This window comes from Actinosynnema sp. NPDC053489 (assembly GCF_044544865.1).
Classification (GTDB): Bacteria; Actinomycetota; Actinomycetes; order Mycobacteriales; family Pseudonocardiaceae; genus Actinosynnema.
The window spans coordinates 1-54,931 of the sequence record NZ_JBITXT010000012.1; the positions used below are offsets into that span (position 1 = coordinate 1).

A 54,931-nucleotide genomic window follows, 5' to 3' on the forward strand; every position below is an offset into this window, starting at 1 on the left:
ACCACGACCACGTTGTCGTTGCGGTCGCGCATCAACTCCAGCTCGTACTCCTTCCAGCCGAGCACGCTCTCCTCGACCAGCACCTCCGTCACCGGGGACTCCGCCAGACCACTGGCCGCCAGCCGCTCCAGCTCCTCCGGCGTGTGCGCCATGCCCGACCCCAGACCGCCCATCGTGAACGACGGCCGGATGACGACGGGCAGGCCCAGCTCGGCCACGGTCGCGCGGACGTCGTCCATGGTCTTGCAGACGGCGCTGCGGGGCACGTCCGCGCCGATCCGGCGCACGAGGTCCTTGAAGATCTGCCGGTCCTCGCCGCGCTGGATGGCGTCGATGTCCGCGCCGATCAGCTCGACGTCGTACTTCTCCAGCACCCCGCGCTCGTGCAGCGCGATGGCGGTGTTCAACGCCGTCTGACCGCCCAGCGTCGCCAGGATCGCGTCCGGCCGCTCCGCCGCGATCACCTTCTCCACGAACTCCGGCGTGATCGGCTCGACGTAGGTCGCGTCCGCGAACTCCGGGTCCGTCATGATCGTCGCCGGGTTCGAGTTCACCAGCGACACCCGCAGGCCCTCCGCCCGCAGCACCCGGCACGCCTGCGTGCCCGAGTAGTCGAACTCGCACGCCTGACCGATGACGATCGGGCCGGAGCCGATGACCAGCACGTGCTTGAGATCAGTCCTCTTCGGCATCAGCGACCCTCGCCCATCATCGTCACGAACTCGTCGAACAGCGGTGCGGCGTCGTGCGGACCCGCCGCCGCCTCGGGGTGGTACTGCACGCTGAAAGCGGGCACGTCCAACGCGCGCACACCCTCCACCGTGCCGTCGTTGGGGCAGTAGTGGCTCAACAACACCCGACCGAAATCGGAGGTGAACTCCTCGCCCGGCTCACCCTCCAGGGCGAACCCGTGGTTCTGCGACGTGATCGCCACCCGACCCGTCGACACGTCGATCACCGGGATGTTGATCCCCCGATGCCCGTAACGCAGCTTGAACGTGTCCCGACCCAACGCCCGACCCAGGATCTGGTTGCCGAAGCAGATGCCGAACAACGGGACCCGCCGGTCCAGCACACCCCTCGTCAGCTCCACCGCGTGCGCCTGCGTCGCCGGGTCACCCGGCCCGTTGGACAGGAACACCCCGTCGGGCTTGACCGCCAGCAGGTCCTCCACGCTGGAGGTCAGCGGCAGCACGTGCACCTCGATACCCCGCGCCGCCATCATCCGGGGCGTGTTCGACTTGATCCCCAAATCCAACGCCGCCACGGTGAAACGCCGCTCACCGACGGCCTCCACCACGTAGGGCTCGGGCGTCGTGACGTCACCGGCCAGGTCCGCGCCCTTCATCGCCGGAGCGCTGCGCACCCGCTCCAGCATCTCCTCGACCCCGCCCAGCTCGTCACCGGAGAACACGCCGGCCCGCATCGCGCCCTGCTCGCGCAGGTGGCGGGTCAGCATCCGGGTGTCGATGCCGGAGATGCCGACGATGCCCTGCCGGACCAGCTCCTCGTCCAGGCCGCGCCGGGACCGCCAGTTCGACGGCACCCGCGCCGGGTCGCGGACCACGTAGCCGGCGACCCAGATGCGGCCGGACTCGTCGTCCTCGTCGTTCCAGCCGGTGTTGCCGATCTGCGGCGCGGTCTGCACCACGATCTGCCGGTGGTACGACGGATCGGTCAGCGTCTCCTGGTAACCGGTCATGCCGGTGGAGAACACCACCTCGCCGAGGCTCGCGCCGACGGCGCCGTACGCCTCGCCGCGGAACACGCGGCCGTCCTCCAGCACCAGTGCCGCGTTCGTCACCGAGTCGTTCATGAGCGGCCTCCCAGTGCCTGCACCCACTGCTCGTACACGTCCTTGTCGTCGCCCCGGAACCCGGTGTCGAACACCCGGTCGCCGAGGTGCCAGCGGATGACCAGGAGGCCGTCCGCGGTCATCACCTTGCCCGCGAGACCGCGGGCCGTGCGCGCGCCGTCGACCTGCGCGGTCGGGATCCACAGGGCGCTCGCGCCCGTGCGCTCCACCAGCACGCCCCGCTCGGTCAGCCTGAGGGTCGCCTCGGCGCGGTGTCCGACGTCGCCCACCGCCACCCGGTCCTGCCAGTCGTCGCCGATGGTCGTGCCGACGTACACGCCGGTCGTCTCCAGCACCGTCGCGCCGGTCTCGGCGGGCGGCGGCGGGAACGCCGGCAGGTCCGCCTGGCGGCGCTTGCGGCTCTGCCAGCCGCGCCACATGCCGTACAGGCACAGCAGGAAGATCACCAGGACGACCAGGGACAACACCACGCGTGTCATGCCGGGACCCTCCCGCCGACCGCCGTCACGCGCCCGCGCAGCAGCGTCGCCACCACCGCGCCGGGCAGCTCCATGCCCTCGTACGGCGTGTTGGCCGCGACGCTGGCGAAGTCCGCGCCGCGCACCGTCCACGTCGCGTCCGGGTCGACCAGGGTGAGGTTGGCGGGCTCGCCGACCTCGATCGGCCGGCCCTGGTCGGGCAGCCCCGCGATCGCCGCGGGCCGCTCGCTCATCACCCTCGCCACGCCGCGCCAGTCCAGCAGCCCGGTGCGGACCATGGTCTCCACCACGATCGACAGGGCCGTCTGGAGGCCGAGCATGCCGGGCCGGGCCGCGGACCACTCGCAGTCCTTGTCCTGGACGGCGTGCGGCGCGTGGTCGGTGGCCACGCAGTCGATGACGCCCTCGGCCAGCGCCCGGCGCAGCCGGTCCACGTCCGCGGCGGTGCGCAGCGGCGGGTTGACCTTGTTCACCGGGTCGTAGGTGGCCAGCCGCTCGTCGGTCAGCAGCAGGTGGTGGGGCGTGACCTCGGCGGACACCTCGGTGCCGCGCGCCTTGGCCCACCGCAGCACGTCGGCGGTGCCCGCGGTGGAGACGTGGCAGACGTGCAGCCGGGCCCCCGCGTGCAGGGCCAGCAGGCAGTCCCGCGCCACGATCGACTCCTCCGCGGCGGCGGGCCAGCCCTGCAGGCCCAGCCGGGACGCCCGCTCGCCCTCGTGGGCCTGCGCGCCCACGGTCAGCCGGGGCTCCTCGGCGTGCTGGGCGACGACCACGTCCAGCGCCTTGCTGTACTCCAGCGCGCGCCGCATGATCAGCGGGTCGTGCACGCAGTGGCCGTCGTCGGAGAACACGCGCACCCCGGCCTTGGCCATGGTGCCCAGCTCGGCGAGCTTCACGCCCTCCAGGCCCACGGTGACCGCGCCGACCGGGTGCACGTCGACCAGGCCGACCTCGCGGCCGCGCCGGGCGACGTGCTGGACGACCACCTCGTTGTCGGCGACCGGGTTGGTGTTGGCCATGGCGAACACCGCCGTGTAGCCGCCCAGCGCGGCGGCGGCCGAGCCGGTGGCGATGGTCTCGGTGTCCTCGCGGCCGGGTTCGCGCAGGTGGGTGTGCAGGTCGACGAAACCGGGCAGCAGCACCGCGCCGCCGCCGTCGACCACGTCCGCGTCGTCGTCCGCCGCGGGTCCGATCGCGGCGATCACGCCGTCGCGGATCAGCACGTCGGTCGGGTCGCCCTCGCCGTACGGTCGTACTCCCTTGAGGATCAAGGGTTTCACGAAGTCTCCTCCTCATGGGCGAGCAGGTGGTAGAGCACGGCCATGCGCACGTGGACGCCGTTGCGCACCTGGTCGGTGATGGCGGCGCGGGGCGAGTCGGCCACCGCCGAGGCGATCTCCATGCCGCGCAGCATCGGACCGGGGTGCAGCACGACGGCGTGCTCGGGCAGCAGCCGCGACCGCCTCTCGCTCAGGCCGTAGGCGATCGAGTACTCGCGGGACGAGGGGAAGAAGCCCCCGTGCATGCGCTCGGCCTGCACCCGGAGCAGCATCACGGCGTCGAGGCCGGGCAGCTCGGCGTCCAGCTCGTGCGAGACGGTGACCGGCCAGCTCTCCACGCCGGTCGGCAGCAGGGTCGGCGGTGCGACGAGCGTCACGTCCGCGCCCAGGGCGGTGAGCAGGTGCACGTTGGACCGGGCGACCCGGCTGTGCAGCACGTCACCCACGATGGCGATCCGGCGGTCGCGCAGGTCGCCGAGCCGCTCCCGCAGGGTGGCCGCGTCGAGCAGCGCCTGGGTGGGGTGCTCGTGCATGCCGTCGCCCGCGTTGACCACGGACGTGCCCGCCTCGCGCAGCCAGCCGGCCAGCCGGTGCGCCGCGCCGGACGCCGGGTGCCGCACGATGACGCAGTCCGCGCCCGCGGCGGCCAGGGTGAGCGCGGTGTCGCGCAGCGACTCGCCCTTGCCCACGCTGGAGCCGGACGACGAGACGTTCACCACGTCCGCGCTCATCCACTTGCCCGCGATCTCGAAGCTGACCCGGGTTCGGGTCGAGTTCTCGTAGAACACGGTGACGACCGTGCGGCCGCGCAGCGTCGGGAGTTTGCGCACCTCACGGCCCTCGAGGGCCTGCTTGAGGCTCGCCGCGGTGTCGAGGATGGCGGTGGCCTGCGCCGGGTCGATGCCCTCGGTGGTGAGCAGGTGCCTCACCGCAGCACCACCCCGTCGCGCTGGTCGAACTCCTCCAGCAGCACGTGGACCTCCTCGGTGCGGGCCGTGGGCACGTTCTTGCCCACGTAGTCCGCGCGGATCGGCAGTTCGCGGTGACCCCGGTCGACCAGCACCGCCAGCTGCACCGACCGCGGGCGGCCGTGGTCGCGCAGGGCGTCGAGCGCGGCGCGGATCGTGCGGCCGGAGAACAGCACGTCGTCCACCAGGACCACGAGCTTGTCGTCCACGCCGCCGTCAGGCAGCTTCGTGGCCTCCAGCGGGCGGGTCGGCCCGCGGCGCAGGTCGTCCCGGTAGAGGGTCACGTCCAGCGTGCCGGTCTGCACCTCGACACCCGAGAACTCGGCGATCCGCAGGGCCAGCCGGCGGGCCAGCGGCGCTCCCCGGCTCGGAATCCCCATCAGGACTACTGCGGGTGCGCTGGGTGCATCAAGGGCGGTCTTCTCGATGATCTGATGGGCCATTCGGGCGACGGTGCGCGCGACGTCGCCGGCCGACAGGAGCTCGCGCTCCCCGGCCGGGTCCGTCGCGCCACGTTGACGTGGCGCCACGGTTGGACCTCCTTCCCCGCCTCGCTGGACGGGTCCTTAAAGGACGTCGGACACCCGGCTGCGCCGGGCTGACCAGCACGGTATCAGGCGCGCGCGGTCAATCTTCCGGGTGGTGTGCGTGGTCTCGCCCACCTGTCCCAACGAGATCAGCTTGACCTGGTGACCACGGAGAGCAATCATTACTCTGCGTATTGATCTAAGCCTCCCCGCGGCAGTCCCCTACCGGCTGACGGGGCGAATGAACGGAGAACCGCCACATGGGCGACTACGCCAAGGCGCTGGGGGCAAAGCTCCGCGCGATCCGCCAGCAGCAGGGCTTGTCTTTGCACGGCGTCGAGCAGAAGTCCGGCGGTCGCTGGAAGGCTGTCGTCGTCGGCTCGTACGAGCGCGGCGACCGCGCCGTCACCGTGCAGAAGCTCGCCGAGCTGGCCGACTTCTACGGCGTCCCGGTGGCCGAGCTGCTGCCGGAGGGCCGGGTCCCGTCCGGTGCGGAACCCGCCACGAAGATCGTCATCAACCTGGAACGGCTGCAGCAGCTGCCGGCGGAGAAGGTCGGGCCGCTCGCGCGGTACGCGGCCACCATCCAGAGCCAGCGCGGCGACTACAACGGCAAGGTGCTGTCCATCCGGACCGAGGACCTGCGCTCGTTGGCGATCATCTACGACATGACGCCCGGCGAGCTGACCGAGCAGCTCATCGACTGGGGCGTGCTGCCCCCCGAGGCCCGGCCGGCCAAGGAGGACTGAGCACGGCGAAGGGCCACCCGGCGGTTCGCCCGCGGGTGGCCCTCCCGATCGTTCCCCGGCGTTCGGCAGCCGTGCACCGGTGTTCGGCGACCGCACGCCGGTCCCCGGTGTGCGGCTAGAGCACGGCCCTGAGCTGGTCGGCGATGACCGCGATCCGGCCGAGCACGCCGTTGACGAACCGCGGCGAGTCGTCCGTGGACAGGCCCTTGGCCAGCTCCACCGCCTCGTCGATCGCGACCGCGTCGGGCACGTCCGCCGCCCACAGCAGCTCGTAGAGCCCGATCCGCAGCACCGCGCGGTCGACGGCCGGCATGCGCTGCAGCGTCCAGCCCTCCGCGTGCTCGGAGATCAGGTCGTCGATGCGCGCGCGGTGCGCCGTGACGCCTTCCACGAGGGTGACCGTGTAGTCGTTCACCGGCGGCACGTCGGTCGAACCGACCCGGTCCGCGAGCAGCGTCACCGGGTCGGCGCCCCGCAGGTCGGCCTCGTAGAGGACGTCGACCGCGCGTTTGCGGGCCTTGCTCCGTGCGCCCATCTCAGCCGTTCACGCGGCCGAGGTAGCGGCCGTCGCGGGTGTCGACCTTGATCTTCTCGCCGGTCGTGACGAACAGCGGCACCTGGATCTCCGCGCCCGTCTCCAGCGTGGCGGGCTTGGTGCCGCCGGTGGAGCGGTCGCCCTGCAGGCCCGGGTCGGTGTGCTGGATCACGAGCTCGACCGAGGTCGGCAGCTCGACGTAGAGCGCGACGCCCTCGTGCACGGCGACGATCGCTTCCTGGTTCTCCAGCATGTAGTTCGCCGCGTCGCCGACCGTCTCGGCCGGGATGCTGATCTGGTCGTAGGTGTCGCCGTCCATGAAGACGAAGTCGGAGCCGTCCCGGTACAGGTAGGTCATGCCCCGCTTGTCGACGGTGGCCGTCTCGACCTTCGTGCCCGCGTTGAAGGTCTTGTCCACGACCTTGCCGGACAGGACGTGCTTCAACGTGGTGCGCACGAAGGCGCCGCCCTTGCCCGGCTTCACGTGCTGGAACGCGGTGACGGTCCACAGCTGGCCGTCGAGGTTCAGCACCAGGCCGTTCTTCAGGTCGTTGGTGGTGGCCACGGTGGTGGGCTCTCCTGTTGCGTGAGGTGGAGGACGGCGTCGGCTCGGCCGACGGCTGTCGTTTCCTGGCGATCCGACTTCAGACGACCACGAGCTCCTTCGTGGTCAGGGTGAGGAGCTCCGGGGCGCCTGCGCGCACCACGAGCGTGTCCTCGATGCGGACACCACCCTTCCCGGCCAGGTACACACCGGGCTCGACGGTGACCGCCATGCCGGGCAGAAGTGTACCGTCACCCGCCTTGGACAGCGCCGGAGCCTCGTGGATCTGCAGGCCGACGCCGTGGCCGAGACCGTGCGGGAACTGCTCGCCGTACCCCGCGTCCTCGATGACGCCGCGCGCCGCCGCGTCCACGTCCGACAGCGCCGCCCCGACCGCCAGCGCGGCCCGACCGGCCGCCTGCGAGGCCGCGACCAGCTCGTACAGCTCCCGCTGCCAGTCCGCGGCCCGGCCGACGACCACGGTGCGGGTCATGTCCGAGTGGTAGCCGTCGACCAGGGCGCCGAAGTCGAGCTTCACGAAGTCGCCGTCCCGGACGACGGCGTCGGTCGGCCGGTGGTGCGGCACGGCCGAGTTCGCGCCCGTCGCCACGATCGACTCGAACGACGGGCCGGCCGCGCCGTGGTCGAGCATGCGGCCCTCCAGCTCGCGGGCGATCTCCCGCTCGGTGCGGCCCGGTCGCAGGCCGCCGTGCTCCACGAGCCCGGCCAGCGCCCGGTCGGCCGCCGCGCACGCCATGCGCAGCGCCTCGACCTCGGCGTCGTCCTTGACCAGCCGCAGCCGTTCCACCAGGTCGGCGGCGCGCACCAGTTCGGCGTCGCCCGCCGCGGCGACCAGGGCGTCCAGGCCGTCCACGGTGACGTGGCGGCTCTCGAAGCCGATCCGGCGCGCGCCCGCCCCGACCGCCCGGCCGACCAGCGCCGCGTCGCACGGCCGGTCGATGACCCGCTCCAGGTCCGGGACCTCGGCCCCGGCCTGGAGGAGGTAGCGGCCGTCGGTGCAGAAGACCGCGGTGTCGTCGGCGTCCGCGCGCACGAGCAGCGCCGCGTTCGAGCCGGTGAACCCCGTCAGGTAGCGGACGTTGAGCAGGTTCGTCACCAGCAGCGCGTCCAGCCCCCGGTCCCGGAGCGTGGCGCGCAGGGCGGCGCGGCGAGTGGAGTGCGGCATGCCCAGCAGCCTAAGGCCCGGCGGGCCACCTCAACGTGCCACTCGATCGGGTGAACAGTGCGGGGGTCGCGCGGCGGACGTGCCCCTATGACCGGCCGCCGGTCCGACCTAGGGTGGGCGGCATGCGCGCGTGGCTGGTCCGAGGCTTCTGGACGGGGTTGTTCCACGGCGGGGTGCAGACCGGCACCTCGGCGGTGGGCGTCCACAGCCCCGAGGCCGCCTCGGCCGTCCGGTACATCGCGCTCGCGCTGGTCGTCGTCATCGGCGTGCTGTGGGGTGCGCTGGACGCCTGGCGGCGGCTCGAGGGGCGCGGCATGGTGTGGTTCGCCGCGGCGCTCGTGGCCGGGCCGCTGGCCGGGCTGGTCGGCGTGCTGGGCCGGTCGCTGGTGGACCAGACGGGCCTCGAAGCGCTCGGTCCGGCGCTGACGGGGGGCGCGGCGTTCACCGCGTTGCTCGTCATGGGCGCGGCGGTGGTCGGGATGGGCGTCGGCAACGCGCTGCCCCAGCCCAAGCCCGAGGGCTCCCGCTAGCGCGCTGACCGGGAACGCGCCGGTCGACGGGCCGGAGGACCACCCTGGCGGGCGTTGCCCGGCACCGCTCTAACGGCGCAGGTCGCCCACCTCCTCGTAGGAGTCCCAGACCTCCTCGGTCACGGCGGTCGGCTTCGAGGAGTTCGCCGCGACGACCTGGGCGGCCACCTCGCCGGCGCCGAGCACCCACAGCCGGTCGGCCAGCACCAGGCCGAGCCTGCCGTCGGGCGCCCGCACGGCCTCGGCGCCCGCCGGGACCTCCGCCACGACGGGCAGGTGGTCCACCACCGGCGGGCGGCGGTCCAGCACCCGGACCGCCAGCCGGTCGGTCACCGAGCGGCGCTCGACGCGGACCACCCCGCCGTCCAGGACGAGGTCCGTGGTGTTCGCGGGCGACGGCACGGCGAAGCCGCGCAGCGCGCGCGCCGCCTCCTTCGTCGCGCAGCCGGGCACGTCGGCGAGGTCGAGGCCGTAGTGCACCAGGTCGGTGGGCGCGTTCGCCGGGCCCTGCACGGTCGCGCGCACCACGTCCACCGCGACCCGGCCGCACGGGTCCTCCGGCGACACCGGCGCGTGCCCGAGCGCGGTGCGGACCAGGCCCGGTCCCTCGCGCCACGGCCCCGGGATGTGCACCCGCGGGTGCGGCGTGGCGGTGAAGTCCTTGTTCCAGAACGTCAGCGTCGTGCCCTCCTCGGTCGAGTGGGCGATGACGAACGCCTGCAACGCGTCGACGTACATCCAGTCGGCGCTGAACGCGTCGACCACCGAGCGGGTCCTCCTGGACCGCGTGTCCGGCACCTGCTGGAAGCCCGACCTGCCCAGCGCCTGCACGCCGGAGGCGAACAGCGGGTCCCGGGAGCGCAGCACGAACTGGCCGGCGCCGTTCCACCCGGCCGCCTCGGCGGTCGTGTCGGTGAACATCAGGTAGAACCAGCCGTCCAGCCACAGCGCCGACTGCTGGCCCGCGCCGTAGACGTTGTCCCGCAGCACGTCGTGGGACGGGCCGACGATCGCCTGGCCCGCGCGCGTCCACGTGAGGCCGTCCTTGCTGGTGGCGACGCCGACGGCGCTGCCGTTGGCGTGGTCGTCGCGCTCCGCGCCGGTGTAGTAGAGGTAGTAGGTGCCGTCGACCCTGATCACCGAGGGGTCGCACGTGTGCATGGCGTCGAAGCCCGCCGTGCTGCCGGACAGCACCGGCGTCGACGGGTTGCCGTCGGGCGCGGTGAACGGGCCGTCGACGCCCGCGCTCTCGGCGTAGAGCACGTCGTCACCGCCCGGCTGGGCCGCGCCGAGCTGGCTGCACCACCACATGCGGTGCTTGCCGCCCTCCAGCAGGAGGGTCGGGGCGTAGTTGTAGGGCGCGTCCCCGCCGCCGTGCGCCACGACGCCGGCGCTCTGCCTGGCCCGGTCCGTGGCCAGCGCCACCGGCCGAGGGGGCGGTGCGACCGGGCTCTTGGCCGGGGCCGCCGCGCCGGGCGGGGCCGCGTCGCCGCTCGCCACGGGGTCGGGCACCGGTTCGGCGGCGCTCGGCGCGCAGGCCGCCGTCAGCGCCACGGCCAGCACGACACCGAGGAGCCTCGCCGCTCCCCCATCGGACCTCGACATGGCGGGGCGGATCTCCACTTCTCCCGAATGGCCGGCACCGGGAGTGCGAAGACGGGCCCGGCGCGGTTCAGTGTAGGGACCGACTCCGTCAGGTGGGTGTCAACCGGACGAGGCAACGGGTGCCACTTCGAAACCGTCCGTGTTCTCCAGATCCCGCGATGTCGTGATCCGGGCCACCCGCATGGGGGTATCGGGCGGCGAACCACGGCGACCAGTCGCGTCGGGCGCGGAGGTGGTGCCGGTGCTCGACGTGGTGCGGGTGGCCCGCCGCCACCTCGTCACAGCAGGATGCTGCCGCCCGACTTCGGCTCGGCCGCCACCGCGGAGTACGCCGCCGCGATGAGCGCCGGGTCCGGGCCCTCCAGCCGGCCGGGCTTGGCCAGGCCGTCGAGCACCACGAACCGCAGCACGCCCGAGCGGGTCTTCTTGTCCGTGCGCATGCCCTCCAGGAGCTGGCCGAGCGCGTCCGGGTCGTACCCCGTCGGCAGGCCCAGCGAGCGGAGGATCGAGCGGTGGCGGTCGGCGGTGGCGTCGTCCAGCCTGCCCGCCAGGCGCGCCAGCTCCGCGGCGAACACCAGGCCGACGCTCACGGCCGCGCCGTGCCGCCAGCGGTAGCGCTCGCGGCGCTCGATCGCGTGGGCGAGGGTGTGGCCGTAGTTGAGGATCTCCCGCAGGTCCGACTCGCGCAGGTCCGTCGACACCACGTCGGCCTTGACCTGGATCTTGCGCCGGACCAGCTCCTCGATCACCTCACCGGTCGGGTCGAGCGCGGCCCGGGGGTCGGCCTCGATCAGGTCGAGGATCACCGGGTCGGCGATGAAACCGCCCTTGACCACCTCGGCCATGCCCGCGACCAGCTCGTTGCGCGGCAGCGTCTCCAGCGTGGCCAGGTCGACCAGCACGGCGTCCGGCTCGTAGAACGTGCCGACCAGGTTCTTGCCGGCGTCGGTGTTGATGCCGGTCTTGCCGCCGACGGCGGCGTCCACCATGCCCAGCAGCGTGGTGGGCACGTGGACCAGCCGCACCCCGCGCATCCAGGTGGAGGCGACGAACCCGGCCAGGTCGGTCACCGCGCCGCCGCCCAGGCCGACCACGGCGTCCGCGCGACCGAGGCCGATGCGCCCGAACACGTCCCAGCAGTACCCGGCGACCCGCAGGTCCTTGCCGTCCTCGGCGTCGGGGACCTCGACGCGGTGCGCGTCGACCCCGGCGGCCTCCAGCTCGCCGCGGACCGCCTCGGCGGTCTCCGCCAGCGTGGGCGTGTGGACGATCGCCGCCCTGGCCGTGCCCCTCAGGGTCTCCACCAGGTCGCCGAGCAGGCCGCGGCCCACCAGCACGTCGTACGGTCGTTCCGCGGCCACGCGGATCCGCACCGGCTCGCCCATCACCACTCCCCTTCGTCGGTCACCATTCGACCACGTCCGGTCCTCACGCGTCGGGGTCGTCCCGGCGCGGACCGTGCCCGAGCACGGCGTCGACCACCTGCTCCGGGGTGAGGTCGTCGGTGGTCACCTCGATCGTGGCGACCTCCCGGTACAGCGGCAGGCGGGCGTCCAGCAGCGCCTTGAACGTCGCCCGCGGGTTGACCCCCGCCAGCAGCGGTCGGGCGCTGGACATGCCGGTGCGCCGCACGCCCTCGGCCATGCCGACGTTGAGGAAGACCACGGTGTGGCCGGCCAGCCGGTCGCGGGTGGCCGCGGACAGCACCGCGCCGCCGCCGAGCGCGAGCACGCCGTCGTGGGTCTTGAGCCCCTCGGCGACGGCCTCCTCCTCCATCGCGCGGAACGCCGGCTCGCCGTCGTCGGTGAAGACGTCGGAGATCGGCTTGCCCGCGGTGGTGACCACGTCGTCGTCGGTGTCGCGGAAGGCGACGCCGAGGCGCTCGGCGAGCAGCGTGCCGACCGTCGTCTTGCCGGCCCCGGGCGGGCCGAGGACGACGTAGCGGGGGCTCACAGGCCCTCCCAGCGGGCTTCCAGCGCCTCCAGGTAGGAGGCGACGTTGCGCCTGGTCTCGGCGATCGAGTCGCCGCCGAACTTCTCCAGCGCCGCCTCGGCGAGCACCAGCGCCACCACCGACTCCAGCACCACGCCCGCGCGGGGCACCGCGCACACGTCCGAGCGCTGGTGGATCGCCACCGCGGCCTCTCCCGTTCGGACGTCCACAGTGGACAACGCGCGGGGCACGGTCGAGATCGGCTTCATGGCGACGCGCACGCGCAGCGGCTCGCCGTTGGTGATGCCGCCCTCCAGGCCACCGGCCCGGTTGGAGCGTCGGGTGACGCCCTTGGGCCCCGTGCCGCGGTCGATCTCGTCGTGGGCCTCGCTGCCCCACCGCTCGGCGGTGGTGAAGCCGTCGCCGATCTCCACCCCCTTCATCGCCTGCACGCCCATCAGCGCGCCCGCGAGCCGCGCGTCGAGCCGTCGGTCCCAGTGCACGTGCGAGCCGAGGCCCGGCGGCAGGCCGTAGGCGATGACCTCGATCACGCCGCCGACCGTGTCACCGGCCTCCTTCACCGCCTCGACCTCGGCGACCATCGCCTCGGTGCCGCGCGCGTCGAACGCCCGGACCGGGCTCGCGTCCACGGCGGCCAGGTCGTCCGGGCCGGGCACGGGCGCGTCGGCGGGCGTCCTCGCCTTGCCGATCGACACGACGTGGCTGACGACGTCCACGCCGAAGACCTGCTTGAGGAAGTGGCGGGCGACCGTGCCGAGCGCGGTGCGCGCCGCGGTCTCCCGGGCGCTGGCGCGTTCGAGCACCGGGCGGGCCTCGTCGAAGCCGAACTTCTGCATGCCGGGCAGGTCGGCGTGGCCGGGCCTGGGCCTGGTCAGCGCCTCGTTGCGGCCGGTCGGCTTGAGCTCCGACGGGTCGACGGGGTCGGCGGACATCACCTTCTGCCACTTGGGCCACTCGGTGTTGCCGATCCGGACCGCGATCGGGCCGCCCTGGGTGAGCCCGTGGCGGACCCCGCCGAGGATCTCGACCTCGTCCGCCTCGAACCCCATGCGGGGGCTGCGGCCGAAGCCGAGCCGGCGGCGCTCCAGTTGAGCGGTCAGGTCGGCAGTGGTGACCTCGACCCCGGCGACCATGCCTTCCAGCACGGCGACGAGGGCCGGTCCATGGGACTCCCCAGCGGTGATCCAGCGCAGCACGCCGCCGATCCTTCCACAGCGCCACCACCCGCCGAACCGTCAGGTCAGCGCCCCTGCGCCGCGTCCCGCCGAGTGGACGGTCGACCCCTCCCGAGGCGACCCGCTCACCCCGCCGCCACGGCCACCAGCCACGTCGCGGCCAGCAAGCCGGGCCCGTGCGGGACGCCGCCGACCCGCCGCCGCACGCCCAGCGCCAGCGTGACCAGGCTCGCCAGGACGGCCGCCGCGGGCAGGGCCCACCACGACACCGACGCCAGCACCGCGCCCAGCGAGCCGGACAGCTTCACGTCCCCACCGCCCATCGCCCCCGGCGCGAGCACGTGGACCAGGAGGTGGAAGCCGCCGAACAGCACGCACCCCGCCAGCGCGCGCCACGGGTCCGCGCCGCACAGCCACAGCGTCACGCCGACCAGCGGGTAGGCGGGGAGCGTCACCGCGTCGGGCAGCCTGCGGTGGCGCAGGTCGACCGCCGTCAGCAGCACGCCGAGCCACCCCACGAGCAGCGGGACGGGCAGCCACGTCGGCGGCGCCAACGCCCAGGCCACGAACCACAACACCGCCGTCGCCGCGGCGCACCACAGCCAGCACACGTCCGCCCCGCGGGGCAGGCGGCGCAACAACCCGGCGCCCGCGGCGCCGGCCAGGAACCCGGAGATGACCACGGGACCAGCGTCGTCCCGCGGCTTTCCCGGGTGCAACGGGGAGTGCGGGTGAATGGACCATTCACCCGCACCCGCACCGGGAGGTCAGCGCTGCCAGGAGAACAACGCGTCGCCCGCCGCCACCGGACCGCCCGCCTGGTCCAGCAGGACCTCCGGGGCGGCGTCCAGGGCGATCACCGGGCAGATCGGCGCGAACCCCGCCGCTTCCACCTCGGCCGGGTCCCACGTCACCACGGGCTGCCCCGCGCGCACCGCCTCGCCCTTGACCACGTGCAGCGTGAAGCCCTCGCCCTTGCGCTTCACCGTGTCGATCCCGAGGTGCACCAGCACCGCCGCGCCCTCCGCGGTGGCCACGACGAACGCGTGCGGGTGCAGCGTCACCACGGTCCCGTCCACGGGCGACACCACGTCCGCCGGACCGCGCTCGGGCTCGACCGCCACGCCCGGACCCACCATGGCCTGGGCGAACACCGGGTCCGGCACCTCGGTCAGCGGCACCACGCGCCCGCTGACCGGGCTGGCCACGCGCAACGTCACAGCAGGTCCTCGATGTCGCTGGCGATCGTGTCGGCCTCGGGGCCCACGACCACCTGCACGACGTTGCCCGAGCGCATCACGCCGTGCGCGCCCAGTCCCTTCAACGCCTTCTCGTCCACCAGGGAACCGTCCTCCAGCTCACAGCGCAGGCGCGTGATGCACGGTTCGATCTCCACGATGTTGTCCGCGCCGCCGAGCGCCGCGAGGATCCGCTCCGCCTTGTCGTCCGCCACTTCAAGTCCTCTCTCGACACCTGGCCCGAGGGTGCCACCGCTCGGGCACGGTCCCGTAACGGCGGTTGACACCCGGTTGGGGCGCGGAGCATCCTCCCCGCACCAACTGGTCTAGACCGGAAAGTACCAATCCGGGTGTGACCGCGCGAGCACCGGGGAGGTGTCATGAGCCGCTACGAGATCGTCGACGGGCCGAAGCCCAAGCACGCCCAGCTCCGCGACATCCTGCGGCGCATGGCCGAGCAGGAACTCCCGCCCGGCTCGGCGATCCCGTCCGAACGCGACCTCGCCCGGCAGTACGGTGTGTCCCGCATCACAGTGCGGGCGGCCGTGGGCCAGCTCGTCGCCGAGGGGCTGCTCACCAGGGCGACGGGCCGGGGCACCTTCACCGCCCGGCGGCGCATGGACGTCCAGCTGTACCTGGAGTCCTTCACCGACGACATGCGCCGGCGCGGCCTCACCCCCGCGACCGAGGTGCTGACCTGCGCCGAGGAGCTCCCGCCGCTCGAGGCGGCCGCCGCGCTCGGCCTGCCGCCGCGCGAACCGGCGTGCCGGCTCGTCCGCGTGCGCCTGGCCGACGGCGTGCCGCTGGCCGTCGAACGCGGCTGGTACAACCCGCGGGTCGTGCCCGACCTCGACCGGCACGACCTCACCACCTCGCTCTACACCCTCCTCGCCGACACCTACGGGGTGCAGCTCGACCACGCGGGCCAGACCGTGTGGGCCGAGGGCGCCGACACCGACACCGCGAAGCTGCTGCGCGTCCGCCCCGGCAGCTCGCTGCTGGTCTTCCGGCGGGTCTCCAGCTCACGAGGCAGGCCCGTCGAGGACATGACGTCCTGGTACCGGGGCGATCTCTACCAGGTGACCATGCAATTGGACCGGACCGTCCCGGAATCCGGCCCGCACCACTCCGCCAAGGGAGGTACCCCATGAGCGCCAGCGCCCCACAGGCGACCGGCGGTCGTGAGATCAAGGGCCTGGCCGGGCTCCAGCGCTTCGGTCGCAGCCTCATGCTGCCGATCGCCGTGCTGCCCGCCGCAGCCCTTCTGCTGCGACTCGGCCAAGACGACATGCTGGGCAAGGACGGCCTGGGCTGGAACCAGGTCGCCGCGGTCATCGGCAACGCGGGCGACGCGCTGTTCGCCAACCTGCCCCTGCTGTTCGCGGTCGGCATCGCCGTCGGTTTCGCCCGGCGCGGCGACGGTTCCACGGGCCTGGCCGCGGTCGTCGGCTACGTGGTGCTGCAGGGCGTGTTCAAGGCGATGTCGCCGCTGGTGCTCGACCAGCCGGAGGACCCGACCGCCAAGGCCAACCTGATCGACTACCGGGTGCTCGGCGGCATCGTCGTCGGTCTGATCACGGCCGTGCTGTGGCAGAGGTACCACCGCATCAAGCTGCCGCCGTACCTGGCGTTCTTCGGCGGTCGGCGGTTCGTGCCGATCCTGGTGGCGGGCGTGATCGTGGTCGTCGGCGTGCTGATGGGCCTGGTGTACCCGGTGTTCGCGGCGGGGCTGAAGCACGTCGGCGAGGCGATCACCGGCAGCACGATCATCGGCGCGGGCCTGTACGGCGTGGTCAACCGGCTGCTGATCCCGCTGGGCCTGCACCACATCGTCAACAACGTGCTGTGGTTCCAGTTCGGCGAGTTCGACGGCAAGACCGGCGACATCCCGCGGTTCCTGGCGGGCGACCCGAGCGCGGGCACGTTCCAGACCGGCTTCTTCCCGATCTTCATGTTCGCCCTGCCGGCGGCGGCGCTGGCCATCGTGCACACGGCCCGGCCGGCGCAGCGCAAGGTCATCGCGGGCATCATGGGCTCGGCGGCGCTGACCGCGTTCATCACGGGTGTGACCGAACCGCTGGAGTTCGCGTTCATGTTCGTGGCGTGGCCGCTGTACGTGATCCACGCGGTGCTCACCGGCACGTCGCTGGCGATCAGCAACGCGCTGGGCATCCACGACGGGTTCGGCTTCTCCGCCGGCGCCATCGACTACCTGCTCAACTTCAGCATCGCGACCAAGCCCCTGCTGATCCTGGTGCTGGGCGTGATCTACGCGGCCATCTACTACTTCCTGTTCCGCTTCGTCATCACCAAGTGGAACCTGAGGACGCCGGGCCGTGCCGAGGACGAGGACCCGGAGGCCGACCAGAGCGTGGTCGACGAGGAGCGGACCGCCAGGACCGCGCGGTCGGCCCGGCGCGACGAGGAAGGCCGCCCGGACGCCACCGCGTCCTGACGGCGAGTCGACGGAACGAGAGGACGGGTCATGCCTGAGCGACGGGTCACCGTGGCCAGCAAGGTCGGACTGCACGCGCGCCCCGCGGCGCTGCTGGCGAAGGCGGCGGCCGGGCAACCGGTGAAGGTCACCATCCGCAAGGACGACGGCCAACCGGTCGAGGCGGCGAGCGTGCTGGGTCTGATGACGCTCGGCGCGATGCACGGGGACGAGGTCGTCCTGGCCGCGGACGGCGACGGCGCGGACGCCGCGCTGGACGCCATCGCGGAGATCATCGGCACCGACCTCGACGAGGGCTGATCCCCCTTCGCACGCCACCGGGCCCTGCTCGCACCCTCGCGAGCAGGGCCCGGTGGCGTGCGCGAGTGTTGAACTCGGGGGTCCTGGACGTAGGACTCACGAAGCCCGAACGTAGGACTCACGAGACCTGGACGTAGGACTCACGAGACCTGAGGGGACGACACACGGGTCAGAGCGGGAGGGGGAGGAGGTTGCCGGTGGCGGTGCGGAGGGCGGCGCGCATCGCCTCGCGCGGTGCCGGCCGGCCCGTGAACTGCTCCGACTGGCCGAACGCCTGGTGCAGCAGCATGTCCAGGCCGGTGGCCAGGGTGCGGCCCCGCTCGGCCACCGCCCGCGCCAGCGGCGTCGGCCACGGGTGGTAGACGACGTCCAGCACGCACGGCGCCTCGGCCAGCTCGGCGGCGATCGGCCCGGTCGCCTCCGGCGGCACGGTGCTCACCAGCACGTCCGACGCCGAGGCCAGGGCCGCGAAGTCGGCCGCGTCCCACGTCACCACGTCCAGCGCCAGGCCCAGGCGGGACGCGCACGACTCCGCCTCCGCCGCCCGGCTCGCCGAGCGGACCACCAGCGACACCGCCCGGACGCCCGCCGAGGCCAGCGCGACCAGGGCGGCCGTGGCCGTGCCACCCGCCCCGAGCAGCACTGCGCGCGAGCCCGACGTGAAGCCGCACGCGGCGCGCAACGCGCCCAGCACCCCGTCCACGTCGGTGTTGTCCGCGCGCCACCCGCCCTCGACGGGCACCAGCGTGTTCGCCGCACCGACCCGCACGGCCCGGGGTGTCGCGACCGTCGCCGCGGCCAGCGCCGCCCGCTTGCCCGGCATGGTCACCGACAGGCCCGCCCACGACGGGTCCAGGCCCGCGACCAGCGGCGCGACCCCGTCGGCCGCGCACTCCACCCGCGTGTACTCCCAGTCCGACAGGCCCAGCGCCGCGAACGCCGCGTTGTGCAGCACCGGCGACAACGAGTGGGCCACCGGCGAGCCGATGACCGCCGCACGACGACCCACGGTCAGAAGACGCCTTCCGCGCGTGCCTTGTCCGACACGGCCAGGTGCTCCTCGTAGGTGTTCGTGAAGCACGTCGTGCCGTCCTTCTGGCACTTCACGAAGTACATCCACTGCCCGTCCTCGGGCGTGATGGCCGCCGTGACCGCCTCGCGGCCGGGCGAGCCGATCGGCGTCGGCGGCAGCCCCTGCACCTGGTAGGTGTTGTAGGGCCCGGACGCCGCGCGGTCCTCGTCGCTGGTGGTGATGATCGGCCGGTCGAGCTTGTAGTTGACCGTGGAGTCCAGCTCCAGCCGCTGCGGCTTGGCGAGCCGGCTGTAGATCACCCGGGAGATCTTGCCGAAGTCCTTGGTCAGGCCCTCCTTCTCGATCAGGGAGGCGATGACCAGCACCTCGTAGGGCCGGAACCCGGTCTTGCCGGCGCTCGCGGGGATGCCGTAGCCCTGCAACCGGCCCATCGACGTGGTGATGACGCTCTTGAGCAGCTCGGTGGCGTCCGCGCCCGGCTTGAGGTGGTACAGGCCGGGGACGATGAGCCCTTCCAGCCGGTTCGCCTTCGGCGCGGCCGCGACGTCGGGCCGCGCCCAGTCGGGGATGCCGAGCGCGGCCGGGTCGGCGTTGTCCGCCGCGTCACGCAGCTGCTGGGGCGTCACGCACTGCTTCGCGCCGCCCATCTCCACGCACGACGCCTCGGACAGCCGCGCCAGGATGCCGGGGGTCACCTTGCCGTCCGGCCCGGTGATGTCGTGCAGCACGTAGCCGCCCTTGACCTCCAGCGGCACGACCTTCGACGCCGGGTCGACCATCCGCGCCACCGCGGACTCGCCGGACATCTTCGTCTTCATCAGGTAGAACCCGGGCTGGATGGCGGTGACCCGCGCGTCGCCCGCGCCCGCCTCGGTGAACGCCCGCGAGCTGGCCACCACGCCCTGCTCCTTCAGCGTGGTCGCGATGGTGGTGACCAGGTCGCCGTCCTTGACCTCGACCACCACGTCGCTCTCGCCCGAGCCGGTGAAGTCGTCGTACGAGCCGATGCCGCTCAACGTGCGGTACCCGTAGTACGCGCCGACACCACCGCCGGTGAGCACCAGCGCCACGACGACCCACAGGATCGTCCGCTTCTTCCGGCGCCGGGCGCGGCGGGCCGCGGCGTCGCCCTTGCCGCGTGCCGCCCGCTCGTCGCGGGTGTCGGGATCGGTGAACAACCCGAGGTCGTCGTTCACGAGCCGTCCTTAGCTCCGGGGGCCCGCTCCGCAGCGGATCGAGCCACTTGTCGCGCCCGTGCGTCGAGCCAGGATTGCAGGATCTCGACCGCGGCGGCCTGGTCGACCACGGCGCGCTGCTTCTTGCCGCGCACCCCCCGCTCGGAGAGCACCCGACTCGCCGTGACGGTGGTCAACCGCTCGTCGGTGAGCCGCACCGGGACCGGTGCGACGCGCTCGGCCAACGCCGCAGCGTACGCCGCCGCCGTCTCCGCCGCCGGCCCGTGCCTGCCCGCCAGGGTGCGGGGCAGGCCGACCACGACCTCGACCACGTCGTGCTCGGCCACCAGCCCGGCCAGGTCCCGCAGGTCCCGGTCGGTCTTCACGTCACGGGCCAGGGTAACCAGCGGCGTCGCCAGGAACGCACCCGGATCGCTCAGCGCCACCCCGACGCGCACCGCGCCGACGTCGACGCCCAGCCTCCGACCGAGGCCGGGGTCGTCGACGCCGGGGCGGTCAGCGCTGCTCAAGGGCGCGGTCCACCTCGGTGCGCAGGGCGGTGATGGCGTCCTCGACACCGGCCGGGTTCGTGCCGCCGCCCTGGGCGAGGTCCGGCTTGCCGCCGCCGCGGCCACCGACGGCCGGGGCGAAGGCGGGCACCAGCTTGCCGGCGGCCAGGCCCAGGTCGCGGGCGGCGGGCGTGGTGGCCACCACGAAGCTCACCTTGTCGCCGTCCGGGGCGAACAGGCCGACCACGCCGGGCTTGGCGCCGAGCCGGTTGCGCACCTCGCCGGCGATGGTCCGCACGTCGGCGCCCGACGTGCCCTCCGGCAGCCGCAGCGCCACCAGGGACACCCCGCGCACGTCCAGGGCCTGCTCGGCCAGCGAACCGGCGTTGGCGACGAGCTGGGCGGCCTTGACCTTCTCCAGCTCCTTCTCGGCCGCCCGCAGCCGCTCCACCAGGGCCTCGACCCGGGCGGGCACCTCGGCGTCGGGCACCTTGAGCAGGGCGGCGACGCCCTGCACCAGGGCCCGCTCCTGGGCCAGGTACTTGAAGGCCTCGATGCCGACGTAGGCCTCGAGCCGGCGCACGCCGGAGCCGACGGACGACTCGCCGATCACGGTGATCGGGCCGATCTGGGACGAGTGCTCGACGTGCGTGCCACCGCACAGCTCGCGCGACCACGGCCCGCCGATCTCGACCACGCGCACGGTCTCGTCGTAGGTCTCGCCGAACAGGGCCACCGCGCCCATCTCCTGGGCGCCGCCCATGTCGGTGTAGACCACGCGCACCGGCAGGTCCTTGCGGACGGCGAGGTTGGAGACCTCCTCGATCTCGCTGCGCGTCTCGTCGGACAGGCCGCCGGTCCAGGCGAAGTCCAGCCGCAGGTAGCCCGGCTTGTTGTACGAGCCGCTCTGCAGGGCCGACGGGCCGAGCACCTGCCGCAGGGCGGCGTGCACGACGTGCGTGCCGGAGTGGCCCTGGCGGGCGCCGACGCGCCACTCCGGGTCGACCCTGGCCTCGACCTGCTCGCCCTCGACGACCTCGCCGCTGAGCACGCGCACCTGGTGCACCCACAGCTTGCGGGCCACCTTCTGGACGTCCACGACCTCCAGCTCGGCGTTGGCCGTGACGATCGTGCCGGCGTCGCTCTCCTGGCCGCCGGACTCGGCGTACAGCGGGGTGCGGTCGAGCACGACCTCCACGATCTCGCCCTCGCGGGCGGACTTCACGCGCCTGCCGCCGCTGACGATGCCGCGCAGCGTGGCCTCGCTGGCCAGCTCGGTGTAGCCGGTGAACTCGGTGGCGCCCAGCTCCAGCAGCTCGCGGTACACGGTCTGGTCGCCGTGGCCGGTCTTCTTGCCGGCGGCGTCGGCCTTGGCGCGGGCGCGCTGCTCGGCCATCAGCTTGCGGAACCCGTCCTCGTCCACGGACAGGCCGGCCTCGGCGGCCATCTCCAGGGTGAGGTCGAGCGGGAAGCCGTAGGTGTCGTGCAGCTGGAAGGCCTTGTCGCCGGGCAGGGTGGCGCGGCCCTCGGCCTTGACCTGCTGCGCGGCCGTCTCGAAGATCCGCGATCCGGCGTCCAGCGTGCGCAGGAAGGTCTCCTCCTCGGCCTTGAGCACCTGCTCGATCCGGGCGAAGCCGGTGACGAGGTCGGGGTAGGCCGGGCCCATGGCGTCGCGGACGACCTCGGCGAACTTCACCAGCACCGGCTCGGTCACGCCGAGCAGGCGGGCCGAGCGGACGATGCGGCGCAGCAGCCGGCGCAGCACGTAGCCGCGGGCCTCGTTGCCGGGGGTGACGCCGTCGCCGACGATCAGCACGCCGCTGCGGGCGTGGTCGGCGATGACCCGGAACCGGACGTCGTCCACGGGGTTGTCGCCGTACTTGCGGCCGGACAGCTCCTCGGCCTTGGCGATGACCGGGCGCACCAGGTCGGTCTCGTAGACGTTGTCGACGCCCTGGAGCAGGAAGGCGACGCGCTCGACGCCCATGCCGGTGTCGATGTTCTTGTTCGGCAGCGAGCCGATGGGCCGGTGGCCGAGCTTGGGGCTCAGCTCGCCGCGCTCGTCCTGCATGAAGACGAGGTTCCAGATCTCCAGGTACCGGTCCTCGTCCACGACCGGGCCGCCGTCCTCGCCGTAGGCGGGCCCGCGGTCGTAGTAGATCTCCGAGCAGGGGCCGCCGGGGCCGGGCACGCCCATGTCCCAGTAGTTGTCCTTGCCGTCACGGCGCTGGATGCGCTCCTGGGGCAGGCCGGCGACCTTCTGCCACAGCTCGATGGCCTCGTCGTCGTCCTGGTAGACGGTCACCCAGATGCGCTCGGGGTCGAAGCCGTAGCCGCCGTCGTCCTGCGACTTGGTGACCAGCTCCCAGGCCAGCCGGATGGCGTCTTCCTTGAAGTAGTCGCCGAACGAGAAGTTGCCGGCCATCTGGAAGAACGTGTTGTGCCGGGTGGTCTTGCCGACCTCGTCGATGTCCGGGGTGCGCACGCACTTCTGGATGCTCGTGGCGCGCTTGTACGGCGGCGGGGCCTCGCCGAGGAAGTACGGCTTGAACGGCACCATGCCGGCGTTGACGAACAGCAGGTTGGGGTCGTCCAGGATGAGCGAGGCGCTGGGCACGTACTTGTGGCCGGCGTTCTCGAAGTGCTCGCGGAAGCGCTTGATGATCTCGTGGGTCTGCACGGGTCTCGTCCTTCGGGGGGTGGAGGTCACCGTCGGCCGGGCCGACGGCTCGGGCGGGCACGGCGAGGCGGACGAACGGCCTACCTGGCGTCGTCCGCCCTGCGCGCTCGCCGTCCCGGGGCGAAGCCCGTCCGACGTTCCACGGTGTCCTGCAACTCCTGTTCGCGCTCCGACATCCCGGCGCGCACCTCGGCGCCGAACGAGCCGATGGCGCCCGCCAGCTCGCGCAGGCCCTGGCCGACGTTCTCGCCGATGCCCGCGGGGGTGGCGGCGTGCGCGGCCTGGCCCGCCTTGCGGGTGGCGAACACGCCGGCGGCGATGCCGAGCCCGAACCAGAACAGCCGCCTCATCGCCTGCCCCTGCGTCGCGTGTGCTTGCTCGCGATCTCCTTGGTCGCCCGCCGGGCGCGGATCGCCTTGCTCACCCCGTAGGACAGCGCGGCGGCCTTCACCAGCGGCCCACCGAGGGTGGCGGTGAACAGCGAGGTCAGCGCGGAGACGTTGCCGGTGACCGCGCGGGCGTTGGCGGTGATGCCGTCGACCCGCTCCAACTGCGTGTTCACGTGCGTGATGGTGGCGTTCGCGCCGGTGAACAGCGGGTCGGAGTTCTGGTGCGCCTTGCGGATGGCGATCGTGGCCTCGTCCAGCGTCCGGCCCAGCTTGATCAACGGGATCGCCAGCAGGAGCACAAGCAGCACGAACGCGCCGGCGGCGACCAGCGCGGCGATCTGCCCTGGCGACACGGATCCTCCTGGAGGGGCTGGCTCGGTGGTTGAGGCACCCTAGGGTAGCGCGGGTCGCCCGGACGGCCCCTGGTGGATCGACGCCGCGCCTGTCATGGGCGGGTCGCGGGCATCCCCCGGTGAACTGTGAGAAGTACTCGAACGTCCGATGACCCGGGACCGCCCGTTGCCGTAACGTGATCTTCCTGTCCAGCTTCACCACCCGGAGGAGGAAGCCGACATGGCGCAGGAGAACGACACGTACTTCGAGGCCCCGTCCAGCGGTCTGCTGCTCGGCGCGCAGGCGCTGACCACCGCGGTCGACCGCCGCAAGGCCAACGGCGCGGTCGCCGACAACGACACGGGCGAGGACGCCGACCAGAAGTGAGCCGGTCGGACAGCACGACGTTGACGTTGGCTGACCTCGTCGCACCGGTCGGGGTCAGCCAGTTCTTCTCCACCGTCGTGGGCCGGGTCCACCGGAGGTTCCCCGGCCCCGCCGGGCGGTTCGCCGGACTGATGCCCTGGTCCGAGGTCAACCGGGTGCTGCGCGAGCACCGGTTGCAGTTCCCGCGGCTGCGCCTGGCGCAGGACGGCGCGAGCATCCCCGAGCACACCTACACCGACTCGGTCGAGACGGGCCGGGCCGGGGTCGTGCACCGCATCCTGCCCGCGGCGTTCGCCGAGCGGCTGCGCGGCGGCGCGACCATGGTCCTGGACGCGGTGCAGGAGCTGTCCGCGCCGGTCGGGCGGCTGGCCCTGGCCCTAGAGCACGAGTTCCGGGAACGGGTCCAGGTCAACCTGTACGCGGGGTGGGGCGTCACGCACGGCTTCGACGTGCACTGGGACGACCACGACACGCTCATCCTCCAGGTCTCCGGGCGCAAGCGGTGGCGCGTGTACGGCGCGACCCGCCCGGTGCCGCTGTCCCGGGACGTGGAGCCACCGCAGCGGCCCACCACCGAACCGCTGGACGACTTCGTGCTGGAGGACGGCGACGCCCTCTACGTGCCGCGCGGCCACTGGCACGACGTGTCGGCGATGGGCGAGGAGTCGCTGCACCTCACGATCGGCCTGCACCAGGCGACGGGGATCGACCTGATGAGCTGGCTGGTGGACCGGCTGCGGTCGGAGGAGGTGTTCCGGGAGGACCTGCCCCGATTCGCCCCGGCCGAGGACCGCGCGGCCCGCGCGGAGGCGTTGCGGGCCAAGGTCGTCGAGCTGATGGACGCCACGCTGGTGGACCGCTTCCTGGCCGACCGCGACGCCCTGGCGCCGGCGATCGAGCACGCGGGCCTGCCGTGGACGGCGACGCGGGACCCGCTGCCCGAGGGGGACGAGGCCGAGGTGCGGCTGCTGACGCCGCGGGCCGTGCTCGACGTCGGGCCCGACGCGGTGTCGCTGTCGGCGGCCGGGCAGCGGCTGGTGTTCGCCGCACCGGCGGCACCGGTTCTCCGAATGCTCGTGGGCAGTGCCGCGCACACGGTGAAGTCGCTGGTGGAGGCCGGGGCGCCGGCGCTGGACCGGACCACGGTGCGGGCGCTGCTGGCCGAGCTGGTCCGCCACGGAGTGCTCGCCCCGGAGTGATCCGATAAGGTAAGGCATGCCTCATTCGCCTTCGGATGGCTTGCCGGGTTGCTCGGTGGTCACGCGACTGCTGGGCAGCAGCCCCGCCGGAACAGCGACGATGATGACGTCGTGGCTGCTCGTCGAGGCGCCGGGTCCGTGGGCGGCGAACGCGCTGGAGACCACTCTCGACGGGGTGTTCGACCCGGAGGTGCTGGCGCGGGCCCGGTCGCTCGGCCTGCGCCCGCTGCTGATCCGGCGGCCGGGCAGGCACCACCGGACCGCGGCCGACGGGCGGACCGTCTACGTGGCCAGCGGTCGCCCGGAGAACCGGTGGCTGGAGCGGATTCGGGTGGCCGACCTGGGCGAGCTGCGCGACCTGGACCTGCTCGCGGTCGCCCGCGGTGCCGGCGGCCACGGCGAACCGGTGGACTCGTCGCTGTTCCTGGTGTGCACGCATGGCAAGAAGGACATGTGCTGCGCGGTGTTCGGCCGCCCGGTCGCGGACACCCTGCACAAGAACCACCCCGACCAGACGTGGGAGGTCAGCCACGTCGGCGGTGACGTGTGGGCGGGCAACCTGCTGGTCGTGCCCAGCGGGTTCATGCACGGGCAGCTCAGCCCGGACGAGGCGGCGCTCGTGGCGAAGGCGGCGCGGCTGGGCCAGGTGCTGCCGGACCAGCTGCGCGGCCGGTCGTCCGCGCCGAGCCTGTGGGCCCAGTACGCCGAGATCACCCTGCGCAAGCAGCTCGGGCTGCGCGGCCTCGACGCCGTGCTGACCGTCGCGGAGCGGGATGCCGAAGGCGCGGCCGAGCCCGGTGAGTCGCGCGTCGTCACGGTGCGTTGCCTCGACCAGACCTACGAGGTCGCCGTCAGCCGCACCCGCGTGGACGCCACCGCCCGCAGCCGCTGCGCGGGCCGGTTCACCACCTCCTCCTTCACCACCGGGACCGTGCGGGCGCTGACCCCGGCCTGATCCCGGCCCGGTCCCGGCCCGGTCCCGGCCGCCTCGCGCGGACCGCCCGGCGCACGCGTGCCACCTGGTGGGACGGCGGGCCATGTCCCCCGTTTGGCGTCGATTCGATCGTGGTCGCGTTGGCTACCGTGGTCACGCGAGTGATCGTCACACCACGTACCGTCACGGGTTCTCGGCACCGGGCACCGCGCGACCGGGCTCGGTCCGCGCGCGAGGTCACGGCTCGGCCCGGCAGGCGGTGTCCCGCCCCCGTCAGCCGCGCCCCGGCGAGCGGGCGTCCGCGGAAGGAGCCGCATGAGTCCCGATCCGCTGGCGGGCGACCCCCGGTCGACCGCCGAGCACGCGCACCTGGAGGCGTTGCTGCGCTGCTGGGTGCGCGAGCTGGGCGTGCCGGTGACCGACCGGGTGCGGGTCGACGTGCTCGGGCTGCCGGTGGAGGCCGGGGTCCGGTACGCGTCGCCGACCGGGTGGCACCGGTTCGGTCCGGTGACGCTGGCGGGCAGGCCGGCCGACCCCGTGGTGGTGGCGGCGCTGGCGGGCGCGGAACTCGCCGGCGACGACGGCGCCCGCCGGGTGGCCGACCTGGTGGAGGGCACGGCGGAGTCGGTGCGCCGGGTCGCGGGGTTCGTGGCCTACCGGCGGCGCCTGCCGGTGGGCCCGGCGGACCGGTTCCTCGACAGCGAGCAGCGGCTGATGCTCGGGCACCCGCACCACCCCGTGCCCCGCAGCCGCGACGGCCTGTCCGACGCCGACAACGCCCGGTACGCGCCGGAGCTGCGCGGGTCGTTCCCGCTGTTCTGGTTCTCCGCCGCCGAGGAGGTCGTGTCGCACGGGTCGGTGACCGGGCCGGACGCGCCGACGTTGATGGCGGAGCTGGCGGGGCGCGACCCCGGGCGCGGTCGGGTGCTGGTGCCCGCGCACCCGTGGCAGGCGCACGACCTGCTGGCCAGGCCGCGGATCGCGTCGCTGGTCTCCCGGGGGCTGCTGGAGCCGCTGGGCGAGTCGGGCCCGGCGTGGTCGCCCACGTCGAGCCTGCGCGCGGTGTACCGGACGGGCGCGCCGGTGATGCTGGAGCTGTCGCTGGGCCTGCGGACCGCCGGCTCGCGGCACGAGTCGACGTCCGCCGAGCTGCGCCGGGGCGCGGAGGCGCACCGGCTGCTCGAATCCGGCTACGCCTCGGGCACGGAGAAGGCGCACCCGGAGTTCAGCCTCGTGCGCGACCCGGCGTGGCTCGCCGTGGACGAGGGCGGTGACGTCACGGGGCTCGACGTGGTGGTGCGCGAGGTGCCGCCGGACCTCGGCGACTCGCGGTGCCTGGCGGGCATGGTGGCGCCCAGACCCGGCATCGGGCGGTCCCTGCTGGGCGAGTTCGTGCTGCGGCTGGACGCGGCCCGGTGGGTCGCCGACTACACCGACCGCGTGCTGGTGCCGGTGCTGCGGCTGTACGCCGAGACCGGCATCGGGCTCGCGGCGCACCAGCGGGACACGCTGGTGCGGCTGGACCCGGCGGGCCGGGTCGTCGGCGGGCGCTACCGGGGCAACCGGGGCCACCACCTGGCGGCCTCGCACCTGCCGCGGGTGCTGGAGCGGCTGGGCGCGGGGCGGACGGCCTTGGCCGTGGCGGACGACGCGGTCGTGGACGACCTGCTGACGCACCACCTGCTGCACGACCAGGCGTTCGCGGTGATCGGCTGCCTCGGCGTGGAGGGGCTGGCCGACGAGCGCGCCCTGCTGGGCGTGCTGGCGTCGCGGCTGGAGGCGGCGCTGCCCGCGCTGGCCGAGGCGGGCCCGGACGGCGACCGGCTGGCCCGCCGCTGGTTGACCGCCGACGTGCTGCCGACCGAGGCGCACCTGCTGACCGGGCTCGCCGACCGCGACGAGGGGTCCGCCGCGCCCGACGCGCGGCCGGTGCGCGTCGACGTGCCGAACCCGCTGCGGGAGGCGACGTGCGCCCGGTGACCCACCTCGACGCCTACCGACCGACCGGCGACCTGTCGGCCGTGCCCGGTCCCCCGCTGCCGGTGCTCACCGACGGCTGGCACGCCCGCGTGGTCGACCCGGCCACGTCCGACCTCGACGTGGTGCACCGCTGGATGCAGGCGCCGCACGTGGCCGCGTTCTGGCACCGGGCGTGGCCGCGCGAGGAGTGGGAGCGGGAGCTGCGCCGGCAGCTGTCCGGCCGCCGCTCGCTGCCGGTGCTGGTGAGCCGGGACGAGGACCCGGTGATCTACCTGGAGGTGTACCGGACGGCCCGGGACGTGGTGGCGCGGGTCTACCCCGCCCGGCCGCACGACCTCGGGCTGCACGTGGCGGTCGGCGAGCTGTCGATGACCGACCAGGGGCTGGTGCGCGGGCTGCTGCCGGTGCTGGCGACGGCGCTGTTCGAGGCGGACCCGCGGTGCACGCGGGTGCTGCTGGAGCCGGACGTGCGCAACCGGCGCGCCATCGCGTCGTTCCTCGCGGCCGGGTTCGCGCCGGTGGGCGAGGTGCTGTTGCCGGACAAGGTCGCGCTGCTGATGGTGCGCACGCGCTGAGCGCCGGGTCGGCCGCCTCGCCCGGTATCCCCGGCCGGGCGAGGCGGCCGGGGTCCTACGGGCGGGCCAGGGTCAGGTAGGCGAAGCCGAGTTCGCCCCGGTAGCCCTTCAGCCAGCCGTCGCGGTGCTCGTCGACGACGCGGCGCACCTCGTCGGCGTCCGGGTGGTCCGGGTGGTCGAGGAGCCACAGCTCCCGGGCCGCGCACCAGCGGGACTCGAACGCGTCCCACTCGTCCGCGGTGGCGGTGGTGAGGGAGAGCGGGCGGTAGCCGCGGGCCAGGGCCAGGTCGACCAGGTCGGCGAGGGTGCCGAAGCCCTCCTCGCCGAAGATCTCCAGCGACCGCGGGCCGGGCGGTCGCTCCCAGAACGCGTCCCCCAGCAGGAGGACGCCACCGGGGCGGACGCGGGCGTGCATGGCCTCCAGGGTGCCCTCGGTGCCGCCCCACGCGTGCGACGCGCCGATCGAGATCGCCACGTCGGCGGGTTCCGCGGCCCACGTGGTGACGTCCGCCAGGTCCAGCGCGACGCGCGAGGCCAGGCCCCTGGCCTCCGCGTTCGCCCGGCCGCGCGTGACGGCGTGCTCGTCGCTGTCGACGCCGAGGCCACGCGCGCCCGGCACGTGCCCCACCGCCCGCAGCAGCAGTTCCGCCCAGCCGCAGCCGTAGTCGACCACCGAGTCGCCCGACCGCAGGCGCAGGCCGGAGATCAGGTCGTGCGCCTTCGCGTCGGAGAGCGGCGAGTTGAAGTCGAGCAGGGCGTGGCCGTTCTGCGGTGGGTCCGTCACGAGCCACACCGTGTCAGAACGCGGGCGGATCGGAAATGGATTTACTCCTGGCCGCGCACGACCCGGCGCAGCTTCGGCAGCCGTTCGGCGATCACCCGCTCGGCTCCCCGCCCGGTCGGCTGGTAGTAGTCGCGGCCGACCAGGTCGTCCGGCGGGTACTGCTGGGTCAGCACGCCTTCCGGCACGTCGTGCGGGTAGCGGTAGCCCTGCGCGTTGCCGAGCTTCGCGGCGCCCGCGTAGTGGCCGTCGCGCAGGTGCGCCGGCACCGCGCCGATCGCGCCCTTGCGCACGTCCGCCATGGCCTCGCCGATCGCGGTCGTCACGGCGTTCGACTTCGGCGCGGTGGCCAGGTGGACGGTCGCCTGGGCCAGGTTCAGCGCGCACTCCGGCAGCCCGATCAGCTGCACGGCCTGCGCCGCGGCCACGCACGTCTGCAACGCCGTCGGGTCGGCCATGCCGACGTCCTCGCTGGCGTGGATCACGAGCCGCCGCGCGATGAACCGGGGGTCCTCCCCCGCCTCGATCATCCGGGCCAGGTAGTGCAGCGCCGCGTCCACGTCCGAGCCGCGGATCGACTTGATGAACGCGCTCGTCACGTCGTAGTGCTGGTCGCCCTGCCGGTCGTAGCGCACGGCCGCCTTGTCGACCGTCGCCTCCAGCGTCGCCAGGTCCAGCGCACCGCCGTCGCCGACCGCGTCCGCCGCCGCCTCCAACGCCGTCAACGCGCGCCGGGCGTCCCCACCCGCCAGCCGGACCAGGTGGTCCTCGGCGTCGGGCTCGACGGTGATCGCGCCGCCGAGGCCGCGTTCGTCCGCCACGGCCCGCCGGACCAGCTCGCGCACCGCGTCGTCGGTCAGCGGGCGCAGTTGCAGCACCAGCGAGCGGGACAGCAGCGGCGAGACGACGGAGAAGAACGGGTTCTCCGTGGTCGCCGCGACCAGCAGCACGATCCGGTCCTCCACCGCGCCCAGCAGCGCGTCCTGCTGGGTCTTGGAGAACCGGTGCACCTCGTCGATGAAGAGCACGGTGGACTCGCCGGAGCGGACCAGGCGGCGGCGTGCCTCCTCGATGACCGCGCGCACCTCCTTCACGCCCGCCGACAGCGCCGACAGCGCCGCGAACCGCCGACCGGTGGCCTGCGAGACCAGCGTGGCCAGCGTCGTCTTGCCGGTGCCCGGCGGGCCGTAGAGCATGACCGAGGCGGGCGACGAACCCTCCACCAGCCTGCGCAGCGGCGCGCCCGGCCCGAGCAGGTGGTCCTGCCCGACGACCTCGTCCAGGGTGCGCGGGCGCATCCGGACGGCCAGCGGCGCGTTGGCGGCGATGCGCGCCGCCTTCTCCTCCGGGTCGACGCCGAACAAGCCGTCGTCGAACAGGCCCTCGTTCACGCGTTCGACTGTAGCTCCCCCGTGCACAGCCGCTGTCCGAGCGTGCAGCGGCGGTTCCCGCGCGGGTCGCCGGCCGGGCAGGGTGTGCGCCATGAGCGAGTTGAGCCCGGAGCAGATCGCCCGGCACGCCTACGACGCGGGGTTCCGCAGGCAGGACCTCACGATCGCCGTGGCGGTCGCGCTGGCCGAGTCCGGCGGCGACCCGCGGGCGCACAACGCCACCCCGCCGGACAACTCCTACGGGTTGTGGCAGATCAACATGCTGGGCGCGATGGGTCCGGCGCGGCGGCGCGAGTTCGGGCTGGGGTCCAACCGGGAGCTGTTCGACCCGGCGGAGAACGCCCGCGCGGCGAACAGGATCTCCGGTGACGGTCGTTCGTGGACACCGTGGTCGACCTACACCAACGGCGCGTACAAGCGGCACCTGGACGAGGCGCGGCGGGGCGTCGAGGCGATGAAGCGCGGCGGCTCCGGCGGCGGTTCGGGGGGCGGCTCCGGCGGCGGCTCGCGCGGTGGTTCTTCCGGTGGCTCGCGCGGCGGCGGGTTCTCCGTGGACGTCGGCGTGCTGCGCGACTACGCGCGGCGGACCCGGAACTCGGCCGACGACCTCACCGCGCTCGGCAGGCGGCACGTGCGGGAGGTCCGGGAGATCGCCGACGACAGCTTCGGGCGCATCGGCAGGCAGTCCGGTTTCGCCGAGGCGCTGGACAACTTCGGCGCGGCGCTGCGCAAGCAGGTCAAGGCGGTCGCGCACAACACCGACGCGCTGGCGACGTCCGCGAGTCGCGCCGCCCGCGCGTACCGGGAGCAGGAGGACGACATCGCCGGCTCGTTCCGCGGCGGTCTCACCGGCGGAGGGGAGGGCTAGTGGACACCAGGGCGATGGCCCGGCACTTCGCCGAGAGCATGATCGGGCACCGCAACTCGTTGGCGGGCAAGGAGGACGACGCGGTGAAGGTGCAGTACGCGCTGCACCAGACCGCGACCGGGCTCACCGACCAGCACGAGGACCAGCGCAAGGCCGCCAGGACCGTGCTGGAGCACTGGGAGGGCGACAACTCCGAGGGCTTCGAGAAGCGCTCGCGCCGGCTGGCCGCGCAGGTGCGGACGACCGCCGACGCGGCCCGTGACGCGGAGGAGGTCGTCGCCGGGGTGACCAGCGCGCTGACGACCGGGCACGCGCGGGCGCGGCGGGCCGTGGACGAGTACCTGGACCGGGCCACCCGGCTGCTGGACGCGGGCAAGGCCGTCGGCACGCAGGCGGCGCTGCTCAGGGCCGTGGCGCAGGCCGCGGACCTGGAGCCGGGGTACACCAAGGAGACCGCCGAGGCCGTGCGGCACGTGCGGGGCGAGCTGGAGGACGCCGCCCGCAGGCTGCGCGCGTTGGAGAAGGAGGTCGAGCACGACGGCGTCGCGGACGGCAGGGCCGAACGCACCCGCGGCTCGACCAAGCCGTCCCGGGCGCGCGCCCGCGGCCGTTCCCGGACGATCATCTCGGCCGCGCGCAAGGAGCTGGGCACGCGGGAGAACCCGCCGGGCAGCAACCGCAACCCGTACGGGCCGACGGCGGCGTGGTGCTCGTCGTTCGCCACGGCGATGTGGCGCAGGGCCGGGGTGGACATCCCGCTCCTGCCGTTCACCGGCGACGTGTTCCGGTGGGGGCAGAAGCACGGCAAGGCGTACACGTCGTTGAGCGCCGTGCGGCCGGGTGACGTGCTGCTGTTCGGGACCGGGCCGAGCAGCCCGGCGACCAGCAAGCACATCGGCATCGTGGAGAAGGTCTCGGACGGGACCGTGACGCTGATCGAGGGCAACTCGGGCGACAGCGTGCGGCGCAACACGCACCGGCTCAGCTCGGCGACGTTCTACGGAGGGGTGCACCCGTGATCACGGGCAACGCGCACGACCCGGACACGGGGATCTCGGTCGAGGTGGGCCCCGGCGGCGGGCTGCGGGACCTGGTGCTCGACTCGCGGTCGGTGCGGCTGGGGCAGTCGGGGCTGGCGCGGGCGATCCTGGCGCTGGTCGACGCGGCGACGGCGCGGGCGAACGCGCGGGCGCGGCACCTGGTCGGCGACGAGGTGGCGTCGCTGGGGTTGGACGTGCGGACGGCGATGGTCGAGTCGGTCGAGGACACGACTCCCGAGACGTGGCGGGTGTGATGGGGCTGGGCGAGCGGTTGGACGCCGTGCGGGCGGAGGCGTCGGCGTCCGGCGTGACCGTGGTGGTGGACCTGCACGGCAAGCCGGTGGACCTGTCGTTCACGCGGGAGGCGCTGGCCGTGCGGCCGGCCGAGCTGGCGGCGCTGGTCCGCCGGCTGGCCGACGAAGCCGCCGCGGCGGCCGTGGCGCAGGGCACGTCGATCCTGGCCGACGTCGTGCCACCGCACCTGTTGACGTCCTGAGCGTTGAACTCGGGGGTCGCGAACGTACGACACACGGGCCCTGAACGTAGGACTCTCGCGAGAGTCCTACGTTCGGGGCGCGAGAGTCGTACGTTCAGGACCCGTGAGTTCGACGCTCAGGCGCGGACCTGGGAGAGCAGGGCGGCCAGGTGGCGGGTCAGCCACGGGGTGTCGGCCGGGGAGAGCTGGACCCACTCGGCGTCCGGGGCCTGCTCGGTGGTCAGGGCGTAGCGGCCGGCGGCGGTCTCGGTCCAGCTCAGGACGCGGGTGCGGCCCGCCGGGCCCGTCGCGGCCAGTTGCCCGGTCGACCGGCGCGGCGAGTCGACCAGCGTCGTGATCGAACGGGTGGCGCGGCCGGTGATGGCGGCTTGGGCCAGCGCCCGTTCCAGGGCCGCGTGGCCGGCCTGGGCGTAGGCGTCCATCGCGGCGGCGAACACGGACCTCGGCATCCGCACCTGCTCCCCCGGCCCGGCGGCCGCGTCGCCGATCACGCGCGTCATCGCGGCCGCCAGGTCGGTGATCGGCTCCAGCGCCACCTCGCGGTCGTTCAGCACGGCCAGCACGCCCCGCCGCCCGCGCGAGGTCGCCAGCACCCGCCACGGCAGCGGCCGGAAGACCAGCGCGTCCACCGACACCTCGCCGTGCGCCAGCAGGGCGAACAGGTCCTCCAGCTCCGGCGACACGTCCGAGCCGTCGGCCAGCCCCGCCTCGGTCAACGACCCCAGCACGCGGGTGCCCAGCTCGTCCCGCTCCTCGACCGTCGCGCCGTGCGACGGCACCTCGAGCGGGTAGGGCGGGTGACCCGCGCCCAGGTCCTCCCACAGCAGGTCGAACTCCAGGTGGGACAGGACGACCGCGGTCCCCGAACGTCGCGCCATGAGCCCAGAAGGTAGCCGCCCGCGGCCTCGCGCGCGGCCGGTTGGGCAACACCGGTGGCTACGCTGCTCCCCGTGGACGTCGCCGGCGGGTTCCTGACTGTGCGGGCCTCCGGCGCGGCCGCGGCCAAAGCCGCGCTCAGCGGGGGTGCGGCCACCCCGGAGCACATCCAGCTGCTGGTCGGCTGCACGGTCGCGGGCGGGGTCCCCGGCAACGGCGCCGCGCTTCGGTTTCCCGATTGCGCGCTGCACGTGCTGCCGGACGTGGTGATGCTGACCGTGGCCGAGGCGCGGCTCACCGTCGGCTTCGGCGAGCTGAAACCGCTCATGTTCCGACCCGTCCCGGTCGACGCCGCCCTGCACGCGGTGTTCTCCGGCGCGATCGCCCAGGTGCTCGCCGCCGCGCACGCCCTCGACCCGCACGGCCTGTCGCACCACCTGCTGGGCCTGGCCGAACTCGTGCTGCGCAGCGCGCTGCGCGCCGAGCTGGAACGCGTGGACGCCCTGGTGGCGCGGCGGCGCGAGGCGTTGGACTACATGCGCGAGCACCTGGCGGACCCGTCCCTGAGCGCGGACCGGGTCGCCGAGGCGCTGTTCATCTCCCGCCGCCGCCTCTACCAGCTGTTCGACGACGGGCAGGGCGTGTCCGAGCGCATCCGCGGCCTGCGGATCGACCGGGCCAAGGCGTTGCTGTCCGACCCGGCCAAGGCCGCGCGCGGCATCGGCGAGATCGCCAAGGACTGCGGTTTCGTCAGCGCCGCGCACTTCTCCCGGACGTTCCGCCAGGTGGTCGGGCAGACGCCGAGCGAGTTCCGGAACCGCTGAACTCCACGCCCGACACGAACCGGCCCGCGAGGCCCGCGACCTCCAGCCAGCCGCGCCCGGTCGGCGAGTGCAGCGTGAACACCGCGATCCGCGGGTGGTCCGGGTCGGTCACCACGACCTGCAGCTGGGCTCCCGGCCCGGTCACCGGGATGCGCTCCACGATCACCACCGGGTAGCCGGTCGCCGTCACGCCCCTGGTGACCTCGCGGATCGCCGGCCCGTCGAGGTGGAACGCGGGCTCGCCGGGGTCGGCGGGCCGGTCGACGGGCACCACGCCCGCCACGAGCAGCGCCGGGTCGGCGTCGCGGTGCTCGACCACGGCCAGCAGTCCCGCGCCGGTGCGGTGCGCCAGCTCGGCGGCCTGCGTGGCGGAGACCTCCAGCCCGGGGTCGCGGGTGCCCTTGATCCGGCGCAGGACCTCCAGCAGGTCGGCCGCGGTGCGCTCGGGGGTGCTTAATGCCACCGGGGTCACCCCCGGCACGGGAGCGAGTCTCACCCCAGGCCCGCCCGGAACGCCGCCGCCGCGCCCCTGGTGGACGCCGGTCGAGGTGGGCCGAGCAGCACGGACGCCAGTTCCGCGGTGATCGACGAGAAGTTGGCCAGCGCGTCGGCGACGACCGTCGAGGGCTCCTCGGCGCGCAGCCGTTCGGCGACCCGCCTGGCCTCGGCGCGGTGGTCGCGCTCCAGCAGCCGGGCCTCGTCCAGCACGTCGTCCAGCTGCCCGCGCAGCTCGTCGTGCCGCGCCACGGCCCGGTCGTGCGCCTCGCCGTCGGCGGCGGTGAACGCGGCCATCGCGCCGGTCCGGTCCACCTCGTCGGCCGCCTCGGCGAGCGCGCGGCGCAACCCCGTCGCGCGCCGGTCCAGCTCCTCGGCCCGCCGCTGGTTGCCCAGCAGCGTGGTGGCCCAGCCGTCGAGCACCTCGGCCGCCGCCCGCATCGCGCGGCGCACCGCCGTCAGCTCCGACACCACCGCCTCCAACCGCGTCCTGAACCCGTCCGCCGCCGCACCCGTCCACCGCTCCGGTGGCGCGCCGGGAACCGCGAAGGAGACCGACAACCGCTCGCTCGCCGCCGCCACCGCGCCCGCGTGGCCGGGCGCGGGGTCGAAACCCAGGCCCCGGTAGTCAGTCATGGCGCAGCTCGTCGGCCTGCCGGTACGTCTCACCCGCCGCGCGCAACGCGTCCGCCATCGCGTCCAGCTCCACCCCGCGCAGCACCTCGGCCCACTCGGCGACGAGCCGCGCGACCGCCTCCGCCACGCCCTCGGGACCGAGGTCGCCCGGCGGTTCGCCCACCGCGGCCGCGGCGGCGCGCACCTCGTCGGCCGCCTCCTCCAGCCGGCCCGCGAACGCGGTCAGCTCGTCGGGGTCGACCAGGTAGCCGTCGCTCATTCGCCGAGCACCGGCGGGAACGCGGGCGGCAGGTCGTCGAGCAGGTCGAGGCCGTTGTCGTAGCGGTTGCGGTGCTCGCCGTCCTCCTCGCGCCCGGCGGGCGCGGTCGGCGGGTACATGCCGAAGCCCTGCGGGCCGCCCGCGCCGCCGACCGGTCCGACACCGCCGCGGGCCGCCGCACCGCCCGGCACCGCGCCCAGCACACCGGACGCGCCGCCGGGACCGAACCCGCCCGCCGCACCGCCGCCCGGACCACCGGTGCCGCCGGGGCCGAACGAGCCGCCGCCCGGGCCGTGCTGCGAGCCGAACCCGCCGGGACCGCCGAAGCCGCCGGGACCGCCGCCGTAACCGTAACCGCCGGGACCGCCGTAGCCACCGGGGCTCCCGTAGCCGCCGCCCGCCACCGCCGGCCCACCGGCCGCCGCGACGGACGTCGTGCCCTCCGGTCGTGCGCCGGGGTCGTCCGGCACCGGGTCGGCCGTGCCCGCGGGGTCGGTCGGGGTGGGGACCGGCGGACCGGGCTCGCGCGGCGGCTCGACCCACGACGGCGGCGCGGGCGCGGGGCGGTGGTCGGGTGTCACCTGCGTCGTGGCGGGCGCCTCGTCGAACACCGGCAGCGCGCGGTCGATGCCCTGCGCCGCCGCCTCGTACTGCTCCATGACCCGGACGGCCCGGTCCATGGCCTCCTGCTGCTCCCGCTTGTCCGGCAGGTGGTCGTCCAGGAGCTGGTTGAGCATGTACGCGCCCTGCGGCCCGTCGAGCGCGGTCACGTCGTAACCGGCGCGGAACCACCGCTCGGCGTCGGGGTGCACCGGCTCGGGGATGGCCCGCGCCGCCTCCGACACGGCCGAGGTGTAGGCGTCCATGCCGGTGCCGACCTCGTACGCGTCCTGCGAGGACCGGGCGGCCCACCTGGTCAGCTCCGACGCCGAGGTCGCCGCCGCGGCCGCCGACGGGCCGCGCCACGACAGCACCAGGTTCTGCACGATCTTCTGCACGTCCGAGGTCGCCTGGTCGATGTCGGCGGCCAGGCGCTGCCACTCGTACGTGCGGGTGGCCATCTGGGCGGCGTCGGCGGACTTCACCATGTCCCACAGCTGCCGGTGGGTGTACGCCCGCCAGTTGATCTTGCCGAAGTTCTCGGGCTTCCGGTTGGCCTCGCGCTGCCGCACCCGCTTCCCGGCGCGCCGCCTGCTCGCCCGCGACGGGTCGTGGAAGTCGGAGAAGTACCCGTCCTTGCGCTCGTTCACAGCCGCCCCATGGTCCGCGCCACCTGCTCGTCCTCGGCCTGGTGGGTCGCGCCCACCTCGCGCAGCGCCTCGCGCAGCGCCGTCAGCTCCTCCAGGTAGGACCGCAGCGCCGCCCGCACGCCGCCGCCGACGTCCCCGCCGCGCAGGCCGAACGCCCGGCGCATGTTCAGCGCCACCGGGCCCTTGCCGTCGCCGAGCGGCTGGTCCATCTCCCGGTCGGCGCGCGCCAGCAGGTCGGTCAGCACGCCGTGCAGCCGGTCGAGGTCGGACACCGCCGTGCCGAAGGACGCGAGGTCCAGCTCGATGCGGTCACCGCCCTCGGCGACGACGCCGGCCGCGCCAGCCCCGGTCGGCCGGGACACCTCCGGCACCGCGACCGCGTCCGACCCGCGCTGCTCGTGGCGCAGCTCTTCGCGCATCCGCCTGGCGTCCTCGACGCCGCGCACCCTGACGACCATGGAGCACATCGTGGTGTGCCCGCGCGCGGGTGGCCAGACCGGGTGCACAGCGGGAGCAGCGCGGGTGCACGATCGGACAAGCCACCGCGCCCGGCCAGTCGTGGCCGCGGCGCTCGGCCGGGCGGGTGAGGCGGGAGTCGCGGGCGCGGGTGTTCGGTGGAGGGCGACCGGTGTGGGAGGATTGCCACCCGTGCCGTCACCCGCCGTTCACGCGCGCGCCGTGTTGCTCGCCGGCCCCTCCGGTTCGGGCAAGTCCACCCTCGCCGCCCACCTCGGCCTGCCCGTGCTGCGGCTGGACGACTTCTACCGCGAGGGCGACGACCCGCTGCTGCCCCGCGACGACGCGGGCCTGCCCGACTGGGACGCCGAGGGCTCGTGGAACACCGCCGACGCGCTGGCCGCGGTGGTCGAGCTGGCCACCACCGGCACGGTCGAGGCGCCGGTCTACGCGCTCGGCGAGGACCGGCGGGTCGGCTGCCGCACGGTGACCGCGCCCGGCCTGTTCGTCGCCGAGGGCCTGTTCGCCGACCGGCTGGTGGCGGGTTGCCGCGAGGCGGGCGTGCTGGCCGACGCGATCGTGCTCGCGCCCAGCGCCGCGGTGACGTTCGTCCGCCGGTTCGCCCGGGACGTGGCCGAGGCGCGCAAGCCGGTGCCGCTGCTGGCCCGGCGCGGGCTGCGGCTGATGCGGGAGCACGCCGGCGTGGTGCGCCGCTGCGTGGACGCGGGCATGCGCCCGACCCGCCCGGACCGGGTGCGCCTGGCCACGATCGGGGGGATGGCACCCGCGACGGTGTAGCCCGGACGTGCCGGGGGTACTGCTGCCGGCATGGCTGAGTACGAGCAGGAGCAGACGATCCCGGTCGACGCGCGGGTGGTGTTCGACCTGGCTCGGGACGTGTCCGCGATGGAGGCGTGGCTGCCCGACGGGCTCCAGGTCGAGCCGAGCGGTCCGGAGCGGGTGACCGGGCGGGTGTCGATGGGGGACGAGATCGACGAGGCCGAGGGCTACCTGGCCGCGGACGCCGACCAGCGCCGGCTGGAGTGGGGCGACCTGGAGGGCGGCGGCTACTCGGGGTGGCTCCAGGTGGACGACGACGGCCCGGGCCGCAGCCGCGTGGTGCTGCACCTGGAGGTCGGCGGCGAGCACCAGGCGGCCGAGGGCGGCGAAGCGCACGAGATCACCGACGAGTACCTGACCCAGGCGTTGAACCGGCTGGCGGCGCTGGCCACGCAGAGCGCTTCCTAGGTCTTCCCGGCCCGGCGGGTCCGAGCGGCGGCGACCGGTGGTCGCCGCCGTTCTCGCGTGCCCACCGGACGGAGCAGCGCGCCCGGAAGAACGCCGGAGACCTCGTGCCCACTTCCGGGTGTAATCCGATGAGGCCATAGAGCCCCACCCGCTGCGCCGCGCAGATGCACTGCGTAGCGGCCCATTCACAGATCGAGGTACTCGCGGTTACAGTCAGGGCCAGTTCCTGGGAGCGTTCCCAGAACCTCAACGAGGAGGTGAACGACGTGACGGCCCGACGATGGATCGCGCTGGCGACGGCCGGTGCGGCCAGCCTGCTGATCGCCGCGCTCGTGAGCGTGGTCAGCCCCACCACGGCGTCCGCACACGGCGCGATGATGACGCCGGGCAGCCGGACGTTCCTGTGCTGGAAGGACGGCCTGAGCCCGCAGGGCGACATCCAGCCGAAGAACCCGGCCTGCGCCGCCGCGGTGGCGGCGGGCGGCACCAACGCCCTCTACAACTGGTTCGGCGTGCTGCGGTCCGACGGCGCCGGGCGCACCAGCGGGTTCATCCCCGACGGCAAGCTGTGCAGCGGCGGCAACCCGACGTTCTCCGGGTTCGACATCGCCCGCAACGACTACCCGGTGACCCACCTGACCGCCGGCGCGAACTTCGGCTTCACCTACAACAAGTGGGCCGCGCACCCCGGCACGTTCCACCTGTACATCACCAAGGACAGCTGGAGCCCGACCCGCCCGCTGGCGTGGAGCGACCTGGAGAGCACGCCGTTCCACAGCGTCACCAACCCGCCGAACAGCGGCGCGGTCGGCACGGTCGACGGCAAGTACTACTGGAACGCGACCCTGCCGTCGGGCAAGTCCGGTCGCCACATCATCTACTCGGTGTGGACCCGCTCGGACAGCGCGGAGACCTTCTACAACTGCTCCGACGTCGTCTTCGACGGTGGCAACGGCCAGGAGACGGGTGTCGGCAACGGCAACCCGACGACGACCACCACCACGACCACGACGACCACCACGACGACCTCCACCAGCACGACCACCCCGACGTCGACCACGACGCCGACCACCCCGAGCAACCCGGGTGGCAGCTGCATGGCGATCTACAAGGTCACCAGCGCCTGGTCGGGCGGTTTCCAGGCCGAGGTCCAGCTCATGAACCACAGCACCAGCGCCTACAACGGCTGGACGGCGACGTGGACGTGGGGCGGCAACCAGTCGATCACCAGCCTGTGGAGCGGCGTCAAGTCCGGCTCCGGCTCGCAGGTGATCGTCAAGAACGCCGCGTGGAACGGCACGGTGCCGCCCGAGGGGTCGGTGACGTTCGGCTTCACGGCCAACTTCTCCGGCACCAACTCGCTGCCCACGGTGACCTGCACCAGCCCCTGACCGGTCGACGGGTCCGCCCGGGGCGTCACCCGAGGCGGAAGCCGAACGGGAGCTCCAGCCGGTGCCGGGCGAGCAGCTCGGCATCGGCCAGGAGCTCCTCGGTCGGTCCGTCGGCCACCACGACCCCGCCGTCGATCAACACGCTGCGCGGGCACAGCTGCAAGGCGTAGGGCAGGTCGTGGGTGACCATGAGCATGGTGCGGTCCAACCGCAGCAACACCTCGGCCAGCTCTCGGCGGGCCACCGGTTCCAGGTTCGCCGAGGGCTCGTCGAGGACCAGGATCTCCGGGTCGCACGCCAGCACGGTGGCCAGCGCCACGCGGCGGCGCTGCCCGCCCGACAGGTGCAGCGGCGACCGGTCGGCGAACCCGGTCATGCCGACGGCGGCCAGGGCGCGGTCGACCCGCTCGTCCAGCTCCGCGCCGCGCAGCCCGAAGTTCGCCGGGCCGAACGCCACGTCCTGCCGCGCGGTGGGCAGGAACAGCTGGTCGTCGGGGTCCTGGAAGACCAGGCCGACCCGGCGGCGGATCTCCTTCAGGTTCGCCTTCTCCACCGCCAGCCCGGCCACCTCCACCCGGCCGGAACCGCCGCCCAGCACCCCGTTGAGGTGCAGCGCGAACGTCGTCTTGCCCGCGCCGTTCGGGCCGAGCACGGCCACCCGCTCGCCGCGCTCGACGCGCAGGTTCACCCCGTAGAGGGCCTGGTGGCCGTCCGGGTAGGCGTACGCCAGCCGCTCCACCAGCAACGCGGGCGCGGAGCGGCGCGGCTCCACCGCCGCACCACCGCCGACGCCCGCCCCGTCGGGCATCCGGCCCGTCCAGCCGCGCGACACCATCGCCAGGTGCACCCTCTCACCGCGTTCGTAGGACCGGATGAACAGGCTGCCGATGCCGCGCGCGGTCGCGCCGAGCTGCCACAGGAACCGCGGGTCGTCGCCGCGGGAGATCCGGGCCACCCGCATCCGCCCGGCCTCGCCGACGATCACCTCGGCGTAGCGCAGCATCAGCGTCGCGATGGTGACCAGCACCGACGGCATCCTCAGCCGTTGCAGGCCGAGCAGCAGGTCGTGCGGGGCGGTGGTGGCGGCGAGCGTCAACGACACGAGCAGGCCGAGCGTGCCCTTGGCCAGGACGTTCCACCCGGCCAGCGCGCCCTCCCGCGAGACCAGCAGCCCCAGCACCTCGACCCGCGCGCCACCGCCGACGAACGGCAGGAGCAGCGCCAGCGCGACGAACGGCAGCTCGATCACCGACCGCGCGGCGAACCACCGCACCGGGACGCGGGCCACCGCCCAGACCGCCCCGAGCGCGAGCAGGTACCCGCCGAACGCCCAGAACGCCTCGCGGGGCGTGGCCACCACGCAGAGCACGGCCAGGACCGTGGCGACGATCTTGACCTGCGGCGCGAGGCGGTGCACCGGCGAGTCGCCCGGCCGGTGCAGGAACCCGTGGCCCGCGCTCACCCCACGTCGGGCTTCGCGCCGGCCGGGCGCTTGCGCAGCCACCAGAACAACCCGCCCGCGACGGCCAGCGTCAGCACGACGCCGACGACGCCCGCGAGGCCGGTGAGCCGGTCGTCGCCCGCCACCGCGTAGTCGGCCAGCGGCCACCCGGCCAGCGGGTGGTCCTGCGCGTGCTCGGCGATCCCCTGCTGCTCGGTGACGTGGTCGAGCCCGTCGGGGTCGGGGTCGGCGAAGTAGGACACCACCCCGGCCAGCAGCAGGCTGACCAGCGCGAACCCCAGGAAGAAGCGCTTCACGCCCGCAACTCCAGCTTCTGCGGCACGCCGCGGAGCAGGTGCACCAGGTCCGGTCGGACCGCGGCGACGGCGGTCACGGTGACCGCGGTGATCAGGCCCTCGCCGATGCCGATCAGCACGTGCACGCCGAGCACGGCGGCCGCGACCGTGCCGAACGCGACACCGCCCTGCCCGCCGACGGCGTACTCCAGCACGAAGCCGAACGACGCGAGCACCGTGTTGACCAGGGCGGACACGAACGCCACCGCGGCCAGGCCGCCCTTGCCGCGGGTGGCGAGCCGACGCAGCGCGACCGCGGTGAGGTAGCCGACGGCCGTGCCGATGAGGGCCATGTTGGTGACGTTCGCGCCCAGCGCGGTGACGCCGCCGTCGGCGAAGAAGAGGGACTGGACGACCAGCACGATCGTCACGCACAGCGCGCCGACCCACGGCCCGACCAGGATGGCGGCGAGCGCGCCGCCGAGCAGGTGCCCGCTCACGCCGGGCAGCACGGGGAAGTTCAGCATCTGCGCGGCGAACACGAACGCCGCCACCAGGCCCGCCATCGGCGCGGTCCGGTCGTCGAGGTCGCCGCGCGCCTTGACCAGCGCCACGCCCACCCCCGCGACGGCCACCGCGACGAACAGCAGCGAGGTCGGCGCGTTCAGCAGGCCGTCGCTCATGTGCATTGCCACCGGTTCGGACACGGGGACCACGCTAGTTGCAAGTCGTCCGCAATGGCCAGGGCTGTGCAACAACGATTCCGATCACACTCGCGGGCGAGCCGGGCCGCGTTCCTCGGCCCGTCGGTCACCGCGCGTGTTGCCACTATGCTTGGCCTGCGATGACTCTCACCGACCGCCTGCCGGCCACCCCCGACCCCGACCTCCTCTACGACACCTTCGCCGAGTGGGCGCGCGAACGGGGGCTGTCGTTGTACCCGGCGCAGCAGGAGGCGTTGATCGAGATCGTCTCGGGCTCGAACGTCATCCTCAGCACCCCGACCGGCTCCGGCAAGTCGCTGGTCGCCACCGGCGCGCACTTCGCCGCGCTGGCCGAGGGGAAGAGGACCTTCTACACCGCGCCGATCAAGGCCCTGGTGTCGGAGAAGTTCTTCGCCCTGATCGACACCTTCGGCGCGGAGAACGTCGGCATGATGACCGGCGACGCGAGCGTGAACGAGACCGCGCCCATCATCTGCTGCACCGCCGAGATCCTGGCCAACATCGCGTTGCGCGACGGCACGGGCGCCGACGTCGGCCAGGTCGTGATGGACGAGTTCCACTTCTACTCCGAGCCCGACCGCGGCTGGGCGTGGCAGGTGCCGCTGATCGAGCTGCCGCAGGCCCAGTTCCTGCTCATGTCGGCCACCCTGGGTGACGTCACGTTCTTCGAGAAGGACCTGACCCGCCGCACCGGCCGCTCCACGGCGGTGGTGCGCTCCGCCGAACGGCCGGTGCCGCTGAACTTCCAGTACGTCACCACCCCGCTGCACGAGACGATCGAGGAGCTGCTGCACGGCAACGAGGCCCCGATCTACGTCGTGCACTTCACCCAGGCCTCCGCCCTGGAGCGCGCGCAGTCGCTGATGTCGGTCAACGTGGCCACCCGCGCCCAGAAGGACGACATCGCGGCCATGATCGGCCGGTTCCGGTTCACCTCGGGGTTCGGCAAGACGCTGTCCCGCCTGGTCCGGCACGGCATCGGCGTGCACCACGCGGGCATGCTGCCGAAGTACCGGCGGCTGGTGGAGCAGCTCGCGCAGGCCGGGCTGCTGAAGGTCATCTGCGGCACGGACACCCTCGGCGTCGGCATCAACGTGCCCATCCGCACGGTGGTGTTCACCGCGCTGTCGAAGTACGACGGCCAGCGCACCCGCCACCTCAAGGCGCGCGAGTTCCACCAGATCGCGGGCCGCGCCGGGCGCGCGGGCTACGACACCGTCGGCACGGTCGTGGTGCAGGCGCCCGACCACGTCGTGGAGAACGAGAAGGCGCTGGCCAAGGCCGGTGACGACCCGAAGAAGCGGCGCAAGGTCGTGCGCAAGAAGGCGCCCGAGGGCTTCGTGTCGTGGAGCGACCAGACGTTCGAGCGGCTCAAGAACGCCGAGCCCGAGCCGCTCACGTCCAGCTTCCAGGTCAGCCACGCGATGCTGCTCAACGTCATCGGCAGGCCCGGCGACGCGTTCGCCGCGATGCGGCACCTGCTGGAGGACAACCACGAGGACCGGCCCGCGCAGCGCAGGCACATCCTGCGGGCCATCCAGATGTACCGGGGCCTGCTGGCGGCGGGCGTGGTCGAGCGGCAGAACGGCGACATCCGGCTCACCGTCGACCTGCAGGTGAACTTCGCGCTCAACCAGCCGCTGTCGCCGTTCGCGCTGGCCGCGATCGAGCTGCTGGACCGGGAGTCGCCCAGCTACGCGCTCGACGTGCTGTCGGTGGTGGAGTCCACCCTGGACGACCCGCGCCAGGTGCTGTCCGCGCAGGAGCACAAGGCGCGCGGCGAGGCCATCGGCGCGATGAAGTCCGAGGGCATCGAGTACGACCAGCGCATGGAGCTGCTGGAGGAGGTGACCCACCCCAAGCCGCTCGCCGAGCTGCTGGAGGCGGCGTTCACCACCTACCGGCGCGGGCACCCGTGGGTCGCCGACCACCACCTGTCCCCCAAGTCGGTGGTCCGGGACATGTTCGAGCGGGCGATGACGTTCGCCGAGTACGTCTCCCACTACCAGCTCGCGCGCTCGGAGGGCCTGGTGCTGCGGTACCTGGCCGACGCGTACAAGGCGCTGCGCCAGACCGTGCCCGAGGACGCCAAGACCGAGGAGCTGAACGACCTGCAGGAGTGGCTGGGCGAGCTGGTCCGCCAGGTCGACTCCAGCCTGCTGGACGAGTGGGAGAAGCTGCGCAACCCCGGCGAGGAGGCGGCGGAGACGTCGTTGGGCGACACCCCGTCGGCCGTCACCGGCAACCCGCGCGCCTTCCGGGTGCTGGTGCGCAACGCGCTGTTCCGGCGGGTCGAACTGGCCGCGCGGCGCAACTATTACGAGCTGGGGCAGCTCGACGGCGACGCGGGCTGGTCCGCGCAGGAATGGCAGGACGCGCTGGAGCCGTACTTCGAGGAGCACGACGAGATCGGCATGGGCCCGGACGCGCGCGGCCCGGCGCTGCTCGTGATCACCGAGGAGCCCGGGCTGTGGCGGGTGCGGCAGGTCCTCGACGACCCGGCGAAGGACCACGACTGGGGCTTCACCGCCGAGGTGGACCTCGCCGAGTCCGACGAGATCGGCACGGCCGCCGTGCGGATCACCGAAGTCGGCAGGCTGTAGCGGTCCCGGGGTCCATCCGGTGGTACTGCGGTGCGGACCGGGGTAAGAGCATGTCAACGTCGGGAGAGGACGGAGGCGGTTGACCCTGTCGCAGGACGAGTTCGGCGTGCTGGGCCCCCTCGTGGTACGCCGGAACGGCCGCGCGGTCCCCGTCACCGCCGCCAAGCACCGCATCGTCCTGGCGACCCTGCTGCTCGACGCGAACCGCTCGGTGCCCGCGGGCGACCTCATCCGCCGGGTGTGGGGCGACGCGCCGCCGGACCGCGCCGCGCAGACCCTGCCGGTGTACGTGATGCGGTTGCGGCGCACGCTCGGCGAGCCGTCGCTGATCCACACCACGCCCACCGGTTACCGGATCGACCTGCCGCCCGGCTCGCTGGACCTGCACCGCTTCGAGGCCGCCGCCGAGGAGGGCGCGCGGCTCGCCGCCGCCGAGGACTTCACCGCCGCCGCCGAGGCCTACGAGCGGGCGCTGGGGTGCTGGCGCGGGCCGGCGCTGGCCGACGTGCCGTCCGAGTCGCTGCACGAGACGGCCGCGCCGACCCTCGCCGAGCAGCGGCTGCGGGTGACCTCCGAGCTGGTCGACGTGAAGCTGCGGCTGGGCCGGTCCGACGAGGTGATCGCGGACCTGCGCCGGCTGACCGCGCGGCACCCGCTGCGGGAGCGGTTCTGGTCGCAGCTGATGGTGGCGCTGTACCGGGTGGACCGGCAGGCCGACGCGCTGGACGCCTACCGGCAGGCGTCCACGGCGCTGGCGCGCGAGCTGGGCGTGGACCCGAGCGACTCGCTGCGCGCGGTGCACCACGCGATCCTCACCGGCGACCCGTCGCTGCACCGGCCGGCCGCGAGCACGTGGGCCCCGGTGTCGCAGCTGCCCGCGCCGGTGGGCAACTTCGTGGGCCGCGCCGCGGAGCTGACCCGGGTGACGGGGCTGCTGACGCGCGGTGCGGCGACGGTGGTCGTGTGCGGGCCGCCGGGCGTGGGCAAGACGGCGTTCGCGATCTCGGTGGGGCACGCGGTGCGCGAGCGGTACCCCGACGGGCAGCTCTACGTGGACCTGCGCGGGTACTCCACGTCGCCGCCGCTGCCGACGTCGGCCGTGCTGGCGCGGTTCCTGCGGGCGATGGGGGTGCGGGCCGACCACATCCCGGTGGGCACCGACGAGCTGGTGCGCAACTACCGGGCCCGGTTGCGCGGCAGGCGGGTGCTGATCACGCTGGACAACGCCGCGTCGGCGGAGCAGGTGCTGCCGCTGCTGCCCCGCGACCCCGGCTGCTCGGTGCTGGTGACCAGCCGCAACGAGCTGCGGCTGCGGGCCACGACCGTGCGGCTGGACGTGCTGCGGGGCGACGAGGCGTGGAAGCTGCTGGCCCGGTCGCTGGGCGCGGAGGCGGCCGTGGCGCAGTTCGACGCGCTCGCCGAGCTGGCCCGGCTGTGCGGGTACCTGCCGCTGGCGCTGCGGATCGCGCTGGGCAACCTGGTCGGCTCGCCGCACGTGGACGTCGCGTCCTACGTGGAGGAGCTGCGCGGCGGCGACCGGCTGACGGCGCTCGCGGTGGACAACGACGACACGGCGGCCGTGCGGCGGGCGTTCGACCTCTCCTACGCGGCGTTGACGCCGGAGGCGGCGCGGCTGTTCCGGTTGGCGGGCCTGATGCCGGGGTCGGACTTCAGCGTGTGCGGCGCGGCGGCGCTGCTGGACGCGCCGCGGGCCGTGGCGCACGGGTTGCTGGAGGACCTGGCGTCGGCGCACCTCGTGCAGCGGGCGGGCGGTGACCGGTTCGCGCTGCACGACCTGCTGCACGACTACGCGGCCGACCGGGCGGAGGCGGCGGGCGAGGACCTCGACGCGGCGCGGCGGCGGCTGTTCGACTGGTACCTGCGCTCGTCGGTCGAGGTGGGCGACGTGCTGTACCCGGAGCTGGGCCGGTCCGGGCCGCCGCGGATGAGCCAGGACGACGCCCGGGCGTGGCTGGAGGCGGAGCGGCCCAGCGTGCTGGCGGCGACCGAGCACTGCGCGGAGCACGGCCCGCTGCCGCTGGCGTGGCAGCTGATCGACGCGGTGGGCGGGTACCTGGGCTCGCACGGGCACCACGTGGAGTTCCTGCAGGCCATCGCCGCCGCGCTGGGCGCCGCGCGCGCGGCCGGTGACCACGACGCGGAGACGTCGATGCTGGTGTGGCTGGCGGCCGAGCACCGCAACCTGGGCGACCCGCGGTCGGCGCAGCGGTACCTGCGGTCGGTGCGGCCGTCCGGGCCGACGGCGTGGCTGCACGCCGGGCTGGACGGGGTCGTGCACCTGGACCTGGGTGAGCTGGCGACGGCGTCGGCGGCGTTCGAGCGGCTGGTGGCGTTGAGCGGGGAGGAGTGGGCCGGGCCGCACGTGCGGATCGGGGCGCTGGCGGGGTTGGGCGCGGTCGGGTTGATGCGCGGCGAGCCGGTGCGGGCGCGGGAGTTGCTGGCGGAGGGGCTGGAGCTGGCGCGTGCGGCCGACGGGGCGAACCTGGAGGCGGCGTGCGCGTCGCTGCTCGGGCGGTGCTACGCGGCGACCGACCAGGAGCGGGCCGTGGGGCTGCTGCGGCACGCGTTGGCGGCGTGGCACGGCACGGGGGCGCGGCACGCGCGGGCCGAGGGGATGGCGCACCTGGCGACGGCGCTGTGCCTGGGCGGGGAGCACGCGGAGGCGTTGCGGACGGCGCAGCGGTCGTTGGCGCTGGTGCAGGAGCTGGGCGGCAGCCCGCGGATCGAGTCCGAGGTGCACAACGCGCTCGGCCTCGTGCTGCGGCACCTGGGCGAGCCGGCCCGTTCCGTGGCCGCGCACCTGCGGGCGCTGGAGCTGGCCACGTCCGCCGAGTACCGCTACGGCGTCGCCTGCGCGCACGTCCACCTCGTGCACGCCCTGACCGCCGAGGGCCGCCGCCCCGAGGCCGTCCACCACGCCGTGGCCGCCCGCGACCTGTCCGCCCACAGCGGCTTCGCCGAGTGGGAATCCGCCGCCACCACCGCCCTCGCCACCCTGACCCCGTGAGTCGAACGCTCAGACCTCGTGAGTCGAACGCCCAAGCCTCGTGAGTCGAACGTTCAGGACCCCCGAATTCAACGTTCGCGTACCCCCATCGAGGACGTGAGTGACGAACTCGGGGGTCCTGAACGTTCGACACACGGGACGCGGGGGTTCGACACACGGGAATGGCAGCCAATCAAGACCACTCCTCCGGGTCGTTGACCCGGGTCGTCGGTGAACGGGAGCATCGGGTTTCGATGGTTCGGCGGCGCTACCGGTGGGGGGTTTCATGGATTCCGATCCGCACGTCGACCTGGCGCGGATCGGGGAGTCGCCGCCGCGCACCCCCGCGGAATTGGTCTGCGCCCTCACGGAGCTGGCGCGGATCGCCAACGAGTGGTCGGACGTGGTGCGCGGGCTGCACGAGCCGACGCGCCGCCTGGTCGGCAGCGCGGCGGCGGCCTCGGTCTCCCTGGCCGCGCGCCGGGCCGAGGAGGCGTTCCTCGAGCTGGAGATGACGCTGGGTGACGCCGAGGCCGCACGCCGGTCATTGCCCTTGGCCACCCCGACGGGTGAGGATAGGGGTCCGGTGGTCTAATCGCCGACGCTGCCGACCACACCGCATTGGAACTGGCATGACCTCAGGACTTCCCTGCCCGCTCTGCGAGGGCCCGGAGCGCCGCGGGGCACTCGAACGAACCCTGAGGGTGCTCGCCGTGGACGACGAGGCCCCCGCGTTGGAGGACCTCGTCTACCTGCTGCGCTCCGACCCGCGCGTCGCCCACGTCGAAGCCGTCACGGACGCGACGAAGGCGCTGCGCACGCTGCACCGGGCCATGGACGCCGGCCAGCCCGTCGACGCGGTGTTCCTCGACATCCGCATGCCCGGCCTGGACGGCCTGGACCTCGCCCGGGTGCTGTCGCGGTTCGCGCAGCCGCCGCGCATCGTCTTCGTCACCGCCCACCAGGAACCGGCGGTGGAGGCATTCGAGCTGAAGGCGCTCGATTACCTGCTCAAGCCCGTGCGGGCCGAACGCCTGGCCGAGTCGGTGCACCGGATCGTGCACGAGGTGCTCGATTCCAAGGCCCCGGAACCGGTCGCCGCCGCGCCGGCCGAGAAAACGCCCGACGTGGGCGAGGAAGTCATTCCCGTCGAACTCGGCGGCATCACCCGGTTCATCCGGCTGGCCGAGATCCGGTACGTCGAGGCGCACGGTGATTACGCCCGGCTGCACACGGCCACCGGCAGCGGGTTGGTCCGCGCCGCGCTCAACGGGCTGGAGGAGCGCTGGCGCTCGGCCGGGTTCGTGCGCATCCACCGCAGCCACCTCGTCTCGCTCGGCCACATCGACGAGCTGCGGTTGGAGGACGGCCACCTCAGCGTGAACATCGGCGGCGCGGTGCTGCCGGTCAGCCGGCGGCACGCCCGCCACCTCCGGCAGCTCCTGGTGCGCCGCAACCGGCAGCCGTCGTGACCTCGCCGCAGCGGCCGCCCACCCAGCGGGTCGTGGTGACGAGCCCGCGCACCCGCGCGCCGCGCGCGCCCCGCCCCTACCCCGCCTCGCGGGAGATCGACGAGCAGAGCGAGCTGGGCGCGGTCTACATGCGGTCGCTGGTGCGGACGCAGCGGCGGCTCGGGCTGCTGCTGTGCGCGGTCGTGTGCGGGAGCGTGGCGGCGCTGCCCCTGGTGTTCACGCTCGCGCCGCAGGTCGGCGCGCAACGGCTGCTGGGCCTGCCGCTGCCGTGGCTGCTGCTCGGCGGCCTGGTGTTCCCGGTGTTCGTGCTGGCCGGCTGGTTCTACGTGCGCCAGGCCGAGCGCAACGAGCGGGAGTTCGCCGAGCTGGTGGAGCGTTCGTGAGCAGTGGGTACGGCATCGTCGCGGTGCTGGTCGTCGCCGTCGGCACGATGCTGGTGGGCACCTACGGGCTGCGGATCTCGCGCACGACGTCGGACTTCTTCGTCGCCTCGCGGACCGTCTCACCGTGGTGGAACGCCTCCGCGATCGGCGGCGAGTACCTGTCGGCGGCGTCGTTCGTCGGCATCGCCGGGCTGATCTTCGCGCACGGCCCGGACATGCTGTGGTTCCCGGTCGGCTACACGGCCGGGTACCTGGTCCTGCTCACGCTGGTGGCCGCCCCCCTGCGCCGCAGCGGCGCGTACACGCTGCCGGACTTCGCCGAGGCGCGGTTCGCCTCGCCCGCGGTGCGCGCGGTGGCCAGCGTGTTCGCGCTGGGCATCGGGTGGCTGTACCTGCTGCCGCAGCTGCAGGGGGCGGGCCTGACGCTGAACACGGTGACGGGCGCGCCGGACTGGGTGGGCGCGCTCGTGGTCGCGGTGGTCGTCACCACGAACGTGATCTCCGGCGGGATGCGCAGCATCACGTTCGTGCAGGCGTTCCAGTACTGGCTCAAGCTGACCGCGATCGCGGTGCCGGTGGTGTTCCTGGTGCTGGCCTGGCACGCGCACGGCGCGCGCGACCTGACCGGGCCCGCGTTCCCCGAGTTCCCGGAGCGGACGACGGTCGCGTTCGACTCCGACACCGCGTTCGACGTGCCGCGCCCCACGCCGTTCGACGGTGCCGGCCGGGTGGACGGGCAGCGGGTCGACGGCGGCGGCGAGCTGACCACCGGTCGGCACACCGCGGCCGCCGGCACCCGGCTCACCTTCCCCGGGGGCGCCGCCGTGCCGCACGTGCGGTCCATCCCGGCGAACACCAACGACGTGTGGGCGCTGCCCATGCGCGGCGGCGAGCGCTTCCCGCTCTACGCGGTGTACTCGCTGATCATCGCCACGTTCCTGGGCACGATGGGCCTGCCGCACGTGATCGTGCGCTTCTACACCAACCCGAACGGCCGCGCGGCGCGGCGCACGACGTTGATCGTGCTGGGGATGCTGGGCGTGTTCTACCTGATGCCGCCGATCTACGGCGCGCTCGGCCGGCTCTACACGCCGGAGCTGCTGATGACGGGCGACACGGACGCGGTGGTGCTCGTGCTGCCGAGCCGGATGGTCGACGGGTTGGGCGGGCAGCTGCTGGGCGCGCTGGTGGCGGGCGGGGCGTTCGCCGCGTTCCTGTCGACGTCCTCGGGCCTGATGGTGTCGCTGGCCGGGGTGCTGAGCCGGGACGTGCTGCGGTTGCGCGGGGTGCGGGGGTTCCGGGTGTCGACGGTGCTGGCGGTGCTGGTGCCGCTGGGGATGACGTGGCTGGTGGGCAAGGTGCCGGTGGCGGACATGGTGGGCCTGGCGTTCGCCGTCGCCGCGTCGTCGCTGTGCCCGCTGCTGGTGCTGGGCATCTGGAGCACCCGGATCACGACGGTGGGCGCGGTCGCCGGGATGGTCGCGGGCGGCCTGCCCGCCCTGGTCGCCGGGCTGGTGACGATCAGCGACGGCGGCAGCGGCACGTGGTACCACGTGTTCCTGGCCCGGCCCGCCGCGTGGACCGTGCCGCTGGGCTTCGTCGTGATGTACGCGGTGTCGCTGCTGACCCCGCGCAAGGTGCCGCCGGGGGTGAACCACGTCATGGTGCGCTTGCACGCGCCGGAGAACCTGGGCCTGCGCAGTCAGGACCGGTTGTGACCGGGCTGTGGACGGCGGGCGCGATACTGCTCGTCGGCCTGGCCGTGGTGATCACCCTGTGGTGGACCTCGCGGACCCGCAACGACTTCCTCACCCACGAGCAGCGGATCACGTTCGAGACGCTGCACACCGCGTGGTCGGCCGCTCCCCCGCTGCGCGCCGGGCTGGTGCCGGAGGCGGCGAAGAAGTCGGCCAAGCACCTGCGGACGCTGCTGGGCACGCCCGCGCTCGCGCTGACCGACGAGACCGAGGTCGTGGCGTGGGAGGGCGACGGCGAGCACCACGCGGCCGAGGCGATGGGCCTGGCCGCGGACGTCTTCGCCACCGGCCGCACGCGGGCGTTCGACATCACGTGCTCCGGGCCGGACTGCCCGGTGCACACGGCCGTGCTCGCGCCGCTGACCGTGGAGGGGAGGGTGGTCGGCGTGCTGGCGGCGTACAGCCGGGAGGCGTCGGCGGGCCTGGTGCGGGCGACGAACGAGGTGGCGAGGTGGGCGTCGGGCCAGTTGGAGCTGGCCGAGCTGGACCGGTCGCGGACGCGGCTGGTGGAGGCCGAGGTGCGGGCGCTGCGGGCGCAGATCTCGCCGCACTTCATCTACAACTCGTTGTCCGCCATCGCCTCCTACGTGCGCACGGACCCCGAGCGCGCTCGCACGCTGTTGCTGGACTTCGCCGACTTCACCCGCTACTCGTTCCGCCGGGCGGGCGACTTCACCACGCTGTCGGAGGAGTTGAAGTCCATCGACCAGTACCTCGCGCTGGAACGGGCGAGGTTCGGCGAGCGGCTCCAGGTGACGTTGCAGATCGCGCCGGAGGTCCTGCCGGTGACCGTCCCGTTCCTCTGCCTGCAACCGCTGGTGGAGAACGCCGTGCGGCACGGGATGGAGGGCAAGGTCGGGCCCGGGCACATCTCGATCCTGGCGGCGGACGCGGGCGAGGAGGCGCACATCACCATCGAGGACGACGGGATCGGCATGGACCCGGAGGCGCTGCGCCGCACCCTGGCCGGCCAGGTCGGGGAGACCGCCGGGATAGGGCTGGGCAACATCGACGAGCGGCTGCGCCGCTGCTACGGCGACGACTACGGCCTGGTCGTGGAAACGGCCCAGGGGTTGGGCACGAAGGTCAGCGTGCGGGTGCCGAAGTACCAGGCGGGCGTGCACGCCTAGCCCGGCGGGCGGTCACGCGGCGAGGTGCGCGAGGCCCAGGGCGGCGGCACCGGCGGCGGTGAGGCGGGCCGGTGCCCGGCGGCCCGGGGCGACCGGGGTGGCCGGTTCGACCAGGCCCGCGTGGACCAGGGCGCGGGCGGTCGTCGGGTCGCAGAACGGCAGCCCGTCCACCCGGACGTCCGGTTCCGCGCTGCCGGTCAGGTCGACCCGGTCCTCGGCGGTCGCCCTCAGCAGCGCGACCTCGCGCCGGGACAGCTCCGGCAGCCGTGACAGCTCTGGCATGGGTGACACCTCCGTCGCGACGAACGGCGCGGACGCCCGGTCCCGTCCGGGACGCCCGCGCCGTTCCCCGTTCCCCTCATCCCGCGACGCGCGCGCCGCGTCGTTCCGCTGCTTCGAGCACCAGCCGCAGCCACTCGGCGTCGCTGCCCGCGCCGTCCGCCGCCACCCGCCGCAGCCGCGGCCACAGCCCGGCCTCGGTCCACTCCTGGAACCGGCGGTGCACGGTCGGCACGGTCACGCCGAACGTCGGCGGCAGGTGCCGCCACGCGCACCCGCTGGTCAGGACGAACACGATCGCGGTGAAGATCGCCCGGTCCGACACCCGGCCCCGGCCGCCGCCCTGGCGGCGCACCTTCGCGGGCGGCAGCAGCGGTTCCACCACGGCCCACAGCGACGGCGGCACCAGCCGGACGGCCAGCTGCTCGATCACGTCGGCGTGCGGCGGTCGCGGTGGCGCCTCCGGCGCCCGGCGCACCCACGGCTCCTGCCGCTGGGCGTCGCCGCGCTGGCGGGCGCGCAGCAACATGGCCAGGGCGGCGTCGTCGGTGCGCCTGGGCGCGACCGCCGGGTGTGCGTGCTGTTGCACCTGGCGGGCGATCTCCGCGCCCACCGTTCGACCGAACGGCTGCGCTGGTCGTACGTAGTTGGTCATCGGGTCCTCCGCCCAGGACGTCGTGATGCCCATCACGCTAGGAACACCGGCGCCCCCTGGTAAGGGAACGCGCGACGAACGGGAGTGGTCCAGCGTCACGCGGCCACCGCCACCCCGCCGAACGGCCACACTGGAGCGACGAGCGGATGAGCGGTCACTCCCCGACACCGACCGTGCCCGGATACCCTCGAAGGTGTGAGCACCGCGCCGCGCCTCCTCGCCACCAGCGACCTCCACGTGACGTACCAGCAGAACCGCCAGTTCGTCGACGCGATCCGGCCGCACTCCCCCGACGACTGGCTCATCGTGGCCGGCGACGTGGCGGAGAAGTTCGACGACGTGGAGTGGGCCCTGGGCGTGCTGCGCGGCCGGTTCGCCAAGGTGGTGTGGTCGCCGGGCAACCACGAGCTGTGGACCACGAAGGACGACCCGGCCCAGTCGCGCGGCGAGGTGCGCTACAAGCAGCTCGTGGAGCTGTGCCGCAGCATCGACGTGCTCACGCCCGAGGACGAGTACGCGGTGTTCGAGGGCGCGGGCGGGCCGGTGGCGGTCGCGCCGCTGTTCACGCTCTACGACTACACGTTCCGGCCGGCGGGCACGACGGACAAGGCCTCCGCGCTGGCCGTGGCGCAGGACGC

At 73.8% G+C, this 54,931-nt stretch carries 60 protein-coding genes and 2 pseudogenes (1 of these 62 cut by a window edge); 26 read left to right on the forward strand and 36 right to left on the reverse strand.

Annotated elements, in window-relative coordinates; all coding sequences use genetic code 11:
* The 6 genes and pseudogenes from carB to pyrR form a co-directional block, all read right to left on the reverse strand.
* A pseudogene (gene carB, locus ACIGNX_RS25380) lies at positions 1–692 on the reverse strand (carbamoyl phosphate synthase large subunit); the annotation flags it as partial.
* On the reverse strand, positions 692–1,816 hold the full coding sequence (gene carA, locus ACIGNX_RS25385) for a glutamine-hydrolyzing carbamoyl-phosphate synthase small subunit (protein WP_396543193.1): 1,125 nt from the start codon (positions 1,814–1,816) through the stop codon (positions 692–694). The gene carA and the pseudogene carB, both read right to left, overlap by 1 nt.
* A complete protein-coding gene (locus ACIGNX_RS25390) occupies positions 1,813–2,295 on the reverse strand; it encodes a transporter (RefSeq protein ID WP_396543194.1) in 483 nt (160 codons plus the stop codon). The genes carA and ACIGNX_RS25390 overlap by 4 nt, the downstream gene beginning before the upstream one ends.
* On the reverse strand, positions 2,292–3,575 hold the full coding sequence (locus ACIGNX_RS25395; RefSeq protein ID WP_396543195.1) for a dihydroorotase: 1,284 nt from the start codon (positions 3,573–3,575) through the stop codon (positions 2,292–2,294). Before ACIGNX_RS25395 ends, ACIGNX_RS25390 begins: the two co-directional genes overlap by 4 nt.
* Positions 3,572–4,504 carry an aspartate carbamoyltransferase catalytic subunit gene (locus ACIGNX_RS25400; RefSeq protein ID WP_396543196.1) on the reverse strand — a complete coding sequence of 311 codons (933 nt, stop codon included), beginning with the start codon at positions 4,502–4,504 and terminating at the stop codon, positions 3,572–3,574. Before ACIGNX_RS25400 ends, ACIGNX_RS25395 begins: the two co-directional genes overlap by 4 nt.
* Positions 4,501–5,073 carry a bifunctional pyr operon transcriptional regulator/uracil phosphoribosyltransferase PyrR gene (pyrR, locus tag ACIGNX_RS25405; protein ID WP_396543197.1) on the reverse strand — a complete coding sequence of 191 codons (573 nt, stop codon included), beginning with the start codon at positions 5,071–5,073 and terminating at the stop codon, positions 4,501–4,503. The genes ACIGNX_RS25400 and pyrR overlap by 4 nt, the downstream gene beginning before the upstream one ends.
* Before the next feature lie 257 nt (positions 5,074–5,330).
* On the opposite strand from pyrR, the gene ACIGNX_RS25410 reads away from it, so the two are divergent.
* Complete coding sequence (locus tag ACIGNX_RS25410) at positions 5,331–5,819, forward strand: transcriptional regulator (RefSeq protein WP_015103676.1); 489 nt, start codon at positions 5,331–5,333, stop codon at positions 5,817–5,819.
* Between the two features lie 115 nt (positions 5,820–5,934).
* Here ACIGNX_RS25410 and nusB read toward each other — a convergent pair whose 3' ends face one another.
* The 3 genes from nusB to ACIGNX_RS25425 all read right to left on the reverse strand — a co-directional run bounded on the left by nusB (position 5,935) and on the right by ACIGNX_RS25425 (position 8,084).
* The gene (gene nusB, locus ACIGNX_RS25415) at positions 5,935–6,354 is read right to left on the reverse strand and encodes a transcription antitermination factor NusB (protein ID WP_396543198.1); all 420 of its coding nucleotides are present in this window, start codon (positions 6,352–6,354) and stop codon (positions 5,935–5,937) included.
* A gap of 1 nt (position 6,355) precedes the next feature.
* Positions 6,356–6,919, reverse strand: coding sequence for an elongation factor P (efp, locus tag ACIGNX_RS25420; protein WP_396543199.1), 564 nt, complete (start codon positions 6,917–6,919; stop codon positions 6,356–6,358).
* 79 nt (positions 6,920–6,998) lie between these two features.
* A complete protein-coding gene (locus ACIGNX_RS25425) occupies positions 6,999–8,084 on the reverse strand; it encodes a M24 family metallopeptidase (RefSeq protein WP_396543200.1) in 1,086 nt (361 codons plus the stop codon).
* Between the two features lie 122 nt (positions 8,085–8,206).
* Between ACIGNX_RS25425 and ACIGNX_RS25430 the strand changes: the two genes are divergently transcribed.
* Complete coding sequence (locus ACIGNX_RS25430; RefSeq protein ID WP_396543201.1) at positions 8,207–8,614, forward strand: hypothetical protein; 408 nt, start codon at positions 8,207–8,209, stop codon at positions 8,612–8,614.
* 69 nt (positions 8,615–8,683) lie between these two features.
* On the opposite strand, the gene ACIGNX_RS25435 is transcribed toward ACIGNX_RS25430, so the two are convergent.
* From ACIGNX_RS25435 to ACIGNX_RS25465, 7 genes are all read right to left on the reverse strand, one after another.
* Positions 8,684–10,219: a beta-xylosidase gene (locus ACIGNX_RS25435; protein ID WP_396543202.1), complete on the reverse strand. Its 1,536-nt coding sequence runs from the start codon at positions 10,217–10,219 to the stop codon at positions 8,684–8,686.
* Between the two features lie 278 nt (positions 10,220–10,497).
* Positions 10,498–11,604 carry a 3-dehydroquinate synthase gene (aroB, locus tag ACIGNX_RS25440; RefSeq protein ID WP_396543203.1) on the reverse strand — a complete coding sequence of 369 codons (1,107 nt, stop codon included), beginning with the start codon at positions 11,602–11,604 and terminating at the stop codon, positions 10,498–10,500.
* A gap of 43 nt (positions 11,605–11,647) precedes the next feature.
* Positions 11,648–12,172, reverse strand: a complete 525-nt coding sequence (locus ACIGNX_RS25445) for a shikimate kinase (protein WP_396543204.1) — start codon at positions 12,170–12,172, stop codon at positions 11,648–11,650.
* Positions 12,169–13,368, reverse strand: a complete 1,200-nt coding sequence (gene aroC, locus ACIGNX_RS25450) for a chorismate synthase (protein ID WP_396543205.1) — start codon at positions 13,366–13,368, stop codon at positions 12,169–12,171. The genes ACIGNX_RS25445 and aroC overlap by 4 nt, the downstream gene beginning before the upstream one ends.
* Positions 13,369–13,472: 104 nt before the next feature.
* Positions 13,473–14,030, reverse strand: a complete 558-nt coding sequence (locus tag ACIGNX_RS25455; RefSeq protein ID WP_396543206.1) for a prepilin peptidase — start codon at positions 14,028–14,030, stop codon at positions 13,473–13,475.
* Between the two features lie 84 nt (positions 14,031–14,114).
* Positions 14,115–14,567 (reverse strand): PTS glucose transporter subunit IIA, encoded by a 453-nt coding sequence (locus tag ACIGNX_RS25460; RefSeq protein ID WP_396543207.1) that lies wholly within the window; start codon positions 14,565–14,567, stop codon positions 14,115–14,117.
* Positions 14,564–14,800 carry a glucose PTS transporter subunit EIIB gene (locus ACIGNX_RS25465; protein ID WP_053721653.1) on the reverse strand — a complete coding sequence of 79 codons (237 nt, stop codon included), beginning with the start codon at positions 14,798–14,800 and terminating at the stop codon, positions 14,564–14,566. Before ACIGNX_RS25465 ends, ACIGNX_RS25460 begins: the two co-directional genes overlap by 4 nt.
* Positions 14,801–14,965: 165 nt before the next feature.
* Between ACIGNX_RS25465 and ACIGNX_RS25470 the strand changes: the two genes are divergently transcribed.
* Genes ACIGNX_RS25470 through ACIGNX_RS25480 form a run of 3 tightly spaced genes read left to right on the forward strand, consistent with a single transcriptional unit; the run spans position 14,966 to position 17,340 of the window.
* Entirely contained in the window at positions 14,966–15,736 is a 771-nt protein-coding gene (locus ACIGNX_RS25470) for a GntR family transcriptional regulator (protein ID WP_396543208.1), read from the forward strand.
* The gene (locus ACIGNX_RS25475) at positions 15,733–17,040 is read left to right on the forward strand and encodes a PTS transporter subunit EIIC (RefSeq protein WP_396543209.1); all 1,308 of its coding nucleotides are present in this window, start codon (positions 15,733–15,735) and stop codon (positions 17,038–17,040) included. Before ACIGNX_RS25470 ends, ACIGNX_RS25475 begins: the two co-directional genes overlap by 4 nt.
* 30 nt (positions 17,041–17,070) lie before the next feature.
* A complete protein-coding gene (locus ACIGNX_RS25480) occupies positions 17,071–17,340 on the forward strand; it encodes an HPr family phosphocarrier protein (protein WP_396543210.1) in 270 nt (89 codons plus the stop codon).
* Positions 17,341–17,509: 169 nt separating this feature from the next.
* On the opposite strand, the gene ACIGNX_RS25485 is transcribed toward ACIGNX_RS25480, so the two are convergent.
* From ACIGNX_RS25485 to ACIGNX_RS25510, 6 genes are all read right to left on the reverse strand, one after another.
* Positions 17,510–18,349: a shikimate dehydrogenase gene (locus tag ACIGNX_RS25485; RefSeq protein WP_396543211.1), complete on the reverse strand. Its 840-nt coding sequence runs from the start codon at positions 18,347–18,349 to the stop codon at positions 17,510–17,512.
* A 2-nt stretch (positions 18,350–18,351) separates the two neighbouring features.
* On the reverse strand, positions 18,352–19,569 hold the full coding sequence (mltG, locus tag ACIGNX_RS25490) for an endolytic transglycosylase MltG (RefSeq protein ID WP_396543212.1): 1,218 nt from the start codon (positions 19,567–19,569) through the stop codon (positions 18,352–18,354).
* Positions 19,566–20,078: a Holliday junction resolvase RuvX gene (gene ruvX / locus ACIGNX_RS25495; protein ID WP_396543213.1), complete on the reverse strand. Its 513-nt coding sequence runs from the start codon at positions 20,076–20,078 to the stop codon at positions 19,566–19,568. Before ruvX ends, mltG begins: the two co-directional genes overlap by 4 nt.
* On the reverse strand, positions 20,065–22,737 hold the full coding sequence (alaS, locus tag ACIGNX_RS25500) for an alanine--tRNA ligase (RefSeq protein ID WP_396543214.1): 2,673 nt from the start codon (positions 22,735–22,737) through the stop codon (positions 20,065–20,067). The genes ruvX and alaS overlap by 14 nt, the downstream gene beginning before the upstream one ends.
* 80 nt (positions 22,738–22,817) lie before the next feature.
* Positions 22,818–23,087 (reverse strand): hypothetical protein, encoded by a 270-nt coding sequence (locus ACIGNX_RS25505; protein WP_396543215.1) that lies wholly within the window; start codon positions 23,085–23,087, stop codon positions 22,818–22,820.
* The gene (locus tag ACIGNX_RS25510; RefSeq protein WP_396543216.1) at positions 23,084–23,479 is read right to left on the reverse strand and encodes a DUF948 domain-containing protein; all 396 of its coding nucleotides are present in this window, start codon (positions 23,477–23,479) and stop codon (positions 23,084–23,086) included. The genes ACIGNX_RS25505 and ACIGNX_RS25510 overlap by 4 nt, the downstream gene beginning before the upstream one ends.
* Positions 23,480–23,699: 220 nt before the next feature.
* Between ACIGNX_RS25510 and ACIGNX_RS25515 the strand changes: the two genes are divergently transcribed.
* From ACIGNX_RS25515 to ACIGNX_RS25535, 5 genes are all read left to right on the forward strand, one after another.
* Positions 23,700–23,846, forward strand: coding sequence for a hypothetical protein (locus ACIGNX_RS25515; protein WP_396543217.1), 147 nt, complete (start codon positions 23,700–23,702; stop codon positions 23,844–23,846).
* Positions 23,843–25,045, forward strand: a complete 1,203-nt coding sequence (locus ACIGNX_RS25520) for a cupin domain-containing protein (protein ID WP_396543218.1) — start codon at positions 23,843–23,845, stop codon at positions 25,043–25,045. Before ACIGNX_RS25515 ends, ACIGNX_RS25520 begins: the two co-directional genes overlap by 4 nt.
* Positions 25,046–25,100: 55 nt before the next feature.
* Positions 25,101–26,000, forward strand: a complete 900-nt coding sequence (locus ACIGNX_RS25525; RefSeq protein ID WP_396543219.1) for a sucrase ferredoxin — start codon at positions 25,101–25,103, stop codon at positions 25,998–26,000.
* 294 nt (positions 26,001–26,294) lie between these two features.
* Positions 26,295–27,959, forward strand: coding sequence for an IucA/IucC family protein (locus ACIGNX_RS25530; RefSeq protein ID WP_396543220.1), 1,665 nt, complete (start codon positions 26,295–26,297; stop codon positions 27,957–27,959).
* On the forward strand, positions 27,947–28,534 hold the full coding sequence (locus ACIGNX_RS25535) for a GNAT family N-acetyltransferase (RefSeq protein WP_396543221.1): 588 nt from the start codon (positions 27,947–27,949) through the stop codon (positions 28,532–28,534). Before ACIGNX_RS25530 ends, ACIGNX_RS25535 begins: the two co-directional genes overlap by 13 nt.
* Before the next feature lie 55 nt (positions 28,535–28,589).
* On the opposite strand, the gene ACIGNX_RS25540 is transcribed toward ACIGNX_RS25535, so the two are convergent.
* Both ACIGNX_RS25540 and ACIGNX_RS25545 read right to left on the reverse strand, forming a co-directional pair.
* Positions 28,590–29,318: an SAM-dependent methyltransferase gene (locus ACIGNX_RS25540; RefSeq protein WP_396543222.1), complete on the reverse strand. Its 729-nt coding sequence runs from the start codon at positions 29,316–29,318 to the stop codon at positions 28,590–28,592.
* 41 nt (positions 29,319–29,359) lie between these two features.
* Positions 29,360–30,706: a replication-associated recombination protein A gene (locus ACIGNX_RS25545; RefSeq protein WP_396543223.1), complete on the reverse strand. Its 1,347-nt coding sequence runs from the start codon at positions 30,704–30,706 to the stop codon at positions 29,360–29,362.
* 91 nt (positions 30,707–30,797) lie between these two features.
* Between ACIGNX_RS25545 and ACIGNX_RS25550 the strand changes: the two genes are divergently transcribed.
* Genes ACIGNX_RS25550 through ACIGNX_RS25565 form a run of 4 tightly spaced genes read left to right on the forward strand, consistent with a single transcriptional unit; the run spans position 30,798 to position 33,110 of the window.
* A complete protein-coding gene (locus ACIGNX_RS25550; protein ID WP_396543224.1) occupies positions 30,798–31,574 on the forward strand; it encodes a transglycosylase SLT domain-containing protein in 777 nt (258 codons plus the stop codon).
* Positions 31,574–32,593, forward strand: coding sequence for a CHAP domain-containing protein (locus tag ACIGNX_RS25555; protein ID WP_396543225.1), 1,020 nt, complete (start codon positions 31,574–31,576; stop codon positions 32,591–32,593). Before ACIGNX_RS25550 ends, ACIGNX_RS25555 begins: the two co-directional genes overlap by 1 nt.
* Positions 32,590–32,868: a YbaB/EbfC family DNA-binding protein gene (locus ACIGNX_RS25560; protein ID WP_396543226.1), complete on the forward strand. Its 279-nt coding sequence runs from the start codon at positions 32,590–32,592 to the stop codon at positions 32,866–32,868. Before ACIGNX_RS25555 ends, ACIGNX_RS25560 begins: the two co-directional genes overlap by 4 nt.
* The gene (locus tag ACIGNX_RS25565; RefSeq protein ID WP_396543227.1) at positions 32,856–33,110 is read left to right on the forward strand and encodes a hypothetical protein; all 255 of its coding nucleotides are present in this window, start codon (positions 32,856–32,858) and stop codon (positions 33,108–33,110) included. The genes ACIGNX_RS25560 and ACIGNX_RS25565 overlap by 13 nt, the downstream gene beginning before the upstream one ends.
* A gap of 116 nt (positions 33,111–33,226) precedes the next feature.
* On the opposite strand, the gene ACIGNX_RS25570 is transcribed toward ACIGNX_RS25565, so the two are convergent.
* A complete protein-coding gene (locus ACIGNX_RS25570) occupies positions 33,227–33,988 on the reverse strand; it encodes an ESX secretion-associated protein EspG (protein WP_396543228.1) in 762 nt (253 codons plus the stop codon).
* Positions 33,989–34,060: 72 nt separating this feature from the next.
* On the opposite strand from ACIGNX_RS25570, the gene ACIGNX_RS25575 reads away from it, so the two are divergent.
* A complete protein-coding gene (locus tag ACIGNX_RS25575) occupies positions 34,061–34,810 on the forward strand; it encodes a helix-turn-helix transcriptional regulator (RefSeq protein WP_396543229.1) in 750 nt (249 codons plus the stop codon).
* On the opposite strand, the gene ACIGNX_RS25580 is transcribed toward ACIGNX_RS25575, so the two are convergent.
* Genes ACIGNX_RS25580 through ACIGNX_RS25600 form a run of 5 tightly spaced genes read right to left on the reverse strand, consistent with a single transcriptional unit; the run spans position 34,737 to position 37,908 of the window.
* A complete protein-coding gene (locus ACIGNX_RS25580; RefSeq protein WP_396543230.1) occupies positions 34,737–35,291 on the reverse strand; it encodes a hypothetical protein in 555 nt (184 codons plus the stop codon). The two genes, ACIGNX_RS25575 and ACIGNX_RS25580, sit on opposite strands and share 74 nt — an antisense overlap.
* Before the next feature lie 11 nt (positions 35,292–35,302).
* Positions 35,303–35,941, reverse strand: a complete 639-nt coding sequence (locus ACIGNX_RS25585) for a hypothetical protein (protein WP_396543231.1) — start codon at positions 35,939–35,941, stop codon at positions 35,303–35,305.
* Positions 35,934–36,200, reverse strand: coding sequence for a hypothetical protein (locus tag ACIGNX_RS25590; protein ID WP_396543232.1), 267 nt, complete (start codon positions 36,198–36,200; stop codon positions 35,934–35,936). The genes ACIGNX_RS25585 and ACIGNX_RS25590 overlap by 8 nt, the downstream gene beginning before the upstream one ends.
* Positions 36,197–37,450: a PPE domain-containing protein gene (locus tag ACIGNX_RS25595; protein WP_396543233.1), complete on the reverse strand. Its 1,254-nt coding sequence runs from the start codon at positions 37,448–37,450 to the stop codon at positions 36,197–36,199. Before ACIGNX_RS25595 ends, ACIGNX_RS25590 begins: the two co-directional genes overlap by 4 nt.
* Positions 37,447–37,908, reverse strand: coding sequence for a hypothetical protein (locus ACIGNX_RS25600; RefSeq protein WP_396543234.1), 462 nt, complete (start codon positions 37,906–37,908; stop codon positions 37,447–37,449). Before ACIGNX_RS25600 ends, ACIGNX_RS25595 begins: the two co-directional genes overlap by 4 nt.
* Before the next feature lie 220 nt (positions 37,909–38,128).
* Between ACIGNX_RS25600 and ACIGNX_RS25605 the strand changes: the two genes are divergently transcribed.
* The 3 genes from ACIGNX_RS25605 (at position 38,129) to ACIGNX_RS25615 (ending at position 40,545) form a co-directional block, all read left to right on the forward strand.
* On the forward strand, positions 38,129–38,704 hold the full coding sequence (locus ACIGNX_RS25605; RefSeq protein WP_396543235.1) for a uridine kinase: 576 nt from the start codon (positions 38,129–38,131) through the stop codon (positions 38,702–38,704).
* 30 nt (positions 38,705–38,734) lie between these two features.
* Positions 38,735–39,154 (forward strand): SRPBCC family protein, encoded by a 420-nt coding sequence (locus tag ACIGNX_RS25610; RefSeq protein ID WP_396543236.1) that lies wholly within the window; start codon positions 38,735–38,737, stop codon positions 39,152–39,154.
* Positions 39,155–39,420: 266 nt separating this feature from the next.
* Positions 39,421–40,545 (forward strand): lytic polysaccharide monooxygenase, encoded by a 1,125-nt coding sequence (locus ACIGNX_RS25615; protein ID WP_396543237.1) that lies wholly within the window; start codon positions 39,421–39,423, stop codon positions 40,543–40,545.
* Positions 40,546–40,570: 25 nt separating this feature from the next.
* On the opposite strand, the gene ACIGNX_RS25620 is transcribed toward ACIGNX_RS25615, so the two are convergent.
* From ACIGNX_RS25620 to ACIGNX_RS25635, 4 genes and pseudogenes are all read right to left on the reverse strand, one after another.
* Complete coding sequence (locus ACIGNX_RS25620; protein WP_396543418.1) at positions 40,571–41,353, reverse strand: energy-coupling factor ABC transporter ATP-binding protein; 783 nt, start codon at positions 41,351–41,353, stop codon at positions 40,571–40,573.
* Between the two features lie 63 nt (positions 41,354–41,416).
* Positions 41,417–42,049 (reverse strand): annotated as a pseudogene (locus tag ACIGNX_RS25625) (energy-coupling factor transporter transmembrane component T family protein); the annotation flags it as partial.
* Complete coding sequence (locus tag ACIGNX_RS25630) at positions 42,004–42,303, reverse strand: PDGLE domain-containing protein (protein WP_396543238.1); 300 nt, start codon at positions 42,301–42,303, stop codon at positions 42,004–42,006. The gene ACIGNX_RS25630 and the pseudogene ACIGNX_RS25625, both read right to left, overlap by 46 nt.
* The gene (locus tag ACIGNX_RS25635; protein WP_396543239.1) at positions 42,300–42,989 is read right to left on the reverse strand and encodes an energy-coupling factor ABC transporter permease; all 690 of its coding nucleotides are present in this window, start codon (positions 42,987–42,989) and stop codon (positions 42,300–42,302) included. Before ACIGNX_RS25635 ends, ACIGNX_RS25630 begins: the two co-directional genes overlap by 4 nt.
* Before the next feature lie 137 nt (positions 42,990–43,126).
* Here ACIGNX_RS25635 and ACIGNX_RS25640 point away from each other — a divergent pair, with 137 nt between their 5' ends.
* From ACIGNX_RS25640 to ACIGNX_RS25670, 7 genes are all read left to right on the forward strand, one after another.
* On the forward strand, positions 43,127–45,610 hold the full coding sequence (locus ACIGNX_RS25640; RefSeq protein WP_396543240.1) for a DEAD/DEAH box helicase: 2,484 nt from the start codon (positions 43,127–43,129) through the stop codon (positions 45,608–45,610).
* A gap of 79 nt (positions 45,611–45,689) precedes the next feature.
* Positions 45,690–48,638 carry a BTAD domain-containing putative transcriptional regulator gene (locus tag ACIGNX_RS25645; RefSeq protein WP_396543241.1) on the forward strand — a complete coding sequence of 983 codons (2,949 nt, stop codon included), beginning with the start codon at positions 45,690–45,692 and terminating at the stop codon, positions 48,636–48,638.
* Between the two features lie 265 nt (positions 48,639–48,903).
* Complete coding sequence (locus ACIGNX_RS25650; RefSeq protein WP_396543242.1) at positions 48,904–49,212, forward strand: hypothetical protein; 309 nt, start codon at positions 48,904–48,906, stop codon at positions 49,210–49,212.
* Positions 49,213–49,249: 37 nt separating this feature from the next.
* Positions 49,250–50,089, forward strand: a complete 840-nt coding sequence (locus ACIGNX_RS25655; RefSeq protein WP_396543243.1) for a LytR/AlgR family response regulator transcription factor — start codon at positions 49,250–49,252, stop codon at positions 50,087–50,089.
* On the forward strand, positions 50,086–50,472 hold the full coding sequence (locus ACIGNX_RS25660; RefSeq protein ID WP_396543244.1) for a DUF485 domain-containing protein: 387 nt from the start codon (positions 50,086–50,088) through the stop codon (positions 50,470–50,472). Before ACIGNX_RS25655 ends, ACIGNX_RS25660 begins: the two co-directional genes overlap by 4 nt.
* On the forward strand, positions 50,469–52,190 hold the full coding sequence (locus ACIGNX_RS25665; RefSeq protein ID WP_396543245.1) for a cation acetate symporter: 1,722 nt from the start codon (positions 50,469–50,471) through the stop codon (positions 52,188–52,190). The genes ACIGNX_RS25660 and ACIGNX_RS25665 overlap by 4 nt, the downstream gene beginning before the upstream one ends.
* Complete coding sequence (locus ACIGNX_RS25670) at positions 52,187–53,359, forward strand: histidine kinase (RefSeq protein WP_396543246.1); 1,173 nt, start codon at positions 52,187–52,189, stop codon at positions 53,357–53,359. Before ACIGNX_RS25665 ends, ACIGNX_RS25670 begins: the two co-directional genes overlap by 4 nt.
* Before the next feature lie 12 nt (positions 53,360–53,371).
* On the opposite strand, the gene ACIGNX_RS25675 is transcribed toward ACIGNX_RS25670, so the two are convergent.
* A complete protein-coding gene (locus ACIGNX_RS25675; RefSeq protein ID WP_396543247.1) occupies positions 53,372–53,641 on the reverse strand; it encodes a hypothetical protein in 270 nt (89 codons plus the stop codon).
* Between the two features lie 76 nt (positions 53,642–53,717).
* Complete coding sequence (locus ACIGNX_RS25680; protein ID WP_396543248.1) at positions 53,718–54,293, reverse strand: transposase; 576 nt, start codon at positions 54,291–54,293, stop codon at positions 53,718–53,720.
* Between the two features lie 195 nt (positions 54,294–54,488).
* Between ACIGNX_RS25680 and ACIGNX_RS25685 the strand changes: the two genes are divergently transcribed.
* Positions 54,489–54,931, forward strand: the 5' portion of a protein-coding gene (locus tag ACIGNX_RS25685; protein ID WP_396543249.1) for a metallophosphoesterase family protein. It continues 403 nt past the right edge of the window; 443 of the gene's 846 nt are visible here — the first part of the coding sequence; the start codon lies at positions 54,489–54,491; its stop codon lies beyond the right edge, outside the window.

Coding starts and splice junctions, on each gene's coding strand:
- ACIGNX_RS25655 (WP_396543243.1), top strand. CDS start 49,250: ATGACCTCAGGACTTCCCTGCCCGCTCTGCGAGGGCCCGGAGCGCCGC.
- ACIGNX_RS25480 (WP_396543210.1), top strand. CDS start 17,071: ATGCCTGAGCGACGGGTCACCGTGGCCAGCAAGGTCGGACTGCACGCG.
- ACIGNX_RS25600 (WP_396543234.1), bottom strand. CDS start 37,908: ATGGTCGTCAGGGTGCGCGGCGTCGAGGACGCCAGGCGGATGCGCGAA.
- carA (WP_396543193.1), bottom strand. CDS start 1,816: ATGAACGACTCGGTGACGAACGCGGCACTGGTGCTGGAGGACGGCCGC.
- ACIGNX_RS25550 (WP_396543224.1), top strand. CDS start 30,798: ATGAGCGAGTTGAGCCCGGAGCAGATCGCCCGGCACGCCTACGACGCG.
- ACIGNX_RS25680 (WP_396543248.1), bottom strand. CDS start 54,293: ATGACCAACTACGTACGACCAGCGCAGCCGTTCGGTCGAACGGTGGGC.
- ACIGNX_RS25515 (WP_396543217.1), top strand. CDS start 23,700: ATGGCGCAGGAGAACGACACGTACTTCGAGGCCCCGTCCAGCGGTCTG.
- ACIGNX_RS25530 (WP_396543220.1), top strand. CDS start 26,295: ATGAGTCCCGATCCGCTGGCGGGCGACCCCCGGTCGACCGCCGAGCAC.
- ACIGNX_RS25640 (WP_396543240.1), top strand. CDS start 43,127: ATGACTCTCACCGACCGCCTGCCGGCCACCCCCGACCCCGACCTCCTC.
- ACIGNX_RS25435 (WP_396543202.1), bottom strand. CDS start 10,219: ATGTCGAGGTCCGATGGGGGAGCGGCGAGGCTCCTCGGTGTCGTGCTG.
- ACIGNX_RS25430 (WP_396543201.1), top strand. CDS start 8,207: ATGCGCGCGTGGCTGGTCCGAGGCTTCTGGACGGGGTTGTTCCACGGC.
- ACIGNX_RS25675 (WP_396543247.1), bottom strand. CDS start 53,641: ATGCCAGAGCTGTCACGGCTGCCGGAGCTGTCCCGGCGCGAGGTCGCG.
- ACIGNX_RS25390 (WP_396543194.1), bottom strand. CDS start 2,295: ATGACACGCGTGGTGTTGTCCCTGGTCGTCCTGGTGATCTTCCTGCTG.
- ACIGNX_RS25585 (WP_396543231.1), bottom strand. CDS start 35,941: ATGACTGACTACCGGGGCCTGGGTTTCGACCCCGCGCCCGGCCACGCG.
- ACIGNX_RS25650 (WP_396543242.1), top strand. CDS start 48,904: ATGGATTCCGATCCGCACGTCGACCTGGCGCGGATCGGGGAGTCGCCG.
- ACIGNX_RS25425 (WP_396543200.1), bottom strand. CDS start 8,084: ATGCCGCACTCCACTCGCCGCGCCGCCCTGCGCGCCACGCTCCGGGAC.
- ACIGNX_RS25410 (WP_015103676.1), top strand. CDS start 5,331: ATGGGCGACTACGCCAAGGCGCTGGGGGCAAAGCTCCGCGCGATCCGC.
- ACIGNX_RS25470 (WP_396543208.1), top strand. CDS start 14,966: ATGAGCCGCTACGAGATCGTCGACGGGCCGAAGCCCAAGCACGCCCAG.
- ACIGNX_RS25620 (WP_396543418.1), bottom strand. CDS start 41,353: ATGCCCGACGGGGCGGGCGTCGGCGGTGGTGCGGCGGTGGAGCCGCGC.
- ACIGNX_RS25590 (WP_396543232.1), bottom strand. CDS start 36,200: ATGAGCGACGGCTACCTGGTCGACCCCGACGAGCTGACCGCGTTCGCG.
- ACIGNX_RS25610 (WP_396543236.1), top strand. CDS start 38,735: ATGGCTGAGTACGAGCAGGAGCAGACGATCCCGGTCGACGCGCGGGTG.
- aroB (WP_396543203.1), bottom strand. CDS start 11,604: ATGGGCGAGCCGGTGCGGATCCGCGTGGCCGCGGAACGACCGTACGAC.
- ACIGNX_RS25505 (WP_396543215.1), bottom strand. CDS start 23,087: ATGAGGCGGCTGTTCTGGTTCGGGCTCGGCATCGCCGCCGGCGTGTTC.
- ACIGNX_RS25475 (WP_396543209.1), top strand. CDS start 15,733: ATGAGCGCCAGCGCCCCACAGGCGACCGGCGGTCGTGAGATCAAGGGC.
- ACIGNX_RS25570 (WP_396543228.1), bottom strand. CDS start 33,988: ATGGCGCGACGTTCGGGGACCGCGGTCGTCCTGTCCCACCTGGAGTTC.
- nusB (WP_396543198.1), bottom strand. CDS start 6,354: ATGGGCGCACGGAGCAAGGCCCGCAAACGCGCGGTCGACGTCCTCTAC.